This window comes from Novosphingobium sp. HR1a, from assembly GCF_015594425.1.
Lineage (GTDB): Bacteria > Pseudomonadota > Alphaproteobacteria > Sphingomonadales > Sphingomonadaceae > Novosphingobium > Novosphingobium resinovorum_A.
The window spans coordinates 1-55012 of sequence record NZ_JABXWS010000047.1 but is presented as its reverse complement, the minus strand read 5'-3'; the positions used below and the strand labels follow the sequence as shown (position 1 = coordinate 55012).

At 64.6% G+C, this 55012-nt stretch carries 61 protein-coding genes and 1 riboswitch (1 of these 62 cut by a window edge); of the genes, 43 read left to right on the top strand and 18 right to left on the bottom strand.

Going from position 1 to position 55012, the window contains the following annotated elements:
- Positions 1–1257: the 3' portion of an aromatic ring-hydroxylating dioxygenase subunit alpha gene (locus HWN72_RS12195; protein ID WP_248005979.1), read on the top strand. The gene continues 123 nt to the left of window position 1, outside the view; the window shows 1257 of its 1380 coding nt (coding positions 124–1380); the start codon falls outside the window, past its left edge; its stop codon occupies positions 1255–1257.
- Between the two features lie 77 nt (positions 1258–1334).
- Positions 1335–1739, top strand: coding sequence for a hypothetical protein (locus tag HWN72_RS12190; RefSeq protein WP_211150382.1), 405 nt, complete (start codon positions 1335–1337; stop codon positions 1737–1739).
- Between the two features lie 6 nt (positions 1740–1745).
- On the opposite strand, the gene HWN72_RS12185 is transcribed toward HWN72_RS12190, so the two are convergent.
- The 3 genes from HWN72_RS12185 to HWN72_RS12175 all read right to left on the bottom strand — a co-directional run bounded on the left by HWN72_RS12185 (position 1746) and on the right by HWN72_RS12175 (position 4520).
- A complete protein-coding gene (locus HWN72_RS12185; RefSeq protein ID WP_248005970.1) occupies positions 1746–2324 on the bottom strand; it encodes a hypothetical protein in 579 nt (192 codons plus the stop codon).
- A gap of 344 nt (positions 2325–2668) precedes the next feature.
- Positions 2669–3190: a hypothetical protein gene (locus HWN72_RS12180; RefSeq protein WP_211150380.1), complete on the bottom strand. Its 522-nt coding sequence runs from the start codon at positions 3188–3190 to the stop codon at positions 2669–2671.
- A gap of 85 nt (positions 3191–3275) precedes the next feature.
- Entirely contained in the window at positions 3276–4520 is a 1245-nt protein-coding gene (locus tag HWN72_RS12175) for an AAA family ATPase (RefSeq protein ID WP_211150379.1), read from the bottom strand.
- Positions 4521–5094: 574 nt separating this feature from the next.
- Here HWN72_RS12175 and rpsL point away from each other — a divergent pair.
- The 4 genes from rpsL to tuf all read left to right on the top strand — a co-directional run bounded on the left by rpsL (position 5095) and on the right by tuf (position 9637).
- Positions 5095–5466 (top strand): 30S ribosomal protein S12, encoded by a 372-nt coding sequence (rpsL, locus tag HWN72_RS12170; RefSeq protein WP_007011879.1) that lies wholly within the window; start codon positions 5095–5097, stop codon positions 5464–5466.
- Positions 5467–5648: 182 nt separating this feature from the next.
- Entirely contained in the window at positions 5649–6119 is a 471-nt protein-coding gene (gene rpsG / locus HWN72_RS12165) for a 30S ribosomal protein S7 (RefSeq protein ID WP_008828242.1), read from the top strand.
- A gap of 117 nt (positions 6120–6236) precedes the next feature.
- Positions 6237–8321, top strand: coding sequence for an elongation factor G (gene fusA / locus HWN72_RS12160; protein WP_008828241.1), 2085 nt, complete (start codon positions 6237–6239; stop codon positions 8319–8321).
- A gap of 125 nt (positions 8322–8446) precedes the next feature.
- A complete protein-coding gene (tuf, locus tag HWN72_RS12155) occupies positions 8447–9637 on the top strand; it encodes an elongation factor Tu (protein WP_008828240.1) in 1191 nt (396 codons plus the stop codon).
- Between the two features lie 194 nt (positions 9638–9831).
- Here tuf and HWN72_RS12150 read toward each other — a convergent pair whose 3' ends face one another.
- On the bottom strand, positions 9832–10332 hold the full coding sequence (locus HWN72_RS12150; protein WP_008828239.1) for a hypothetical protein: 501 nt from the start codon (positions 10330–10332) through the stop codon (positions 9832–9834).
- A 209-nt stretch (positions 10333–10541) separates the two neighbouring features.
- Here HWN72_RS12150 and rpsJ point away from each other — a divergent pair, with 209 nt between their 5' ends.
- The 24 genes from rpsJ to HWN72_RS12030 all read left to right on the top strand — a co-directional run bounded on the left by rpsJ (position 10542) and on the right by HWN72_RS12030 (position 24667).
- Positions 10542–10853: a 30S ribosomal protein S10 gene (gene rpsJ, locus HWN72_RS12145; RefSeq protein ID WP_007011873.1), complete on the top strand. Its 312-nt coding sequence runs from the start codon at positions 10542–10544 to the stop codon at positions 10851–10853.
- Positions 10854–11187: 334 nt separating this feature from the next.
- Complete coding sequence (gene rplC, locus HWN72_RS12140; RefSeq protein WP_008828238.1) at positions 11188–11943, top strand: 50S ribosomal protein L3; 756 nt, start codon at positions 11188–11190, stop codon at positions 11941–11943.
- Between the two features lie 2 nt (positions 11944–11945).
- The gene (rplD, locus tag HWN72_RS12135) at positions 11946–12572 is read left to right on the top strand and encodes a 50S ribosomal protein L4 (RefSeq protein ID WP_008828237.1); all 627 of its coding nucleotides are present in this window, start codon (positions 11946–11948) and stop codon (positions 12570–12572) included.
- Positions 12565–12873: a 50S ribosomal protein L23 gene (locus HWN72_RS12130; protein ID WP_008828236.1), complete on the top strand. Its 309-nt coding sequence runs from the start codon at positions 12565–12567 to the stop codon at positions 12871–12873. Before rplD ends, HWN72_RS12130 begins: the two co-directional genes overlap by 8 nt.
- A gap of 6 nt (positions 12874–12879) precedes the next feature.
- On the top strand, positions 12880–13716 hold the full coding sequence (gene rplB / locus HWN72_RS12125) for a 50S ribosomal protein L2 (protein ID WP_211150378.1): 837 nt from the start codon (positions 12880–12882) through the stop codon (positions 13714–13716).
- A gap of 6 nt (positions 13717–13722) precedes the next feature.
- Positions 13723–14004 carry a 30S ribosomal protein S19 gene (gene rpsS / locus HWN72_RS12120; RefSeq protein WP_008828234.1) on the top strand — a complete coding sequence of 94 codons (282 nt, stop codon included), beginning with the start codon at positions 13723–13725 and terminating at the stop codon, positions 14002–14004.
- On the top strand, positions 14001–14378 hold the full coding sequence (gene rplV, locus HWN72_RS12115; RefSeq protein ID WP_008828233.1) for a 50S ribosomal protein L22: 378 nt from the start codon (positions 14001–14003) through the stop codon (positions 14376–14378). The genes rpsS and rplV overlap by 4 nt, the downstream gene beginning before the upstream one ends.
- Positions 14379–14381: 3 nt before the next feature.
- Complete coding sequence (rpsC, locus tag HWN72_RS12110) at positions 14382–15077, top strand: 30S ribosomal protein S3 (RefSeq protein WP_008828232.1); 696 nt, start codon at positions 14382–14384, stop codon at positions 15075–15077.
- 21 nt (positions 15078–15098) lie between these two features.
- On the top strand, positions 15099–15533 hold the full coding sequence (gene rplP / locus HWN72_RS12105) for a 50S ribosomal protein L16 (protein ID WP_008828231.1): 435 nt from the start codon (positions 15099–15101) through the stop codon (positions 15531–15533).
- A complete protein-coding gene (gene rpmC, locus HWN72_RS12100; RefSeq protein ID WP_008828230.1) occupies positions 15533–15736 on the top strand; it encodes a 50S ribosomal protein L29 in 204 nt (67 codons plus the stop codon). The genes rplP and rpmC overlap by 1 nt, the downstream gene beginning before the upstream one ends.
- Positions 15737–15747: 11 nt before the next feature.
- Positions 15748–16017 (top strand): 30S ribosomal protein S17, encoded by a 270-nt coding sequence (rpsQ, locus tag HWN72_RS12095; RefSeq protein WP_008828229.1) that lies wholly within the window; start codon positions 15748–15750, stop codon positions 16015–16017.
- Between the two features lie 195 nt (positions 16018–16212).
- Positions 16213–16581 carry a 50S ribosomal protein L14 gene (gene rplN, locus HWN72_RS12090; RefSeq protein WP_008828228.1) on the top strand — a complete coding sequence of 123 codons (369 nt, stop codon included), beginning with the start codon at positions 16213–16215 and terminating at the stop codon, positions 16579–16581.
- On the top strand, positions 16581–16898 hold the full coding sequence (gene rplX / locus HWN72_RS12085; protein WP_008828227.1) for a 50S ribosomal protein L24: 318 nt from the start codon (positions 16581–16583) through the stop codon (positions 16896–16898). The genes rplN and rplX overlap by 1 nt, the downstream gene beginning before the upstream one ends.
- On the top strand, positions 16891–17472 hold the full coding sequence (rplE, locus tag HWN72_RS12080) for a 50S ribosomal protein L5 (protein ID WP_008828226.1): 582 nt from the start codon (positions 16891–16893) through the stop codon (positions 17470–17472). Before rplX ends, rplE begins: the two co-directional genes overlap by 8 nt.
- A gap of 26 nt (positions 17473–17498) precedes the next feature.
- Positions 17499–17804: a 30S ribosomal protein S14 gene (gene rpsN / locus HWN72_RS12075; RefSeq protein WP_008828225.1), complete on the top strand. Its 306-nt coding sequence runs from the start codon at positions 17499–17501 to the stop codon at positions 17802–17804.
- A 12-nt stretch (positions 17805–17816) separates the two neighbouring features.
- Positions 17817–18212 carry a 30S ribosomal protein S8 gene (gene rpsH / locus HWN72_RS12070; RefSeq protein WP_008828224.1) on the top strand — a complete coding sequence of 132 codons (396 nt, stop codon included), beginning with the start codon at positions 17817–17819 and terminating at the stop codon, positions 18210–18212.
- Complete coding sequence (gene rplF / locus HWN72_RS12065; RefSeq protein ID WP_008828223.1) at positions 18212–18745, top strand: 50S ribosomal protein L6; 534 nt, start codon at positions 18212–18214, stop codon at positions 18743–18745. Before rpsH ends, rplF begins: the two co-directional genes overlap by 1 nt.
- The gene (gene rplR, locus HWN72_RS12060; RefSeq protein WP_008828222.1) at positions 18745–19083 is read left to right on the top strand and encodes a 50S ribosomal protein L18; all 339 of its coding nucleotides are present in this window, start codon (positions 18745–18747) and stop codon (positions 19081–19083) included. Before rplF ends, rplR begins: the two co-directional genes overlap by 1 nt.
- Positions 19084–19085: 2 nt before the next feature.
- The gene (gene rpsE, locus HWN72_RS12055; RefSeq protein ID WP_008828221.1) at positions 19086–19820 is read left to right on the top strand and encodes a 30S ribosomal protein S5; all 735 of its coding nucleotides are present in this window, start codon (positions 19086–19088) and stop codon (positions 19818–19820) included.
- 5 nt (positions 19821–19825) lie between these two features.
- Complete coding sequence (gene rpmD / locus HWN72_RS12050; RefSeq protein WP_008828220.1) at positions 19826–20002, top strand: 50S ribosomal protein L30; 177 nt, start codon at positions 19826–19828, stop codon at positions 20000–20002.
- Positions 20003–20292: 290 nt separating this feature from the next.
- The gene (locus HWN72_RS12045) at positions 20293–21492 is read left to right on the top strand and encodes an ankyrin repeat domain-containing protein (protein ID WP_211150377.1); all 1200 of its coding nucleotides are present in this window, start codon (positions 20293–20295) and stop codon (positions 21490–21492) included.
- 397 nt (positions 21493–21889) lie between these two features.
- Positions 21890–22369 (top strand): 50S ribosomal protein L15, encoded by a 480-nt coding sequence (gene rplO, locus HWN72_RS12040; RefSeq protein WP_008831158.1) that lies wholly within the window; start codon positions 21890–21892, stop codon positions 22367–22369.
- A 242-nt stretch (positions 22370–22611) separates the two neighbouring features.
- Positions 22612–23979 carry a preprotein translocase subunit SecY gene (gene secY / locus HWN72_RS12035; protein WP_008831159.1) on the top strand — a complete coding sequence of 456 codons (1368 nt, stop codon included), beginning with the start codon at positions 22612–22614 and terminating at the stop codon, positions 23977–23979.
- Between the two features lie 40 nt (positions 23980–24019).
- Positions 24020–24667 (top strand): adenylate kinase, encoded by a 648-nt coding sequence (locus HWN72_RS12030; protein ID WP_008831160.1) that lies wholly within the window; start codon positions 24020–24022, stop codon positions 24665–24667.
- A gap of 42 nt (positions 24668–24709) precedes the next feature.
- On the opposite strand, the gene HWN72_RS12025 is transcribed toward HWN72_RS12030, so the two are convergent.
- Positions 24710–24874, bottom strand: coding sequence for a hypothetical protein (locus HWN72_RS12025; RefSeq protein WP_172705106.1), 165 nt, complete (start codon positions 24872–24874; stop codon positions 24710–24712).
- Here HWN72_RS12025 and HWN72_RS12020 point away from each other — a divergent pair.
- The 11 genes from HWN72_RS12020 to HWN72_RS11970 all read left to right on the top strand — a co-directional run bounded on the left by HWN72_RS12020 (position 24873) and on the right by HWN72_RS11970 (position 36020).
- Positions 24873–25535, top strand: a complete 663-nt coding sequence (locus HWN72_RS12020) for an SRPBCC family protein (RefSeq protein ID WP_008831161.1) — start codon at positions 24873–24875, stop codon at positions 25533–25535. The two genes, HWN72_RS12025 and HWN72_RS12020, sit on opposite strands and share 2 nt — an antisense overlap.
- A 351-nt stretch (positions 25536–25886) precedes the next feature.
- Positions 25887–26255 (top strand): 30S ribosomal protein S13, encoded by a 369-nt coding sequence (gene rpsM / locus HWN72_RS12015; protein WP_008831162.1) that lies wholly within the window; start codon positions 25887–25889, stop codon positions 26253–26255.
- Positions 26256–26315: 60 nt separating this feature from the next.
- Positions 26316–26705 (top strand): 30S ribosomal protein S11, encoded by a 390-nt coding sequence (gene rpsK / locus HWN72_RS12010; protein WP_008831163.1) that lies wholly within the window; start codon positions 26316–26318, stop codon positions 26703–26705.
- A 105-nt stretch (positions 26706–26810) separates the two neighbouring features.
- Positions 26811–27878, top strand: a complete 1068-nt coding sequence (locus tag HWN72_RS12005) for a DNA-directed RNA polymerase subunit alpha (protein ID WP_036527247.1) — start codon at positions 26811–26813, stop codon at positions 27876–27878.
- Positions 27879–27974: 96 nt separating this feature from the next.
- Complete coding sequence (locus HWN72_RS12000) at positions 27975–28523, top strand: hypothetical protein (protein ID WP_211150376.1); 549 nt, start codon at positions 27975–27977, stop codon at positions 28521–28523.
- Positions 28524–28649: 126 nt separating this feature from the next.
- The gene (rplQ, locus tag HWN72_RS11995) at positions 28650–29072 is read left to right on the top strand and encodes a 50S ribosomal protein L17 (RefSeq protein WP_036527248.1); all 423 of its coding nucleotides are present in this window, start codon (positions 28650–28652) and stop codon (positions 29070–29072) included.
- Positions 29073–29277: 205 nt separating this feature from the next.
- Entirely contained in the window at positions 29278–31398 is a 2121-nt protein-coding gene (locus tag HWN72_RS11990; RefSeq protein WP_248005976.1) for a prolyl oligopeptidase family protein, read from the top strand.
- 87 nt (positions 31399–31485) lie between these two features.
- On the top strand, positions 31486–32064 hold the full coding sequence (locus HWN72_RS11985) for a hypothetical protein (RefSeq protein WP_211150374.1): 579 nt from the start codon (positions 31486–31488) through the stop codon (positions 32062–32064).
- Positions 32065–32224: 160 nt separating this feature from the next.
- Positions 32225–33787 carry a class I adenylate-forming enzyme family protein gene (locus HWN72_RS11980; RefSeq protein WP_211150373.1) on the top strand — a complete coding sequence of 521 codons (1563 nt, stop codon included), beginning with the start codon at positions 32225–32227 and terminating at the stop codon, positions 33785–33787.
- A gap of 86 nt (positions 33788–33873) precedes the next feature.
- Positions 33874–34707, top strand: coding sequence for an IclR family transcriptional regulator (locus tag HWN72_RS11975; protein ID WP_008832939.1), 834 nt, complete (start codon positions 33874–33876; stop codon positions 34705–34707).
- Between the two features lie 263 nt (positions 34708–34970).
- The gene (locus HWN72_RS11970; RefSeq protein WP_289357398.1) at positions 34971–36020 is read left to right on the top strand and encodes a phosphotransferase family protein; all 1050 of its coding nucleotides are present in this window, start codon (positions 34971–34973) and stop codon (positions 36018–36020) included.
- Here the strand turns inward: HWN72_RS11970 and HWN72_RS11965 are convergent.
- Positions 36017–36640 carry a trimeric intracellular cation channel family protein gene (locus HWN72_RS11965; RefSeq protein ID WP_008833602.1) on the bottom strand — a complete coding sequence of 208 codons (624 nt, stop codon included), beginning with the start codon at positions 36638–36640 and terminating at the stop codon, positions 36017–36019. The genes HWN72_RS11970 and HWN72_RS11965 overlap by 4 nt on opposite strands.
- A gap of 87 nt (positions 36641–36727) precedes the next feature.
- Here HWN72_RS11965 and HWN72_RS11960 point away from each other — a divergent pair, with 87 nt between their 5' ends.
- On the top strand, positions 36728–38029 hold the full coding sequence (locus HWN72_RS11960; protein WP_211150372.1) for a cytochrome P450: 1302 nt from the start codon (positions 36728–36730) through the stop codon (positions 38027–38029).
- A 35-nt stretch (positions 38030–38064) separates the two neighbouring features.
- On the opposite strand, the gene HWN72_RS11955 is transcribed toward HWN72_RS11960, so the two are convergent.
- The 12 genes from HWN72_RS11955 to HWN72_RS11900 all read right to left on the bottom strand — a co-directional run bounded on the left by HWN72_RS11955 (position 38065) and on the right by HWN72_RS11900 (position 52457).
- On the bottom strand, positions 38065–39027 hold the full coding sequence (locus tag HWN72_RS11955) for a zinc-binding alcohol dehydrogenase family protein (protein ID WP_036527255.1): 963 nt from the start codon (positions 39025–39027) through the stop codon (positions 38065–38067).
- A gap of 84 nt (positions 39028–39111) precedes the next feature.
- Positions 39112–39837, bottom strand: a complete 726-nt coding sequence (locus HWN72_RS11950; protein WP_069708160.1) for a TorF family putative porin — start codon at positions 39835–39837, stop codon at positions 39112–39114.
- A 53-nt stretch (positions 39838–39890) separates the two neighbouring features.
- Entirely contained in the window at positions 39891–40322 is a 432-nt protein-coding gene (locus tag HWN72_RS11945; protein WP_008833598.1) for a hypothetical protein, read from the bottom strand.
- A gap of 110 nt (positions 40323–40432) precedes the next feature.
- On the bottom strand, positions 40433–41899 hold the full coding sequence (locus HWN72_RS11940) for a DUF4403 family protein (RefSeq protein WP_211150371.1): 1467 nt from the start codon (positions 41897–41899) through the stop codon (positions 40433–40435).
- A gap of 68 nt (positions 41900–41967) precedes the next feature.
- Positions 41968–42312, bottom strand: coding sequence for an endonuclease domain-containing protein (locus HWN72_RS11935; protein ID WP_008833596.1), 345 nt, complete (start codon positions 42310–42312; stop codon positions 41968–41970).
- A 211-nt stretch (positions 42313–42523) separates the two neighbouring features.
- Positions 42524–43933 carry a dihydrolipoyl dehydrogenase gene (lpdA, locus tag HWN72_RS11930; RefSeq protein WP_036527261.1) on the bottom strand — a complete coding sequence of 470 codons (1410 nt, stop codon included), beginning with the start codon at positions 43931–43933 and terminating at the stop codon, positions 42524–42526.
- Positions 43934–44048: 115 nt separating this feature from the next.
- Entirely contained in the window at positions 44049–45281 is a 1233-nt protein-coding gene (odhB, locus tag HWN72_RS11925; RefSeq protein WP_008832366.1) for a 2-oxoglutarate dehydrogenase complex dihydrolipoyllysine-residue succinyltransferase, read from the bottom strand.
- A gap of 8 nt (positions 45282–45289) precedes the next feature.
- On the bottom strand, positions 45290–48139 hold the full coding sequence (locus HWN72_RS11920; protein ID WP_008832365.1) for a 2-oxoglutarate dehydrogenase E1 component: 2850 nt from the start codon (positions 48137–48139) through the stop codon (positions 45290–45292).
- A gap of 197 nt (positions 48140–48336) precedes the next feature.
- On the bottom strand, positions 48337–49227 hold the full coding sequence (gene sucD, locus HWN72_RS11915; protein ID WP_008832364.1) for a succinate--CoA ligase subunit alpha: 891 nt from the start codon (positions 49225–49227) through the stop codon (positions 48337–48339).
- Positions 49228–49363: 136 nt separating this feature from the next.
- Positions 49364–50326 (bottom strand): malate dehydrogenase, encoded by a 963-nt coding sequence (mdh, locus tag HWN72_RS11910; protein ID WP_008832363.1) that lies wholly within the window; start codon positions 50324–50326, stop codon positions 49364–49366.
- A gap of 457 nt (positions 50327–50783) precedes the next feature.
- Complete coding sequence (locus tag HWN72_RS11905; protein WP_008832361.1) at positions 50784–51128, bottom strand: hypothetical protein; 345 nt, start codon at positions 51126–51128, stop codon at positions 50784–50786.
- Between the two features lie 150 nt (positions 51129–51278).
- A complete protein-coding gene (locus tag HWN72_RS11900; protein ID WP_309141569.1) occupies positions 51279–52457 on the bottom strand; it encodes a cell wall hydrolase in 1179 nt (392 codons plus the stop codon).
- A gap of 287 nt (positions 52458–52744) precedes the next feature.
- Positions 52745–52937, top strand: a riboswitch (cobalamin riboswitch).
- Between the two features lie 105 nt (positions 52938–53042).
- On the opposite strand from HWN72_RS11900, the gene HWN72_RS11895 reads away from it, so the two are divergent.
- Positions 53043–54905, top strand: coding sequence for a TonB-dependent siderophore receptor (locus HWN72_RS11895; RefSeq protein WP_008833415.1), 1863 nt, complete (start codon positions 53043–53045; stop codon positions 54903–54905).
- Positions 54906–55012: the final 107 nt, after the last annotated feature.

Below are 55012 nucleotides of genomic sequence, written 5' to 3'. Positions count from 1 at the left end.
CCGAACCCCGGCGACTGGCTGACTTACGACGTCGCCGACGAATCCGTGATCGTGCTGCGCAAGGACGACGGTTCGCTCAAAGCGTTCCACAACGTCTGCCCGCACCGGGGACGCCAGCTCGTCTCGGTGCCGGACATGCTGCCGGGGAAGGTGCATGATGTCCGGGGCTCGAACCGGCGCAACTTCATCTGCGGCTTCCACGGCTGGACCTTCGATCTGGAGGGCCAGAACACCTACATCCTCGACCCGCAGGACTGGCAGAACAAGCTGACGGCAGAGATGATCTGCCTGTCCGAAGTCCAGGTCGATACCTGGGGCGGCTACATCTACATCACGATGGACCCCGACGCCGTGCCGCTGGCCGAGTGGATGGGCCGTGCGGGGGAAATCCTCTCGCACTTCCAGCTGGAGAAGATGCACTACAAGTGGCGCCAGTGGGCGATCTACGACTGCAACTGGAAGACCGCGATCGAGGCGTTCCTCGAACCCTACCACGTCGCGGGCACGCATACGCAGCTGCTGGCCTATGGCGATTACTACGCGCTCAGCCGCCAGTACGGGCTGCACTCGGTCTCCAGCTACGACACGCGCGATGCCAAGTTCGAGATGAGCGAGAGCGCCGGCACCACCCGCGCCGGCAAGGGCGACGATCCGCGCGTTTCCACCTACGAGCTGATCCGCGAGAACTACGAGACGGTGAACTATTCCGCCTCCACCGAGACGCTGGTGAACGCCGCCGCTCGCCTCCAGATCGAGCTTCCGGAGGACGCCACCCCGCAGGAATGCATCGCCCACTGGCTGAAATCCGCCAAGGCCGACGACGCCGCGCGCGGGGTGATCTGGCCCGAGGTTCCGCCCGAGATCAAGAAGGAAGGCGGCCTCGCCTGGGGCCTGTTCCCCAACCAGAACATCCTCCACGGCGAGACCTTCGCGCTGTGCTACCGCGTGCGCCCCTACAAGGACGATCCGGACAAGTGCGTGTTCGAAAGCTACGCCCTCGAACGCTTCCCGGAAGGGGAGGCGCCGCAGACCGAGTGGACCTATGCCGACCCCATCGGCGAGAACTGGGGATCGGTGCTGGCGCAGGACTTCTCCAACATGCAGTTCGTGCAGAAGGGCATGAAGTCCAGCGGCTTTCGCGGACCCTTGCCCAACCCGCACCAGGAGCAGAAGGTCATCAACCTCCACCGCAACCTGGCGAACTTCATGGGCGGGCGAGGGGCGCCGACCAAGCTGGACGTCTGGCCCCGGAACTGAGCTGCATACTCGGGAGTTTTACGAGGGTTAACGGGCGCGCCGTCCATTTTTGACGCGCCTCCTCGAAAGGCTCGTCCATGAACACGAAGATCCTCGCCCTGGCCCTTGCCGGTTCCACCGTGGCGCTCAGCGCCTGCGCCACGGACGGCTATGGCGGCGGCTATGGCTACAGCTCGGTCGGCTGGGGCACGCCTTACGCCTATGACGGCTATTACGACGGGTACTACGGCCCGATCCACGACGGCTACTGGGGCAGCGACGACTACTTCTACTACCGCAACAACGACCGCGACCACCGCTACCGCCGGGGCGACCGCAACCACATCATGCGCGCGCCCCCGCAGGGCCAGCACAACTACCAGCCGTTCCGGGGCGAGATGCGCCCGCAGCAGGGCATGAAGATGCCGATGTGGCGCGGCGGCGGCGATCATGATGGCGGCGGGCGCGGCGACGGCCGCCGACCGGGCCGCGGCCGCCGCTGAGGCGGCTCAGCCGTCCTCTTCCCGCGTGCGCCGTGCCTCGATGGTACGGCGCAGCTGCTCCAGCTTGGCGTCGATCACCGCGCGCGTCTCTTCCACGGTGGGCATCTGCGCCTCGATATCGCGCCGCACCCGCTCGTAGAGCGGCGAGCCCGGCCGCGCGTCCTGCGTAGGCGGCGCGGCGTAGCGCTCCGGCATGCGCTGGCGCAGCAGGAACAGCATGAGCGCGGTGTCGTGGCGGGTATAAGTGGCGACCACCTTGCCCTGGCTCGCCACCGGGCGTTCCTCGCCCAGGATCGCGCGTTCGAGCGCGCAGTCCTGCAGCCGCAGCATGCCCCGGTCAACCGCCTTGTCCCAAGCGGCCGAGAACCCTTCGGCGCCCTTCATCAGCCGCAGCTTGTAGAGCGCCTCGAGGCTCGCCCCGATCGCGCGGGCCGCCTGCGTGACGATCCCGCTGGCGGCGAGCGCGGCGATGAACATGCGCTGCCGGTCGGGCGTGATCGAGTTGCGGCGCGGACGGCTGTGCAGATAGGGCGCGAAGCCGAGCAGCGGATCGTCCGCCTCGGGCAAGTCCTCGAAGAAGGCCATGGCCGAAGTGCGCCGCGAAGGCCGCACCGACCGGCACCCCACCCGTTCCTCCCCGAGCTTGCTTCGGGGAGGGGGACCGCCGACGCAGTCGGTGGTGGAGGGGGAAGACCGCGCGCGAGATCGCCCGGCCTCACCGCCGGGCGCGCTATCGTCAGAAGATTTCACGCTGCTGCGCGTAGAAGCGGAGGATGTGCCGCCGCGCCGGCGTTCGGGATGTGCCGGGGGCGTGGAGGATCGGTCCGTCATAAGGCGTGGAACTCCATGGGGTGTTGGAGTGGATGCCCCTCATGGCGGACCTATGTATCGCGGGCCGGGGTATGTAGGAAAATGGTTTGTGAAGAGAATTAACCTGCAGATCTTCTAGTCAGCGATTTGGCTCTAGCTTTCCTAGCTTTGAGCAAACGCCGCCTGCGTCGTGAAGTTTTTATTTTGTAATAAATTGAAAGAAATGGTCCGAATTTCGTTCTGTCCCATTCCTGTTTTAAAACTTTTCTTGACAATATAAGGCATTTTGTCATTTTGCGATCGTCGATAGTGCTTTGAATTAATAAAACGTCCTTTAGCGCTTTATCCAGCCTTCGGTGATCGATTTCTTTAAAATTAAGCCTTAAAACTATTTGTCTGTACACGGCCATCGCGCTGTCTCGGCGTTCTCTAAGTTTATTCTTAGTTTCCGTGTCTTTTGCTGAGGCAGAAGCGCCAAATTTCTCAACGCAATGGAAAAACTCTGCGATATCTTTTCTGAGGGCATCTACCCAAGCCTGCCGAAGTTGAGAAATTGAATTCCAACGAGATATAGCGGCCGCAACGATGCTGCCGATTCCTAGTGCGGCGAAAAAAGCTATTGCTAGGCTTAAGCTACCCACAGGCTGTGGTTGATGGCCTGTGTTAGTATGAGGCGTTTGGCAATTTTGGATTATGCTTTCGTTGTGCAGATATTTTTGAGTTGTATCACGTGAAGCGTTCGGGGACCGGGTGATCGAGTCCGATTTTGATTCCAGCCCTCTCTGCGCGGAGGCGAACGTATCCTCGGACGACGTTTTCGTTGAAGCTGTACCAGCCTTGTTTGCTGCCATTGAGGACATTTCCGTGACTATCCTGCTTGAGCTTGTTCATTCTTTGATAGAATTGCTCTTTGCTTAGCCGTTTACGTTCGGACCGTTGTTCCATAATTGGAACGTAAGACTGGTCGTAAATGTCGCTAACTTGCCTTACTAACAACTTTCCATCTGCAACTGCCCACAATACCTCTTCATAATCTTCTGAATTGCCGTGCTTCTGCGTTGCCATGTCGTAGGCTTGCTTCAGAGATGTTTGGGATTCTTCAATTGCGGCTTTAATGCCGCGGTCGTAGTGGTCAGAAGATATTTTCGTCACTAATCTATCATCGTCGAATATTTCCCAGAATATTTTTTCACCGATAAGGTGAATGTAATATGGGTATCCGTCGCTAATCTGCCCGATGCGAACGATGCTATTCCGATCGAATTCGATGCCAAAGTGGCTCAATGCGGACTGAAGTATCTTCCAGCGCGCATCGTGAGGAATTTTTTCTAACTCTATAGTCGAAAGATATCGGTCCGTAGAAAGATGAACGCCGATCAATTCTTCAAGTGATTTTCCGATTCCACAAATGAATAGTCTTAGTTTTATCTCTTGATCGGAAAGCTGCTTTATCAAATCTGCTACAAATTTTTTGACTTTATCGTCAGAAATTTGATCGAATTCATCAATTATAACAACTGTCGGTTTGCTTAATTCAGACGTTTCCGACTTTATGGTAAGTATCGCATCATTTATGTTGCGAATTGCAGGGGGTGCTATCAGTGGTGGTGTTTCGATTGACTTTGTAAGGTCAATTTGGCCTTCTGTTTGGAGGCGCTTAGTTTTGTGAATCTCTCGGCAAATTGCCTCAACCAGTTCTTCTGACTGGGTTTCTGCTTGGCAGGCGACGATTGGAAGTTCGGACATGAGGTCCAAATGAATCTGTGCCGCTGTCTTCGCTAGCGACGTTTTTCCAACGCCCCTATCACCAAAAATGAATACGTGCTTTCCGGGCGAATCTATTGCGCGCTTTATGAGCCGTAGTTTTGTGTCTCGGCCAAAAAGATGGTCGGCTTTTGAAACCGGTTGGGCTGGTGTGAAGTACCTGCTCAACGCCTCCGCGAACCCTGAATCGTCATATCCATTAAGCATGTAGGCGATTTACCCTAGCCATTAGGTGTTCCGCCAGTGCTGTGAAAAAATTCTTGTCGCGTTATGGCGTGTGTCATTCCTTGACCCCATCCCCCCAATCCCCTAAAGGCGCGCATCCCTCGCGGGCTTGCTCGCGGTGGATATACAGAGCTGAACATTGCCGTTCCGGCGCGTTTCTCGCAGCTTTTCCGTGGCTTTCGGGCCTCGGCAGGGCAGGGAAGCACGGACCGCTCCCTTCATCCGAATCGGGTGAGGGTGCGTCCCTCGGGCGGGCGGCAAAGTAATCCGGCAGCGCTCATCGGCGGCCGGGTGGAGTGTTTTTCGGCTCACGGGTGCGGCCTTCCTCGTTTGCAACGAGGGGGCGGAGCAAACCGATGGCGGTCCCAGTCCCCCAAGTTTTCTTGGCGCTGGGATGACGGCCTCGCGGTTTCCTTCCTGCATCGCGTGATCGTCTACTCTTCTCCCGTCATCGCTGCAGCAGCCCTCCCGGCCCGGTGACCACCGGGGTGCGACGGGTCGATACCGATGGTTTCGGTGTCGATCCATCGCACTCCCATTTGAAAGAAGAGTATAGATGCCCACTATCAACCAGCTGGTCCGCAAGGGCCGCGAACCGCAGAAGGCCAAGTCCAAGGTTCCTGCGATGGAGCAGAACCCGCAGAAGCGCGGCGTCTGCACCCGCGTCTACACGACCACCCCGAAGAAGCCGAACTCGGCACTTCGCAAGGTCGCCAAGGTGCGTCTGACCAACAGCCGCGAAGTCATTTCGTACATCCCGGGTGAAGGCCACAACCTGCAGGAGCACTCGGTCGTGCTCATCCGCGGCGGCCGCGTCCGCGATCTTCCCGGCGTTCGCTACCACATCCTGCGCGGCGTGCTCGACACCCAGGGCGTCAAGGATCGCAAGCAGAGCCGCTCGAAGTACGGCGCCAAGCGTCCGAAGTAAGTCACTCGCAAGGTACGCGGCGGGGCACCCGTCATCCCAGCGAAAGCTGGGACCGCCGGCAGCCTGAAGCGACCTAGCAGTACAAACCTACCGAGCGCCCAGTGAGGCCAGCGGTCCCGGATCAAGTCCGGGATGACGGCTGAAGACCTCCGCTACGCTCCGGACCATTTGGAGTTTAAAAAATGTCACGTCGTCGTCGTCCCGAGAAGCGGGAAATCCTGCCTGATCCCAAGTTCGGGGATCTCATCCTGTCCAAGTTCATGAACAACCTCATGTACGACGGCAAGAAGTCGGTCGCCGAAGCGATCGTCTACGGTGCCATGGAAACCATGGAAACCCGCGCCAAGTCGGACCCGATCCAGCTGTTCCACGACGCCCTCAACAACGTCGCGCCGCAGATCGAAGTGCGTTCGCGCCGCGTCGGCGGTGCGACCTACCAGGTCCCCGTCGAGGTTCGTCCCGAGCGTGCGCAGGCTCTCGCCATCCGCTGGCTGATCACCGCCGCGCGCAACCGTCCCGAGACCACCATGTCGGCACGCCTCTCGGGCGAGCTGCTGGACGCCTCGAACAACCGCGGCAACGCGGTCAAGAAGCGCGAAGACACGCACCGCATGGCGGACGCGAACCGCGCCTTCTCGCACTACCGCTGGTAATGTGCTGAGTGTGCGCCCGGATGAGTTGGTCATTCGGGCGTCACACTTTTATTTCAGGGGGCGAGGGTCTATCTGAAGGCCGCTCTCGCTCCCGAAACCCTCGCTAAGGATTCTCCCATGGCACGCAGCCATCCGCTGAATATGTACCGTAACATCGGTATCATGGCGCACATCGACGCTGGCAAGACCACGACGACCGAGCGCATCCTCTACTACACCGGCAAGTCCTACAAGATCGGCGAAGTCCACGACGGCGCTGCGACCATGGACTGGATGGAGCAGGAGCAGGAACGCGGCATCACGATCACCTCGGCTGCCACCACCTGCTTCTGGACCGCAGAGGGCCAGGAATACCGCATCAACATCATCGACACCCCGGGCCACGTCGACTTCACCATCGAAGTCGAACGCTCGCTGCGCGTGCTCGACGGTGCGGTGGCATGCTTCGACGGCGTTGCCGGCGTGGAGCCGCAGTCGGAAACCGTATGGCGCCAGGCCGACAAGTACGGCGTACCGCGTATGTGCTTCATCAATAAGCTGGACCGTACCGGCGCGAACTTCAAGTATTGCGTCCAGTCGATCATCGATCGTCTTGGTGCTACTCCGGCCGTGCTTTACATTCCTATTGGTCTGGAAGCCGACCTCAAGGGTCTCGTTGACTTGGTGCACAACCGCGCGATCGTCTGGAAGGACGAGTCGCTTGGTGCCGAATTCTTCTACGAAGAGATTCCGGCCGAGCTGGCTGACGAAGCCGCCGAGTACCGCATGAAGCTCATCGAACTCGCCGTCGAGCAGGACGACGAGGCGATGGAAGCGTATCTCGAAGGCAACGAGCCCGACGTCGCGACGCTCAAGAAGCTGATCCGCAAGGGTACGCTGGGCCATGCGTTCGTGCCGGTCGTCTGCGGTTCGGCGTTCAAGAACAAGGGCGTTCAGCCCCTGCTCGACGCCGTCGTCGACTACCTGCCTTCGCCGCTCGACATTGAAGACGTCCAGGGCGTCAAGGTCGACAGCGACGAGCCTGACAGCCGCCCGCCGGCCGACGACGCGCCGTTCTCGGCTCTCGCGTTCAAGGTCATGAACGACCCGTTCGTGGGCTCGCTCACCTTCGCTCGCATCTATTCGGGTACGCTCTCGAAGGGCACGTACCTGAACTCGGTGAAGCAGAAGAAGGAAAAGGTCGGCCGCATCCTCGAGATGCACGCCAACGAGCGTAAGGACATCGACGAGGCCTTCGCAGGCGACATCGTTGCTCTTGCCGGCATGAAGGAAACCACCACGGGCGACACGCTCTGCGCCGAACGCGCGCCGATCGTTCTCGAACGCATGGAATTCCCCGAGCCGGTCATCGAACTGTCGGTGGAACCCAAGACCAAGGCCGACCAGGAGAAGATGGGCATCGCGCTCAACCGTCTCTCGGCCGAGGATCCCTCGTTCCGCGTCTCGACCGACCACGAGTCGGGCCAGACCATCATCAAGGGCATGGGTGAACTTCACCTCGACATCATTGTCGACCGCATGCGCCGCGAGTTCAAGGTTGAAGCCAACGTCGGTGCGCCGCAGGTGGCTTACCGCGAATACCTCGGCAAGGCTGTGGACGTGGACTACACCCACAAGAAGCAGTCGGGCGGTACGGGTCAGTTCGGCCGCGTGAAGGTCAAGGTCACGCCGGGCGAGCGCGGTGCGGGCATCACCTTCAAGGACGAGATCAAGGGCGGTAACATTCCGAAGGAATATATCCCCGCGATCGAAAAGGGCATGCGCGAAACCGCTGCCTCGGGCTCGCTGGTCGGCTTCCCGATCATCGACTTCGAAATCGTCCTCTACGACGGTTCGTACCACGACGTCGACTCGAGCGCCCTGGCGTTCGAAATCGCCGGTCGCGGTGCCATGCGTGAAGTCGCCCAGAAGGCCGGCATCAAGCTGCTTGAGCCGATCATGAAGGTCGAGGTCGTGACCCCGGAAGAGTTCATGGGCGACGTCATCGGCGACCTCAACTCGCGTCGTGGCCAGATCCAGGGCACCGACAGCCGTGGTAACGCACAGGTCGTGGAGGCGAACACGCCGCTCGCGAACATGTTCGGCTACGTGAACTCGCTGCGCTCCTTCACCCAGGGCCGCGCGAACTACTCGATGATCTTCTCCCACTATGACGAAGTCCCGGCGAACGTCGCGGCCGAAGTCAAGGAGAAGCTCGCCTAAGGGCGGGCGGGATCAAGCATACTCTTGCCTGACGGCAGGATTGGTTATAGGGGCGGCGCCTGCATCCGCGGGCTCCGCTCCGATACCCCGCAGATTCGAAATCAAGACGAAAGAAGGTTTGAAAGATGGCCAAGGCTAAATTTGAGCGGAACAAGCCGCACTGCAACATCGGCACCATCGGTCACGTCGACCACGGCAAGACCACGCTGACCGCCGCGATCACCAAGGTGATGGCTGAAGCGTTCGGCGGCACCGCCGTTGACTTCGCGAACATCGACAAGGCTCCCGAAGAGCGCGAGCGCGGCATCACCATCTCGACCGCACACGTCGAGTACGAGACCGACGCCCGCCACTACGCGCACGTCGACTGCCCGGGTCACGCTGACTACGTCAAGAACATGATCACCGGTGCCGCCCAGATGGACGGCGCGATCCTCGTCGTGAACGCTGCTGACGGCCCGATGCCGCAGACCCGCGAGCACATCCTGCTCGCCCGCCAGGTCGGCGTGCCGCAGCTGGTCGTGTACATGAACAAGGTCGACCAGGTCGACGACGAAGAACTGCTTGAGCTGGTCGAACTCGAAGTTCGCGAACTGCTCTCGTCGTACGACTTCGACGGCGACAACATCCCCGTCGTCAAGGGTTCGGCTCTGGCCGCTCTCGAAGGCCGCGACGACAACATCGGCAAGGAATCGATCCTTGAGCTGATGAAGGCCGTCGACGACTTCATCCCGCAGCCGCCCCGCCCGACCGACAAGCCCTTCCTGATGCCCGTCGAAGACGTGTTCTCTATCTCGGGCCGTGGTACGGTTGTGACCGGCCGCGTCGAGACCGGCATCGTCAAGGTTGGTGAGGAAGTCGAAGTCGTCGGCATCCGCAACACCCAGAAGACCACCGTTACCGGCGTCGAAATGTTCCGCAAGCTGCTCGACCAGGGTGAAGCCGGCGACAACATCGGCGCGCTGGTTCGCGGTCTGAAGCGTGAAGACGTCGAGCGCGGCCAGGTTCTGGCCAAGCCGGGCACCGTGACCCCGCACACCGAGTTCTCGGCAGAAGTCTACGTTCTGTCGAAGGACGAAGGCGGCCGTCACACCCCGTTCTTCGCGAACTACCGTCCGCAGTTCTACTTCCGCACCACCGACGTGACCGGCGAAGTGATCCTCCCCGAGGGCACCGAGATGGTCATGCCGGGCGACAACGTCTCGCTGTCGGTCAAGCTGATCGCTCCGATCGCCATGGACGAAGGTCTGCGCTTCGCAATCCGCGAAGGCGGCCGCACCGTCGGCTCGGGCGTCGTTGCCTCGATCACGAAGTAATTCGTCGATCGGCCAACAACGGCTGAAGTGATTGGCCCGGCGTCTCGAAAGAGACGCCGGGCTTTTCGCGTTTATGGGATGCTTCGTCTCGTCATTGCGAGCGTAGCGAAGCATTCCAGGGCGGTGCAGCACTGCCCTGGAATGCTTCGCTACGCTCGCAATGACGAAAGGGGAGGGCGCTCCGACGGTGCGGCTCAGGGCTGCCGCAGTTCGCCCTGTGCGATCTTCCACGCATCCGAACCCTTGGGCGCTTCGGGAATGGACTTGAGGTCGATGTAATAGACGGGCTCCGGCACTTTGCCGAACGGTATGGTGATGCACGGGCCAAGGCAGCCCGGGATGTTCCACAGGTCCGGCGGATGCAGCGCCCCTGTGCGCGTGCTCTCGTCGACGGATTTCGATGCGGGAACCCGCTCGCTGGAGCCGTCGCCGCCGTGGGAGCAGACGACGATCGTGCCGTCGTTGCCGCCATTGCTGGCGCGGGCTGCGTCGCGGCAGGCATCGTCTATCGGGCCGCCCCTTGGATCGGGTATGCCGACGTGGGCCGTGAGAACGTCGGTGTCGTCGAGATCGATGGGAATTTCGCTTCCGGTGGGGCCGTAGGCAGAGCCTGCGGCGGCAGCGGGCGCGGAAGCAAGGCAAGCGAGGGTCAGCGCGGCAAGCACGCTGGAAATTGTCGTGGTAGTGGAGGGCATTGGCAGCGGCTTCTGTTAGGCGTCGCGATGCCAACCTAGGGAGTGGATCGGGCGCAGGGAAGGGGCGATGCGACGAACTGCGCCGCGTACCGCCGAAAACCTGCCGATCCGCGTAAAATCAGGGCTTGCCCGACTCGCACTTGGCGTGTAGGGGCGCGGTTCGAATTTGACGGGACTTCGGTCCTATGGCTCTTTCTCATCGGTAGGTTATGGAAGCTCAGAACATCCGCATTCGCCTGAAGGCGTTTGACCATCGCGTTCTCGACCAGGCAACTGGCGAAATCGCTGACACGGCACGTCGTACCGGCGCGCTGATTCGTGGGCCCATTCCCCTGCCGACCAAGATCGAGAAGTTCACGGTCAACCGTGGTCCGCACATCGACAAGAAGTCGCGTGAGCAGTTCGAAGTCCGCACCTACAAGCGTCTGCTTGATATCGTGCAGCCGAACGCCGCTACCGTCGACGCTCTGATGAAGCTGGACCTCGCGGCCGGCGTGAACGTCGAGATCAAGCTGGCCTGAAGCCGGTTTAACGGGGTGATCTGAAAAGGTCGCCCCGATGGTCCTTTCCGATCGGACCCTAACTAGATCGAGGACTATCTTGTCGGCTTCGCTAGCCGGCTTTGCGGGGAGAAACCCGCAGAGACAGCGCCCTGAGGGAAAAGCCCGAAGGGACACAAGGGATACCTCCGGCGGCGCCTTCGGGTTTCGTTCGGGAATGCGTCCCCCGTCTCGCTTCCGTCAGTCCTTCGGGGCTTGCAGGGAGCACCTGACCCGGACGGGGTTCGTATCACACACAGGGTTGGACATGCGTGCGGGGGATGGTCCTGCGTACGCCTCTGTAAGGAGTAAGGTCATGCGTACCGGCGTGATCGCAAAGAAAGTCGGGATGACCCGCCTGTTCCAGGAGGACGGTCGCCACGTGCCCGTCACCGTCCTGGCGCTGGAGGATTGCCAGGTCGTCTCAGTCCGTACCGAAGAACGTGACGGCTACGTCGCCGTTCAGCTCGGTGCCGGCGAAGCGAAGCAGAAGAACGTTGCCAAGCCGCAGCGCGAACACTTCGCCAAGGCTCAGGTTCCCCTCAAGATGCGCGTCGCGGAATTCCGCGTCGCCGACGACGCCCTCCTCGAGGTTGGCGCGACGATTGCGGCTTCGCACTTCGTCCCGGGCCAGCTCGTCGACGTGGGCGGCCACACCCAGGGTAAGGGCTTCCAGGGCGCTATGAAGCGCTGGGGCTTCGGCGGTATGCGCGCCACCCACGGTGTGTCGATCTCGCACCGTGCGCACGGTTCGACGGGTAACCGTCAGGATCCGGGCAAGGTGTTCAAGAACAAGAAGATGGCCGGCCACATGGGCGACCGTCAGCGCACCCAGCAGAACCTCGAAGTCGTCCGCGTGGACGATGAGCGCGGCCTGATCTTCGTCAAGGGCTCGGTCCCGGGCGCGAAGAACTCGTGGCTGACCGTTGCGGACGCCGTCAAGGTCGACCGTCACGGCGAGGCTCCGTACCCCGCCGGCATCAAGTCGGTTGGCAACACCAACGACACGGCCGCTGCCGACACGCCTGCTGAAACCGCGGCGCCCGAAGCGACCGAAGGCCAGGAGGGCTAATCATGAAGGTTCAGGTCCTCAACATCGACGGTTCGACCGCCAACGGCGACATCGAGCTTTCGGACGACGTGTTCGGCCTCGAGCCGCGCGCGGACATCCTGCACCGCGTCGTCACCTGGCAGCTCGAGAACCGTCGCGGCATCGCCCGCGCGACCCGCGAGCGTTCGGAAGTCGCGCGCACCGGCAAGAAGTTCGGCAACCAGAAGGGTGGTGGTACCGCTCGTCACGGCGACCGCGCTGCTCCGGTGTTCATCGGCGGTGGTAAGGCTCACGGTGCCCGTCGCCGCGAGTTCAACATCTCGCTCAACAAGAAGATCCGTGCGCTCGGTCTGAAGATGGCCCTCTCGGCCAAGGCTCAGAACGGCCTCGTGATCGTCGACTCGCTCGACGTCGCCGACGCCAAGACCAAGGCTCTGGCCGGTCAGCTCGCCAAGGCGAACTTCGGCAAGAAGGTTCTCGTCATGGACGGCGATCAGGTCAACGAGGGCTTCGCCCTGGCGGCCCGCAACATCGTCGGCGTGAACGTTCTCCCGGCTGTCGGCGCGAACGTCTACGACATCCTGAAGCATGATACGCTGGTGCTGACGCGCGCCGCTGTCGAGAAGCTGGAGGCGCGTTTCAATGGCTAAGTCCGTCGACATTCGTCACTATGACGTGATCGTCGCCCCGCACATCACCGAGAAGTCGACCCTGCTTTCCGAGCAGAACGCAGTCGTCTTCAAGGTGGCCGACAAGGCGACCAAGCCCGAGATCAAGGCTGCCGTCGAGGCAATCTTCGATGTCAAGGTGACCGGCGTGAACACGCTCGTCGTCAAGGGCAAGACCAAGCGCTGGCGCGGTAAGGCTTACCGTCGCAGCGACGTGAAGAAGGCGATCGTCACGCTGGCCGAAGGCCAGTCGATTGACATCACCGAAGGCGCGCGGGGTTAATTTCCGATGGCACTCAAGCATTACAACCCGACCAGCCCCGCACGCCGCGGCCTGGTCCTCGTCGACAAGTCGTCGCTCTGGAAGGGCAAGCCCCTCAAGGCGCTGACCGAAGGCAAGTGCAAGACCGGCGGCCGCAACAACAAGGGTCACGTGACCTCGCGCGGCATCGCTGGCGGCCACAAGCAGAAGTACCGCTTCATCGACTTCAAGCGTCGCAAGTGGGACATGGAAGCCACCGTGGAGCGGATCGAGTACGATCCCAACCGCACCGCGTTCATCGCGCTGGTGAAGTACACGGACGGCGAACTGACCTACATCATCGCGCCGCAGCGTCTGGCAGTCGGTGACGTCATCGTCGCCGGCGAGAAGACCGACGTGAAGCCGGGCAACGCCATGCTTCTGTCGCAGATGCCGGTCGGCACGATCTGCCACAACGTCGAGATGAAGCCCGAAAAGGGCGGCCAGATCGCACGTTCGGCAGGGACCTATGTCCAGGTCGTCGGTCGTGACCGCGGCATGGTCATCGTCCGCCTGAACTCGGGCGAGCAGCGCTACCTGCGCGGCGATTGCATGGGCACGGTTGGCGCGGTCTCGAACCCCGACAACTCGAACCAGACCCTCGCCAAGGCCGGTCGCGGTCGCTGGCTGGGCCGTCGTCCGCTTACCCGCGGCGTCGCCAAGAACCCGGTCGACCACCCGCACGGTGGTGGTGAAGGCCGTACCTCGGGTGGTCGTCACCCGGTTACGCCCTGGGGCAAGCCGACCAAGGGTGCCCGCACCCGCAACAACAAGCAGACGGACAAGCTCATCATCCGTTCGCGTCACGCCAAGAAGAAGAGGTAAGTCACGATGGCACGTTCCGTCTGGAAAGGCCCCTTCGTCGACCTCTACCTTCTCAAGAAGGCCGAAGTCGCGCAGGATGCCGGCAGCCGCGCTGGTCCGATCAAGACCTGGTCGCGTCGCTCCACCATTCTCCCGCAGTTCGTTGGTCTCACCTTCCAGGTGTACAACGGGCACAAGTTCATTCCCGTTGCGGTCAACGAGGACATGGTCGGTCACAAGCTGGGTGAGTTCGCTCCCACCCGCTCGTTCCCCGGCCACGCCGCCGACAAGAAGGGCAAGCGCAAGTGAGCAAGCAAGCAGCACCCCGCCGCGTAGGTGACAAGGAAGCTCTTGCGGTCAACACGAACATTCGTGGTTCGGCCCAGAAGCTCAACCTTGTCGCTGCCCTGATCCGCGGCATGCGCGCGGAAGACGCGATGAACGTCCTGGCCTTCTCCAAGAAGGCCATGGCGGTCGACGCCCGCAAGGTTCTCGCCTCGGCGATCGCCAACGCGGAAAACAACCACAACCTCGACGTCGACGCTCTCGTCGTCGCCGAGGCGTCGGTCGGCAAGTCGGTGACCATGAAGCGTTTCCACGCTCGTGGTCGCGGCAAGTCCACGCGCATCCTGAAGCCGTTTTCGCGCCTGCGGATCGTCGTTCGCGAAGTCGAGGAGGCCTGATCCATGGGTCATAAGAGCAATCCGATCGGTCTGCGCCTGCAGATCAACCGTACCTGGGACAGCCGTTGGTTCGCCGAAGGCCGGGACTATGGCAAGCTGCTTGAGGAAGACCTCAAGATTCGCAAGTTCATCATCGAGACCCTGCCGCAGGCTGCGATCTCGAAGGTGGTGATCGAGCGTCCGGCCAAGCTGTGCCGCATCTCGATCTTCGCTGCCCGTCCCGGTGTCATCATCGGCAAGAAGGGCGCGGACATCGAGAAGCTGCGCAAGCAGCTGGCCGCGATGACCTCGAGCGAAGTGAAGCTGAACATCGTCGAAATCCGCAAGCCGGAAGTCGACGCCAAGCTGATCGCCCAGGGTATCGCCGACCAGCTGATCCGCCGCGTGGCGTTCCGCCGTGCGATGAAGCGCGCGATGCAGTCCGCCATGCGTCTGGGTGCCGAAGGCATCAAGATCATGTGCGGTGGCCGTCTCGGCGGCGCTGAAATCGCCCGTCTGGAGCAGTACCGCGAAGGTCGCGTTCCGCTTCACACGCTGCGTGCGAACATCGACTATGCCGCTGCCGAGGCGCTGACCGCCTACGGTATCATCGGCATCAAGGTGTGGGTCTTCAAGGGCGAGATCCTTGGTCACGACCCGATGGCGCAGGATCGACTGATGATGGAGGCTCAGACCTCCGGCGTCCGTCCGGCCCGCTGAGTCTAGGATAGAGTTAGCACCATGCTGCAACCGAAAAAGACCAAGTTCCGCAAGGCCTTCAAGGGCCGGATCAAGGGCGACGCCAAGGGTGGCACCGACCTGAACTTCGGTTCCTACGGCCTCAAGGCCATGGAGCCCGAGCGGATCACCGCCCGCCAGATCGAAGCGGCCCGCCGCGCGATCACGCGTCACCTCAAGCGCCAGGGTCGTCTCTGGATCCGCGTTTTCCCGGACGTGCCGGTTTCGAAGAAGCCTGCCGAAGTCCGTCAGGGTAAGGGCAAGGGTTCGGTCGAATACTGGGCGGCCCGCGTCAAGCCCGGCCGTATCCTGTTCGAAGTGGACGGTGTTGCCGGCCAGCTCGCCGCCGAGGCTTTCAGCCGCGCCGCGATGAAGCTGCCGATCAAGACCAAGGTCGTCGCCCGCCTCGGTGACACCTCGCACCTGGGAGGCGAATAATGGCCAAGACCGAAGATCTTCGCGCCAAGACCGACGACCAGCTCACCGCTGACCTCGTCGATCTCAAGCGCGAGCAGTTCAACCTGCGTTTCCAGGCTGCTACGAGCCAGCTCGAAGCCCCGGCACGCATCAAGGAAGTCCGTCGCGACATCGCCCGCATCAAGACGCTCCAGGCTGAGCGTTCCGCCGCGGCGAAGGCGTAAGGAGAAACACGATGCCCAAGCGTATTCTTAGCGGGACTATCGTCTCCGACAAGACGGACAAGACCGTGACCGTGCTCGTCGAGCGCAAGGTGAAGCACCCCCTCTACGGGAAGATCATCCGCCGCTCGAAGAAGTACCACGCCCACGACGAGGACAACGCCTTCAAGACCGGCGAGAAAGTCCGGATCGAGGAGACGGCGCCTTACTCGAAGACCAAGACCTGGAAGGTTCTTGACCGTCTTCAGGCGAGCAAGGGTACGGCACTCGAAGCCGAGGTTTGATCCTCCGCTGAGATCGAAGCCGGGGCTGCAAGGTCCCGGCTTTGGCCTTACCTGACACAAGTGTTGACCTTCGCGGGTGAATGCGGCAAAGGGCCGCCTTCGCCCGCGCAGGGCGACTCGGGCCTCTTCGGGGGCCTGTCTTTTTAGGAACTGCCGGACTGGTTCCGGCAAGCCAGATGAGAAGGACTCGGATCGATGATCCAGATGCAATCCAATCTCGACGTGGCGGACAACAGCGGCGCGAAGCGCGTCCAGTGCATCAAGGTACTGGGTGGCTCCAAGCGTCGTTTCGCCGGCGTCGGCGACATCATCGTGGTGTCGATCAAGGAGGCGCAGCCCCGCGCTCGCGTCAAGAAGGGCGACGTTCACCGTGCTGTGATCGTGCGCACCCGCAAGGACGTGCGCCGCACGGACGGCAGCGTGATCCGCTTCGACAGCAATGCTGCCGTGCTGATCAACAAGAACGAGGAGCCGATCGGCACCCGTATCTTCGGCCCCGTGGTGCGCGAACTGCGCGGCCGTGGCTTCATGAAGATCATCTCGCTCGCGCCGGAGGTGCTGTAATGGCCGCCGCTAAGATCAAGAAGGGTGACTCCGTCGTCGTCCTGTCCGGCAAGGACAAGGGCCGCACCGGCACCGTGCTGCAGGTTCAGCCCAAGGACGGCAAGGTTGTCGTCGAAGGCGTGAACGTTGCCACCAAGCACCGCAAGCCCACCCAGCAGAACCCGCAGGGCGGCATCGACCGCGTTCCCGCGCCGATGCACATCAGCAAGGTCGCTGTTGCGGACAAGGACGGCAAGCCGACCCGCGTTCGCTTCGAAATCAAGGACGGCGTCAAGGTCCGCGTGGCCGTGAAGTCCGGGGAGACGATCGATGGCTGAGCAGTACACTCCGCGTCTGCGCACTAAGTTCGACGCTGAAATCGCGAAGGCGATGACCGAGAAGTTCGGTTACAAGAACGTGATGGAAATCCCGAAGATCGAGAAGATCACGCTCAACATGGGCGTCGGTGAAGCCAGCCAGGACAAGAAGAAGGTCCAGACTGCCGCTGCCGAGATGGAACTCATCGCCGGTCAGAAGCCCGTCATCACCAAGGCCCGCAAGTCGATCGCCCAGTTCAAGCTGCGCGAAGGCATGCCGATCGGCTGCAAGGTGACGCTCCGCCGCGAGCGCATGTACGAGTTCCTGGATCGTCTCGTCACGATCGCGATGCCCCGCATCCGCGACTTCCGTGGCCTGAACCCCAAGTCGTTCGACGGCCGTGGCAACTACGCCATGGGCCTGAAGGAGCAGATCATCTTCCCGGAGATCAGCTACGACAAGATCGACAAGGTTCGTGGCATGGACATCATCGTGACCACCACCGCGAAGACCGACGACGAAGCGCGCGAGCTGCTGCGTCTGTTCGGTTTCCCGTTCCCGGCTGAAGAGTCGGAACAGCAGGAGGCGGCGTGAGCCGCTGAGGAAGAGAGCTTAAGTCCATGGCGAAACTGAGTTCCGTGAACAAGAATGAGCGTCGCAAGAAGCTCGTCAAGAAGTATGCAGGCAAGTACGAGCGCCTCAAGGCGGTCGCTGACGATCAGTCGCTCGATGAAACCGAGCGTCTCATTGCTCGCCTGAAGCTGGCCGAGATCCCGCGCAACGCAAACCCCACCCGGGTTCGCAACCGTTGCGCCACGACCGGCCGTCCGCGCGGTTATTACCGCAAGTTCGGCCTGTGCCGCGTCGAGCTGCGTGATCTTGCCAACAAGGGCATGATCCCCGGCGTGACCAAGTCGAGCTGGTAAGGGTTAGAAGCAATGGCATTGACCGATCCCCTGGGTGATATGCTCACCCGCATCCGCAACGGCCAGCAGGCGAAGAAGGACTCCGTCCTCTCGCCGGCCTCGAAGCTGCGTGCGCGCGTCCTGGAAGTTCTCCAGCGTGAAGGCTACATCCGTGGCTTCTCCGACGACGCCACCGGCGCCCACCCGCAGCTGCGCATCGAGCTGAAGTACTTCGAAGGCGAAGCCGCCATCAAGCACATCGCTCGTGTCTCCAAGCCCGGCCGCCGCGTCTACTCGGGTTCCAAGGAACTCCCGGTCGTTCGCAACGGTCTCGGCATCACCATCGTCTCGACGCCTCGCGGCGTGCTCTCGGATGCCGAAGCACGTGCACAGAACGTCGGCGGCGAAGTGCTGGCGGAGGTGTTCTAATGAGCCGCATCGGTAAGAAGCCGGTGGCCGTTCCCAACGGCGTCACCGCCAACATCGACAACGGTGTTCTCTCGGTAAAGGGCCCCAAGGGCACCCTGACCCTGGGTCTGTCGGACCTCGTCACCTACTCGGTGGACGACGGTGCGATCGCCGTGCAGCCCATCGGCCAGTCGAAGCAGTCGCGCAGCCACTGGGGCCTTCAGCGCACCCTCGTGTCGAACCTGATCGAAGGCGTCACCAACGGCTTCACCAAGATCCTCGACATCAAGGGCGTCGGCTACCGTGCCGCTTCGCAGGGCAAGACCCTGAAGCTGCAGCTCGGCTACTCGCACGACGTCGACATCGCCGTGCCGGAAGGCATTGAGGTCAAGACCCCGGATAACACCACGGTCGAAATCTCGGGCATCGACAAGCAGAAGGTCGGCCAGCTTGCGGCCGAAATTCGCCGCTGGCGCAAGCCTGAGCCCTACAAGGGCAAGGGTATCGCCTACCGCGGTGAGTACATCTTCCGCAAGGAAGGGAAGAAGAAGTAATGGCAAAGCTGTCTCTCTTCGATCGCCGCGCGCGCCGCGTTCGCACCGCGCTCAAGGCCCGTTCGGGTGGTCGTCCCCGTCTGTCGGTGCACCGCACCGGCCGTCACATCTATGCGCAGATCATCGACGATGCGCAGGGCCACACCGTCGCTGCAGCCAACACGCTGGGCGCCAAGGGCACCGACCTCGACGCCGCGACCCGCGTTGGCAAGGAACTCGCCGAGGCCGCCAAGAAGGCGGGTGTTACCTCGGTCGTGTTCGACCGCGGTGGCTTCCTGTATCACGGCCGCGTCAAGGCGCTTGCCGAAGCCGCCCGTGAAGGCGGGCTGGAGTTCTGATCATGGCTGACGAAAACAACAACACGCAGCCGGTTTCGGCTGAAGCACCCCAGGGCGGCGCGCCGTTCGAGGGTAACCGCGAAGGCGGCCGTGGTCGTGGCGGCCGTGGCCGTGGCGGCAACGATCGCGGTGGTGAGCGCGGTGGCCGTGGCGGCCGTCGTGACGACCGTCGCGGCAACCGCAACGCCGACGAGGAGCAGGGTGAAGAGCTGATCGAAAAGCTCGTTCACATCAACCGCGTCTCCAAGACCGTCAAGGGCGGTAAGCGCTTCGGCTTCGCCGCGCTCGTCGTCGTCGGTGACGGCAAGGGCCGCGTGGGCTTCGGTCACTCGAAGGCCCGCGAAGTTCCCGAGGCGATCACCAAGGCGACTGCCTCGGCCAAGAAGAAGATGATCCGCGTCGCGCTGAAGGAGGGTCGTACCCTCCATCACGACGGCAAGGGCCACTTCGGCGCCGGCAAGGTGAACGTGCGTACGGCTCCGGCCGGTACGGGCATCATCGCCGGTGGTCCGATGCGCGCCGTGTTCGAGAGCCTGGGCGTCGCTGACGTCGTCACCAAGTCGGTGGGCACCTCGAACCCGTACAACATGATCCGCGCCACCTTCGACGCGCTGACCACGCAGACTTCGCCGAAGTCGGTGGCCCAGCGTCGTGGCAAGAAGATCGCCGACCTGCTTGGTCGCGGTGGTGCTACCGAGGTAGAGGCCGAGGCCGCTGCCGAAGCCATCGTGGAGTAAGCATCATGGCGAAGATCAAGATCCAGCAGATCGGTTCGCCGATCCGTCGCCCCGAGAGCCAGAAGAAGATCCTCATCGGTCTCGGCCTCGGCAAGATGCACCGTATCGTGGAGCGCGAAGACACCGCCGAAGTGCGCGGTGCCATCGCCAAGCTGCCGCACATGGTGAAGATCGTCGACTGAACCTTCACAGGTTCACGTTGAACGAGACAGAAGGGCCTCGGTGGAAACACCGGGGCCTTTTTGCGTGGGTGGCCGGCCCTTCGACAAGCTCAGGGTGACCCTTCGACAGGCTCAGGGAGAGCGGGGCTAAGTGCAAACCTCCCAATTCCGCTCAGGCTGAGCTTGTCGAAGCCCCAGGGGCATGGTGGGCCTTCCCGCAAGTAATGCTCTTCCAACAGCGCGCGGCTATGCTATTCGCGCCAGCTTCATCGGCGCCGTGAGGCGCCACGGATTCCAATCGGGGACAGGTCTTGATCGGCAAGCGGCTTCTGAGGGCCACCATCCTGTGCATGGGCGCGCTGACGACGGCCGCGTGCTCGGACGACGCGCCCAAGGGCAATCTCGGTGTCGAGGGCGCCTCGGTAACCCAATGCGGCGACCTGCGTGCGGATACCGCGTTCCTGGACAAGCTGCGCAAGGGTGACCGCTCGCTGCGCCGCAGGCTGAAGGACGGTAGCGCCAACGCCGTGGCGGAGGCACACAAGGCGCTCGACATGGGCGACTTTCGCCTGATTGCCGCGACCACGCCGACCGGCATCTCCACCGAGGCTTACGGCGTACAGTGCCGCATGCTTGGCGGCCTTTCGCCATGGACCGTGCGCGCGGTGGCCTTCGTGCCGGAGGGCAAGGTCGAGGGCGGGCAGCAGAAGCCCGACGATACCGTCACCGGCTTTGGTCGCCGCTACAACGCCGCGATGCTGGCCGATCCGCGCTATCCTTATGCCGACGTCTGCCGTGCGGTCGACAAGGCCGGGCCGGCGCCGACGATGCCGGACAATCCCGATGCCGGGATCGAACAGCCCTACGGTTTCGCCGAACTGGGCGTCGCGCGCATGGAGCACGGGCTCGGCGCGGCGGCGCGGCGCGGCTCGATCCGGGATATCGGCATCCTGCTGGAGCGCGATCCCAAGGGCATCGACAAGCCCGATCTGTTCGGCCTCACCCCGCTCGCCTGGGCGGTCGCCTACCATCGCTGGCCTGCGGCGCAGGCGCTGCTGCGGGCCAAGGCCGACCCGATCGGCGGGACGTGCCAGACCACCATCGACCGCCAGTCGCCGTTGCAGATCGCGCGCGTGATGCGCTGGTACGGTGTCATCCGCGCGATGCGGCCGCTGGTGACCGAAGAGCAGTTCGCCAGCCTGCGCCAGAAGCCGCGCTGGGATGACGCCAGCCTCGTCGAGTTCAACCATGCGCTCACCGAACTCAAGGAGCGTTACGATACGCAGCTGAAAGCCAAGCCGTTCGGCCGCTACGACCTGAACTTCCAGGTGGACGAGCAGGGCAACACGACAGAGTGCAAGATGGATCCGGCATCCGTCTCGCCCGCGTTCGACAAGGAACTGTGCGGGCTGGCGGTGGAGATCGTGCGCTGGGCGCCTGCGCGCGACGCCTTCGGTACACGGGTGCCGGAGAGGGCGAAGTTGCTGGTGGGCTTCGGCGGCGGCAGCTGAGGCATGTCCTACATGCCGTGATTCATGCGATAGAGGATCGGTGAGGGCGCGCGCTGTCGCCTTCCCCCCTTTTTCCGTCATCCCCGTGAAGGCGGGGACCCATCTGATGTCTTCGCAACAGGCAATGTCAGGAGATGGGTTCCCGCCTGCACGGGAAAGACAGTTATGATGATGAAGATAGCTTCTGAAGCGGAGAAGGGCGTACGCGAAAGGTCACAGGGAATGGGCGCAAGTCATTCACTGTAAAGGAACAATCTCGGGGTTTCACAGGCTCTTCTGTGTAAACCGGGATGTGGGATGACCCGCTCTTCCCGAATCCGGGGTGACAAGCGCGCCCTCATCCGCTAGGGGCGCCGCTTCCTATCAGCGCGACTCAAAGCGAAAGCGAGTGCAGAACATGAAACTGAATGACATCCGTGACAACGCCGGCGCCCGTCACCGCCGCATGCGCGTCGGCCGTGGTATCGGCTCGGGCAAGGGCAAGACCTCGGGACGCGGCCAGAAGGGTGCCAAGGCGCGCTCGGGCGTTTCGATCAACGGCTTCGAGGGTGGGCAGATGCCGCTCCACATGCGCCTGCCGAAGCGCGGCTTCTCGAACAAGAAGTTCGCCAAGGACTTCGCGGAAGTGAACCTGGGCCTGGTCCAGAAGTTCATCGACGCCGGCAAGCTGGACGTCACCGGCGTGGTCGATCACGCGGCGCTCAAGGCCGTCGGCCTGGCCCGTGGCGGCAAGGACGGCGTGCGCCTCCTCGCCAAGGGTGAACTGACCGCCAAGGTCACCTTCAACGTTGCCGGCGCTTCGGCCGGTGCCGTTGCCGCGGTCGAAAAGGCCGGCGGTTCGGTGATCGTTCCCGCCAAGGAAGAGGCTGCGGCCTGATTTCCGGCGCGACACGCTAAGGCATAAGGAGAGGGCGGGCGCCGGGCGCTTCGCCCTCTCTTCCTGTAAGGTGTCGACAAATGTGATGCGCGGGCGGCACACTGGAGCCGATTCGTGCGGGACGGGTCTTCCCGACATCGTTCCAATGTCTATATGGCCAGTTTCCTTCCCGGGTTCGACAAGGCAGGCATGAGCCGCTAAGGGCGAGTCCGATCAGATTCTTCGAGGCTTTTTAGAACGTCATGGCTTCACGCGCCGACAACATCGCCAGCACGCTCAGCCTGGCCAATTTCTCCAAGGCCACCGAGCTGAAGAACCGCATCTGGTTCACCATCGGCGCGCTCATCGTGTTCCGCTTTTTGAGCTTCGTGCCGCTGCCGGGTGTGAACCCGGTCGCGCTGCGCGATCTCTATCTGCAGACGCAGGGCGGCATCCTTGACCTGTTCAACACGTTCTCGGGCGGTTCGCTTTCGCGCATGAGCCTGATCGCGCTCGGCGTGATGCCGTACATCACCGCCTCGATCGTGGTGCAGCTGGCCGCCTCTCTCCACCCGGCGCTCGTCGCGCTGAAGAAGGAAGGCGAAGCCGGACGCAAGAAGCTCAACCAGTACACGCGCTACGGCACCGTGCTGCTGTGCATCGTGCAGGGCTACGCGATCGCCACCGGTCTCGAGGCGCTTTCGACCTCGCGCGGTCTTGGCGCCGTGGTCGATCCCGGCATCCCGTTCCGCGTCGGCGCGGTGATCTCGCTGATCGGCGGCACCATGTTCCTGCTGTGGCTGGGTGAGCAGATCACCTCGCGCGGGATCGGCAACGGCGTCTCGCTCATCATCATGGCGGGTATCGTCGCGCAGATGCCGACGTTCGCCAGCAACCTGGGCTCGGCCTACTCGGCGGGCGACACCGGTTCGATCCTCATCATCGCGCTGATCGCGCTGGTGGTGGCGATGATCCTGATGATCTGCTTCATGGAACGCGCCACGCGCCGCCTGCTGATCCAGTATCCCAAGCGCGCCACCCAGCGCGGCATGATGCAGGCCGACCGCAGCCACCTGCCGCTCAAGCTCAACACCGCCGGCGTGATCCCGCCGATCTTCGCCAGTTCGCTGCTGCTGCTGCCGCTGACGATCAGCCAGTTCGCCGGCAAGTCGCTGACGCCGGATTCGACGATGGGCAAGATCGTGGTCTCGCTCAACCAGTACTTGGGCCACGGCAAGCCGCTCTACATGCTGCTCTACGCGGCGGGCATCATTTTCTTCTGCTTCTTCTACACCGCAGTCGTCTTCAATCCGGAAGAGACCTCGGACAACCTGAAGAAGAACGGCGGCTTCATTCCGGGTATCCGTCCCGGCAAGAACACTGCGGTCTATCTCGACTACGTCCTGACGCGCATCACCGTGATCGGTGCGGCCTACCTGGTCATCGTCTGCACGGTGCCTGAGTACTTCCTGTCGATGACGGGCTTGCCGCTGCTGTTCATGGGTGGCACGAGTCTGCTGATCGTCGTCAACGTGACCGTGGATACGATCACGCAGATTCAGTCGCACCTGCTGGCGCACCAGTACGGCGACCTCATCAAGAAGGCCAAGCTGAAGGGCCGCATGCGCTGAGGCGCGTGCCGATAACGTAAAACCGAGGGGGATTCAGGGCGTGAACATTATCCTGCTGGGACCGCCGGGGGCGGGCAAGGGAACCCAGGCGCAGCGTCTCGTCGACAAGCATGGCATGCGCCAGTTGTCGACCGGCGACATGCTGCGCGCCGCAGTCAAGGCGGGGACGCCGACCGGGCTCGAAGCCAAGGCGGTCATGGAGCGTGGCGAGCTGGTGTCGGACGCGATCGTCTCGGCGCTGATCGGGGACGAACTCGACGCGATGGGCGTGGATACCGGCGCCATCTTCGACGGCTATCCGCGCACCGAAGCGCAGGCGGAATCGCTTGACGGCATTCTGGAAGCGCGCGGTCGCAAGCTCGATCACGTGATCGAACTGGAAGTGAACGAGGATGCTCTGGTCGAGCGCATCACCGGCCGCTTCACCTGCGCCACTTGCGGCAAGGGCTACCACGACACCTTCGAGAAGCCTAAGGTCGAAGGCACTTGCGACAAGTGCGGCGGGCACGAGTTCAAGCGCCGCCCGGATGACAACGCCGAGACCGTGCGCACCCGCATGGCCGAATACCGCGCCAAGACCGCGCCGATCCTGCCCGTCTACGAAGCGCGCGGTATCGTCGCCAAAGTCGACGGCATGGCTGACATGGACGAGGTGACGGCGGCGATCGAGGCAATCCTCGCGGGCTGATCCTGTTCCAGAGTGAACCGAACAATGAAACCCGGAAGTGCCTCAGGTCGCTTCCGGGTTTTTCATTTTGTCGTCGAAGTGCGCGACAGGGATGACGGGCTTCATGCGATCTGGCATGGACGGTTTCGCGACATTGACGGGGCCTTCACGGCCGGGCAGGGGCAGCTTTATGAAGTCTTTCGCATTTGCGCTGGCGGCGGCCGGCATGGCGCTCGTTCCTTCGGCGGCAAGCGCGAGCGTCGCGCAAGTCGAGGCCAACGGCTTCGTCGTGCGCCATGTCGCGCAAGTCCCGGCGACGCCCGAGGAAACCTGGGCAGTGCTGGTGAAGCCTTCGGTCTGGTGGGACTCCGATCACACCTGGTCCGGCGATGCCGCGAACCTCACGCTCGATGCGCGGGCGGGCGGCTGCTTCTGCGAAGTGCTGCCCAACGAAAGCTCGCCCAAGGCAACGCCGCGCGGCAGCGTCGAGCACATGCGGGTGATCTACGTGGAGCGCGGCCGCGCCCTGCGTATGAGCGGGGCGCTCGGCCCGCTGCAGTCGGACGCGGCGATCGGCACGCTTACCGTGCAGCTCAAGCCGGACGGGAAGGGCGGTACGCAGGTCCTGCTCGAATACGTCGTGGGCGGTTTCACCCGCACCCCGTTCGAGAAACTGGCGCCTGCGGTGGATGGCATGCTCGGCGGACAGCTCCAGCGCCTGACGGAGAAGCTGGGCGGCGCCTTCGCGGCGGCCTTCCCGAAGATCGAGACGGACGTTGCCGACCCGCCTGTCGAGGCGCCTGCAGCGGCGGATCCTGCGGTCGGGCTCGACATCGTGCCGCTTTCGAGCAAGCCGATGACCAGTGACGGGCCGCTCGTCGGACGCTAGGTCCGATGCGTGCGGTGCCGCCATGGGACAGGGCCGGGTGCTACGCACTTTGACTGGCCTCGCGATTTGCGTTAAACAGTCCTCACAGGCGCGACATCCGCCCCGTCGATCAGGCGGAGGGCGGCGCCCGGTCGATGCCGCAGGCGTTGACGCGGAACGTTGACTCTGCGCGCGAATCGTTTTAAGCGCCCCCTTCACTCGTCAGTAAACGGCAGTCCGGAAGGCCCATACCGCGTGTCCAAAGCACCCGCGTGTAACCGCCAACCGGGCCTTTTGCCATTTCACTTCCCCGAGTGTTTTCGCGATGAGATGGAGGTGCGCGCTCGCACCTCTGTGGAGCAGGAGAATTAAGTGGCTCGTATTGCAGGGGTAAATCTCCCCACCAACAAGCGCGTTATCATCGCGCTGACGTATATCCACGGCATCGGCCGTACCAAGGCGCTCGAGATCGCCGACAAGCTCGGTATCGATCACACCCGCCGTATCCAGGATCTCTCGGACGCCGAAGTGCTCCAGATCCGTGAGACCATCGACGCCGACCACACGGTCGAGGGTGACCTTCGTCGCGAGACCGCGATGAACATCAAGCGCCTGATGGACCTCGCCTGCTACCGCGGCCTGCGTCACCGCAAGGGTCTGCCGGTTCGTGGCCAGCGCACGCACACCAATGCGCGCACCCGCAAGGGCAAGGCCAAGCCGATCGCCGGCAAGAAGAAGTAAGCCGAGGGAGCCGTTAAGGCTTTCGGTTTCCCGCAGCGATAATTCGACAGGATATACGATATGGCACGCGAACCTCAGCGCATTAAGCGCCGCGAGCGCAAGAACATCACGAGCGGCATCGCCCACGTGAATGCTAGCTTCAACAACACCATGGTGACCATCACCGACGCCCAGGGCAACGCGATTTCGTGGTCCTCCGCCGGCATGATGGGCTTCAAGGGCAGCCGCAAGTCGACCCCGTACGCCGCTCAGGTGGCCGCGGACGACGCCGGCAAGAAGGCCGCCGAGCACGGCGTCCGCACCCTCGAAGTCGAAGTCAAGGGCCCGGGTTCGGGCCGCGAGAGCGCCCTGCGCGCCCTGGCTGCCGTGGGCTTCACGATTACCTCGATCCGCGACGTCACGCCGATTCCGCATAACGGCGTGCGTCCCTCGAAGCGCCGCCGCGTCTGATCGAGCTAATGCGGGCGGTGACCGGTCACCGCCCGTCTTCGGAACGTCCCGGGCCTCTCCACCAGGCCTTCGGGACGCAACCGCCATCACTCCCAGGGGAAGTCCATGACTGTCAACATCAAGAACTGGCAGGAACTCAAGAAGCCGAACAGCCTTGAGATCAAGCCGGGACCAGACCCCAAGCTGAAGGCGACCTTCGTCGCCGAACCTCTCGAGCGCGGCTTCGGCCTGACGCTCGGCAACGCGCTGCGTCGCGTGCTGCTCTCTTCCCTCCAGGGCGCGGCGATCACCTCGATCAAGATCGAGAACGTGCTCCACGAATTCTCGTCGCTCGCAGGCGTGCGTGAAGACGTCACGGACATCGTCCTGAACGTCAAGCAGATCGCGCTCAAGATGCAGGGCGATGGTCCGAAGCGCCTCCAGCTTTCGGCAACCGGTCCGGCCGCCGTCACCGCCGGCGACATCGCCGTCACCGGTGACATCGAGGTCATGAACAAGGACCTCGTGATCTGCCACCTCGACGATGGTGCGACGCTCAACATGGAGCTGACCGCCGACTCGGGCAAGGGTTACGTCCCCGCCGTGTCGAACCGTCCGGTCGACGCGCCGATTGGTCTGATCCCGGTCGACTCGCTCTACTCGCCGGTTCGCCAGGTGAGCTACAAGGTCGAGAACGCCCGCATCGGCCAGGAGCTGGACTTCGACAAGCTCAACCTGACGGTCGAGACCGACGGCACCGTGACCCCGGAAGATGCCGTGGCTTATGCCGCGCGCATCCTGCAGGACCAGCTGGCGCTGTTCGTCCACTTCGAAGACATCGCCCCGGTTGGCGCCTCGCCGATGATCGGCGTGGCTGTCGGCGGCGCGGCGGCTTCGGAAGAGAGCGACACCAACCAGCTCAACCGTTACCTTCTCAAGAAGGTGGACGAGCTGGAACTGTCGGTCCGTTCGGCCAACTGCCTCAAGAACGACAACATCATCTACATCGGCGATCTGGTCCAGAAGACCGAAGCCGAGATGCTGCGCACGCCGAACTTCGGCCGCAAGTCGCTCAACGAGATCAAGGAAGTGCTTTCCTCGATGGGTCTGCGCCTCGGCATGGACATCCCGGGCTGGCCGCCCGAGAACATCGAAGAGATGGCCAAGAAGCTCGAGCAGGAACTGCTCGGCTGATTGGACCTTCGGGTTTCGAAATGAAGAGGGCCTCGCGGGTGACTGCGGGGCCTTTTTCTTTGCTTGTAAGGGCGATCGCGGCATAGACTTCAAACCATGCCAGACATTGATATGATCGTTAGGCGGCTTCAAAGGCGGTCCCTTGTCGTCAGCGCCTGCATTCTGGGGCTGGTCCTAACCGCATGTGCGGTGACGGGCGCGTCGCTGTTACAGCCCATGCTATTGGTGGCGCTGGGACTTCCGATTTGGGACAGGATTTGGTGGCATCGCAAGCGGGATCTCGCGATGCTGGTATCAGTCGAGGAATGTCTTGTTTGGGAGGCTGAGGAGGAAGCCCGTTCGATCTTCACAAACAAATATGTCGCGATGATCGCGAACTTGTTTCTTGTCGCAATGGCCGTTGATTACATCGTCGGTGGGTGGCGCGAAGGACAGGTGAATTCAATAGGGCTGCTTGTCGGCAATGATACGTTTCGGATGGCGGATAGCCCGGTAAGCTATTGGTTCTGGATGGGGGCGGCTTTGCTGTTCGCCGTCAATCTCATCCGAATGGCAGCATTGGAATTGAGGGCGAGAACCGGTGATGTCAGGCCGAGTTTCGATGGCTATTGGCTTCAATGTGATGGAATGACCTTCAAGCCTTGACTCCCGCCCCGTTTTCGTATTGAGGGCGCGCTTCACAAATACGTGAACAGGCTTTGGGCGATGGTCTAACCGCATCGCCCGGCAGGCAGTACCTTGAACGGCTGCCTGACGAACGGAGTAAAGAATATGCGTCACAAGATGGGCGGCCGCAAGCTGCAGCGCAAGTCCGGCCACCGCGCGGCCCTGCTGCGCAACCTGGCCGCAGCGCTGATCAAGCACGAGCAGATCCAGACCACCACGCCGAAGGCGAAGGAACTGCGTCCCTACATCGAGAAGCTGATCACGCTCGCGAAGAAGGGCGGCCTTTCGAACCGTCGTCTCGCGCACGCGCGCATTCTCGACGAAGCGCAGGAAAAGAAGCTGTTCGAAGTCCTCGCCGAGCGTTTTGCCGGTCGCGAGGGTGGCTACACCCGCATCATCAAGGCCGGTTACCGCGCTTCGGACGCCGCTCCGATCGCGATTATCGAACTGGTCGACCGCGACGTCGATGCCAAGGGCCAGGACTCCGGCCCGGTGCACACCGACGCCGAGGAATTCGCCGAGGCGTAAGCCACTCGGCGTCCCTGACGGGATAGAGAAGCGGTCGCGGACTTCGGTTCGCGGCCGCTTTTTCATGCGTGCTTTCCCCGGCGCGGCGATGTGCTAGAAAACAGGCTCAAAAACAGGGTCGGGAGGATGTGTGAAGATTAGCGGGCTGCAGGTGTTGGCGGCGCTCTTGCTGTCGGGGGCGGCGACGCCCATCTGGGCAGGGCCTATGTCCGACATCAGCTATCCACAGACCCGCCGCGACACTGTCGTAGAGACCCAGTTCGGCGAGGCCATCGCCGATCCCTATCGCTGGCTCGAGGATGACGTAAGACATTCCTCCGAGGTCGCCGACTGGGTGAGCCGTGAGAACGCCGTCACCGAAGACTATCTGACCGCACTCCCCCAGCGCGCGCAGTTCCAGCGCCGCATCCGCGCCTTCATGGACTACGAGCGCTTCGGTATCCCGGTGAAGGCGGGCGGCAGCTACTTCTACACCCGTAACACCGGCCTGCAGAACCAGGCGCAGTTGTTCGTACGCAAGGGGCTGGACGGCAAGCCGCGCCTGCTGCTCGATCCCAACGCCTGGGCGAAGGACGGGGCGACGGCACTCGATTCCTGGGAGCCCTCGCAGAAGGGGCGCTACCTGCTGTATAGCGTTCAGGACGGCGGCAGCGACTGGCGCATCCTGCGCGTGATCGACGTCAAGACCGGCGAGCCGCTGCAGGACGAGGTGCGCTGGGCCAAGTTCACGGGCCTCTCATGGGTGGGCGAGGAAGGCTTCCTCTATTCGCGCTTCCCGGAGCCGAAGGAAGGCGCGGCGTTCCAGTCGCTGAACTACAACCAGGCCGTGTATTTCCACCGCATCGGCACGGCTCAGGACGCGGACGAACTGGTCTATGCGACGCCCGACGCGCCCGATCTGGGGCATGTGGCGGACGTGACGCAGGACGGGCGCCTGGCGCTCATCACCAGTCATGTCGGCACCGATGCGCGCTACGAAGTGCGGGTGATCGATCTCGACAAGCGCAAGCGCGACGGATGGAAGGCAGTGCCGCTCGTCTCCGGTTTCACCGATGACTGGAAGCTGGTCGAAGGTGCCGGGCGCAAGTTGTGGTACGTGACCAACCGGGACGCGCCGCGCTATCGGCTCGTCGGCATCGATCTCGATGCACCCAAGGCCGAGTGGACCGAGATCGTCGCCGAGCGCGAGGATATTCTGGAGCGCGCGGGGATCGTCGGGGACCGGCTCGTCCTCAACTACATGCGCGATGCGGCGAGCCATGCGGAAATCCTGGCGCTCGACGGCAGTGTCGGCAAGACGCTGTCGCTGAACGGCATCGGCACCGCTTCGGGCTTTCGCGGGAAGCCGGGCGACCCGGAGACGTTCTACGCCTTCACCAGCTTCAACTGTCCGGCCTCTATCTACCGGATGGACCTGGCGACCGGGGTGACGACGCCCTTCGCGACGCCGAAGATGTGCTACGATCCGGGTGCCTACGTGGTCGAGCAGCGCTTCTTCCCGTCGAAGGACGGCACCCGCGTGCCGATGTTCATCGTGCGCAGTCGTGCGGTGGCCAAAACGAAGCAGCCGGTGCCGACGCTGCTCTATGGATATGGCGGCTTCGACGTTTCGCTGACCCCCGGCTTCTCGGCGACGCGCATGGCGTGGCTGGAGGCGGGCGGGGCCTTCGCGCTGGCGAACTTGCGCGGCGGCGGCGAGTACGGGCGCGAGTGGCACGATGCGGGGCGGCGGCAGAACAAGCAGAACGTCTTCGACGACTTCATCGCGGCGGGCGAGTTCCTCGTAAACGAGGGCATCGCGAAGAAGGACGGCCTTGCCATTCAGGGCGGCTCCAACGGCGGGTTGCTGGTGGGTGCGGTGGTCAACCAGCGGCCGGACCTGTTCGCGGCGGCGGTCGCGCAAGTGGGCGTCATGGACATGCTGCGCTTCGACCGCTTCACGGCCGGGCGTTACTGGACCGACGACTATGGGAGGCCGGACCGGGAAGACGACTTCAAGGTCCTGCGCGCCTATTCGCCCTACCACAACATTCGCGAGGGTGCGCAGTATCCGGCGATCCTGGTTACTACGGCAGACACCGACGACCGCGTGGTGCCCGGGCACTCGTTCAAGTACACGGCGGCGCTGCAGCACGCGAACCTCGGGGCCAGGCCGCGTCTCATCCGCATCGAGACCCGCGCCGGACACGGCTCGGGAAAGCCCACGGACAAGGCGATCGAGGAGGGTGCGGACATCCTCGCCTTCGTCGCGCAGTGGACGGGGCTGCGCCTTCCGGCCGAAGCCAGTGTCGCTCAGGCCGGAGAGCCGACCGCCGCGACGCCGTGAAGCGGTTCATGCATAGGACAGCATGAGCGGCGTACGTTCCGTGACTTGGGCGGCGCGGACCGTGCGCGCCGGATAGGGTTTCTCCCGATGAAGATGTTGCGTTCGCGTGCCGCCGTATCCCTTGCCGCGCTCGCGGTGCTTTGCGTTACCGCCACGCCGGTTCTGGCACACGGCCGGGACGAGTGGAGGGGCCATCGCCATTATCGCGGCGGCGGCATCGATGGCGGGGACCTTCTGGCCGGGCTGCTGGTCGTCGGCGGGGTTGCCGCGATCGCTTCTGCCGTCAGCAAGAACAGCGCCGACAAGCGTGGCGGCGAGCCCGCGCCCTATCGCTATCCGGGCGGCCCGGAAGCGGGGGACGATGCGGACTATGGCGCGCCGCCGGCCGACAATGGCGATACCGCGCCATATCCGGGCGGCCCGGTGAGCGGCCGCGACTATTCGAACGAGCCTGCCGGGGCCGGATCGCTGGGCGGCGCGGTCGACGCCTGTTCTGCGGAACTCGAGCGCGGTGACAAGCGCGTCGAATCGGTGGACTCGGTGCGGCGCATGGGCGAGCGCTACAGCGTCGAGGGGCGCCTGCAGGACGGCCGCCCGTTTGCCTGCAGCGTCGATGGCTCGGGGCACATTCGCTCGGTGGCTGTCGATGGGCATGGCATGATCTGAGCCGAAACGCCCGCGCGGTATCGACGCGCGCGGGCGTTGCGCTTCAGACAGTTTTCCGGAATATCGACTCCTGATTTGAAATGGCGAACTGCTTGAGCGGTTGCCAGTGGTCGTGCCCGGCGCCTTTCGTGTCGGCACGGCCGAGAGGAGAGCCGGGAACGTGAACACCGAGGCCGCCGCCGACACCGTTGCAGACCTTCCGGGGGATGCACAGACGTTCCCCAGCCTCATTCGGGCTGTCGCTGCCGCCTATGGCGATGCCGTCGCGGTGACGCTGGAGGAAGGCGAGGAGACGGTGGCCTGCGCCACTTATCGCGAGCTTGAGGCGCGTTCGGCCATGCTGGCGCGCGGGTTGCTGGCGCGCGGGATCGGCAAGGGGGCGCGGGTCGGCTTCATTCACGGCAACGGACCGGAATTCGCGGTGATGCTGGCGGCGGTGAGCAGGATCGGCGCCGTCGCAGTGCCGATCAGCACGATGATCCGCGCCAACGAACTGGTCCGCGTGCTGCGCCAGTCGGATGTGCAGGGGCTCATCCTCCAGCGCACCATGCTGGGCAAGGACTATGCCGAGCGCGTGCTGGAGGCGCTCCCCGAACTGGACGGGCAGGAGAGCGGCGCGCTGCGGCTTGGCAGGGCGCCGTACTTGCGCTGGATCGCCTCGGACGGAGAGGGATTGCCTCCCAGCATCACACCGCTCGACTGGCTGGCCGGGGCCGCCGCGACGGTAGGCGAAGACCTGCTGCGCGAGGTCGAATCCGAAGTCCATCCGACCGACCAGATGGTCGAGATCTACACCTCCGGCTCGATGGCGCTGCCCAAGGGCGTGCGCCATGCCCATGGCCCCGTCTGCTTCCGCAGCCATACGATGCGCGAGATGATGGGGCATGTGCCCGGGAAGCGCGTGGCCTGCATCCTGCCGATGTTCTGGGTCGGCGGCATGATGATGTACCTCGTGCCGGGGCTGGAAGCGGGGGCGACCGTCGTGTGCACCGAGCGCACGCTTTCCAACAGCCGCTTCGCGATGGGCTCGGTGCTGGCGGAGGAAGATCTTGCGGCCATGCGCGGACCGAAGCCGTGGTGGGGCCTCGGCATGAGCGAGACGCTGGGGCCTTACTCGTGGGGCGATGACTTCCGCGCGCCGGGACGGCCGGTCTGTGCGCCGATGGACCATTTCGGGCCGGGCTACGAAATCCGTATCGCAGATGCCGAAAACCGCCCGGTCGCGGCGGGCGAGGCGGGGGAGATGCAGGTGCGCGGCTATCCCGTCGCCAGCGGCCTCCACAAGATCGAGCGGGCGGAGCACTACACACCCGACGGTTACTATCGCACCGGCGACATGTGCGTGATGGAGGACCGCCCGGAAGGACGGCGCATTCATTTTGTCGGGCGCGGGGGGGACATGATCAAGGTGTCTGGTTCCAACGTCTCCCCGGCCGAAGTGGAGATGGAACTGCAGTCGCTGGACGGAGTGCACACCGCTTACGTGGTCGGCCTGCCGGACCGCGAGCGCGGCGCGCTGCTGGTCGCGGCGGTGATTGCGCGCGACGGGCTGGAACTCGATTTCGCCGTGATCGAGGCGGAATTGCGTCGGCGTCTCTCCAGCTACAAGGTGCCGCGTGCCTATGTTCCGCTGGAACGCGAGGAGATACCGCTCCTCCATTCCAACAAGGTGGCCCGGCGCGCGTTGGCGCGGATGATGGAGGACCGGCTCGGGCGCGGCTGAAGTTCGCTTTAATGAACAGGCGTGCCTATTGACGAACCGTGCCGATTGCCAATAGGCCCGAACGGTTCGAAATATCGAAAGCAGCCATGTCGCGTTCCTCTCCCGGTGTCGCCCGCGTCGCGGCCATCCTCAACTTCATCGCCGACCATCCCGGGCAGGCGTTCGCTCTGACCGATCTGGTGCGGGCATTGAAGTTGAGCCGCGCGACCTGCCATGCGCTGCTGACCGGCCTCGTCGATGTCGGCTACCTCTATCGCACGACCGACAAGACTTACGTGCTCGGCCCCGCGCTGGCGGCGATCGGGCGCACGGCGGCGGCGCATTTTTCGCCGCTGCAGGTCGCGCAGCCCGAGATGCGCAGCCTGGCCGACGAATTCGACGTGGTCTGCGGGGCCTACTTCCTCGAAGGCGACGTGATCCATCTGCGGGAACGCGCGGCCTCACTCAGCCATATCGGCTATCCGGTGCCGCTGGGCACGCGCATGCCGCTGCGCTGGATTCAGGCGATGACCTTCTTCGCCCGTTCCGCGCGGGACGCCGATGCATGGGTATCTCGGGCCGATCCGCCGCTCGGTGAGGAGAATCTCGGCCAGTTCCGCGCAGGGCTCGAGTTCGTGCGCGCGCACGGCTACCTCGCGCTATTGCGCCGTCCAGGCAGCGAAGAGGAACTCGGCGTGCGCTCGGGCACCGAGGACCCGCCGGTGGTGCCGCTCGTCGAGGTCGACGGGCAGCGGGTCTATCCGCTCGTGGCGCTGATGGCGCCGATCTACGACAGCCGCAACCGGGTGGTGATGGCGCTGGTCATGGCCGGCTTCCACGGCGCCATGAACGGCACGGCGCTGTCCGAGGCCGGTGCCCGCCTGGCCCATGCTTGCGAGCGCATCTCCGGCTTCCTGGCCGGCGGCGGCGAGAGCGACTGACTTCGCGGTAACGGGCTTGCCCCGGGACCGCTGGCCGTGAACGGCCCGCCTGTCGCTTCGATGCCTTCCGCATGAACTGCAGCTAAAGACCGCCACCGGTCCCGGATCGAATCCGGGGCGACGGCAATCCCGCCCGGGCGAGGCGCGCCTTGCTTGACCGCGCGCGCTTGCCAGCATATCAATTATCGCGAAAATAAATTCGCGATACCGAACTATCGATATGCGCTATCGAAATTCAGGCATCGCCGGGTGGGAGAGAGCCTGTGTCTGACGTGATCGTTGCCCCCGAAACGCGGGATCTTGCCGAACTGGCCGGACGCCTCGAACATTGGCTCGGCGGTTGCTTGCCGCGCGCCACCGGCATCGCCGTCACCGATCTCGCCTATCCGCGCGGTGCCGGGCAGAGCCATGAGACGGTGCTGTTCGATGCACACTGGACCGAGGGTGGGCAGCCGCGCACGCAAGGCTGCGTGGTCCGGATCAAGCCGCGCACCTTTACCGTCTTCCCGGACAACCTGTTCGACGAGCAGCACGCGATCATGAAGCTGCTGTCGGACGAAGGACTTGTCCGCGTCGCCAGGCCGCTGTGGTTCGAGGAGGACCCGTCGATCCTCGGCAATCCGTTCTTCGTGATGGAGAAGAAGCAGGGCCGCGTGCCCGTGTCGATCCCGCCTTATGGGCGCGAGGGCTGGCTGCACGACGCTGCGCCACAGCAGCGGCGCAGCGTGTGGCGCAGCGCGGTCGAGCAACTCGCGGCGATCCAGCGCGTGCCGGTGGCGAGCGCGGGGTTCCTCGGCGGCAAAGGCGCGGCGGCGCGGGGGTTGGCGCAGGAGTGGGACAAGTACCAGCGCTTCACCGCCTGGCTTGAGGAGACCGCGCCGCAGCCGGTGCTGCGCGATGCGCTGGCAAGGCTGGAGAGCGCATGGCCTGCCCACGATCCCGAGGGGATCGTCTGGGGCGACGCGCGCATCGGCAACATGATGTTCGACGACGACTTCCACGTCGTCGCGGTGATGGACTGGGAACAGCCCTCGCTCGGCGGCGCTCTGCACGATCTCGCCTGGTTCTGCACGTTGTCCGAGACGATGCACGGCCGCAATTCGACGTACGGTGCGTATCTCGAAGGCATGGGCACGCGGGAGGAGACGATCGCGCTGTGGGAAGAGATCAGCGGCAAGTCTGCGGCGGGCCTCGAATGGTACGAGGATTTCACCCAGTTCAAGATGACCTGCACCGGCGTGCGCCTCAGCCAGCTGCGCGGCACTGCAGGAATGGATGAAGCGGCGATGCGGCGGCGGTTGAAGGTGGCCTAATCATCCTCGCCCGGATGGAGCGGCAGGCCCAGCGACCAATGGATCGCCGCGCCGCGTAGCCCGAAGCCGGCGATCACGGCGATCGCCCAGGTCATCGCCGGGGACAGGCCCGCGGCGATGCCTGCTGCAGCGACCCCGGAGGCGAGCGCGGCTGCCGTCACGTAAAGTTCGGGCCGCATCAGGATCGAGGGCTGGCCCGCCAGCACGTCGCGCACGATGCCGCCAATGCAGCCGGTGATCACCCCCATCAGCATCGCGGGGACCGGCGGGACGCCCCAATGCAGCGCCTTGATCGTGCCGAACACGGCATAGACCGCTAGGCCCAGCGCGTCTGCCCACTCCAGAATATGCCCGCGCCACCAGCGGACCGGCGTGAACCACGCGAGCAGCGCTACGGCGAGACACACCGGCGCCACCAGCGGGTCGTGGACCCAGAACACCGGCGCTCCGATGAGCAGGTCGCGCAGGGAACCGCCGCCGACCCCGGTGATCAGCGCGAAGAAGGCCACGGTCACGAAAGTCTGGCGCAGCTGCGCGGCGGCGAGGGCACCCGTCAGCGCGAAGACCGCGATGCCGACAAGGTCGAGCGCAGGGGGCAGGGCGGGGGAAGGCGGGATCATGCCCCGGCTCCTAGCACGCAGTGCGCCGCTTGACCCAATCGGATTTTACGATACACAAAGGATCATAAAAGCACGGGAGCGAGATGCGTGTCCTACGAGAAGGCCGACTGGTACACCGACATTGCGCTGGTGGACGATCCGCATGCCTACTTCGACTATCTGCGTGCGCAGGGGCCTGTCGTGCGGCTCCCGCATCGCGGCGCGGTGGCCGTCGTGGGTTATGAGGAGGTCGTCCAGGTGTCGCTCGACACCGAACATTTCTCGGAGATCAACGGCGTCACCGGCGGCATGGTCGACCTGCCGTTCGTGCCGGAGGGCGACGATATCGGCGACGAGCTGGAGGCCCATCGCAGCAAGATCGCCTTCGCCGACCAGATAGTCTGCGAACAGGGCACGCGCCACGCGAACTTGCGCTCGATTCTCTCGCGCCTGTTCACGCCCAGCCGGCTGAAGCAGTTGCAGCCCCGGCTTGCGGCCACGGCGGAGGGGCTGATCGACGAGTTCCACGGCGACGGGCAGGTCGATATCGTGCGCCAGTACGGCGGGCCTTACGGCGCGCTGGTGATCTCCGACCTGCTGGGCTTGTCCGAGGCCACGCGCGCTCGTTTTCGCAAGTTGCTGGAAGGGGCGATCCCCGTGCCGATGGATGCCACGCACGAGGAGATGATGAAGAACCCGCTGGTCCCGGTGGGCAAGGAACTGTTTGGCCTCATCGCGCGGCGACGGATTGCCGGTCATCCGCTGATGCGGCCTTTTCGCACCTTGCTGGCGCGGGAGGACATTCTGGGGGAACTGGCGAAGGCCACGTATCCGGATGGCTCGAAGCCTTCGCTCGTCGACGTGACGGGGCTGGCGGCGTTCCTGTTCGGCGCGGGGCAGGACACCACCAACCGCCTTCTGGCGAACGGTTTCAAGGTGATCGCCACACGCCCCGACATCCAGACCGAACTGCGCCGCGATCCCGCGCGCATTCCCGACTTCGTCGAGGAACTGCTGCGCTACGACGGCTCGGTCAAGAGCGCGGGGCGGCTCTGCCGCAAGACCACGACGCTGGGCGGGGTCGAGATCAAGGCGGGCACGCCCATCCTTATGAGCCACATGGCCGCCAACCGCGATCCGGCGCGCTTTCCCGATCCTTCACGGTTCGATATGGACCGGCCCCGGATCAAGGAGCACCTTGCCTTCGGACGCGGCGCGCATACCTGCATCGGCGCGCCGCTGGCCCGGCGCGAGGTGGCGGTCAGCATAGAGCGGCTGCTCGCGCGCATGGGCGAGATCCGACTGTCGGAGGAACACCACGGCCCCGAGAGCGCGCGCCGGTTCGAATACGAGCCGACGTATGTGCTGCGCGCTCTGAAGTCGCTGTACCTCGAATTCGATCCGCTGTGACCATTCCTCCCCGAGCTTGTCTCGGGGAGGATAGGCTAAATCCGCATCACCACACGGCCGAACGGATGCCCCTCGGCAACGAAGCGGTGCGCCGCCACGGCTTCGGCGAGGCCGAATTCCCGCTCGATCGGCATCGCCAGTTCGCCTGCATGGACTTTCGCCAACAGGTCCGCCAGCAGGGCGTGGACGCGCGGGGTGTGCATGTCGCGGCCGAAGGAGATGCCGGTGACCTGCATCGCCTTGCGGATCAGTTCGAAGAACCCGAAGCTGGGCAACGTCCCTTCCGCCGCGCCGACCACGGCATAGCGGCCGTGCCCGCGCAGCGCCTCTACCAGAGCATCCTTGCCCGCCCCGCCGGCAAGATCCAGCGCAAGGTCGATGCCCTTGCGCGCGGTGATCTCCTTGCACCGCGCGGCGATGTCCTCGCGCCGATAGTCGATGCCGTGCGTCAGGCCGAAAGGTTCCACCCGGGCAAGGCGTTCAGGGCTGGAGGCCGTGCCGATCACCGTAGCGCCCGCCTGCGAGGCGAGTTGCACGGCGGCGAGGCCCACTCCGCCCGCCGCGCCCTGGACCAGCACCGTCTCGCCTGCGACCAGTCCGCCGTAGGTGAACAGCGCATCGTAGGCTGTCCCGAAGGCGATCGGCACCACCGCCGCGAGGGCAAGGTCCATCCCCTCGGGCACCGGATAGGCGTAAGTTTCGGGCACCGCGAAGAGTTCGGCATGGCTGCCGCTCCAGTTGAAGCCGACCACCCGGTCTCCGACGGCGAAGCGCGTCACTTCCGCGCCCACCGCCGCCACCGTTCCCGCCGCCTGGTAACCGGGGACGAAAGGCGTGTGCGCAGGCGGCGTGTGGATTCGGTTGAGCAGGTCGCCGCCCTCGATCGAGATGACGTTGACCCGGATGAGGACGGTTCGCGGGCCGACTTCCGGATCCGGCTGCTCCCCGAAGTGCATGACCTCGGGGCCGCCGTTCTCGTTGTACCAGACTGCCTTCATCGCGCTCTCCCGTGCGTTTGTCGTCGCCTAGTGCCAGCCCGGCGCCCTGCCGCGCATCTGGTCAATCGGAGAGGGCGTGCAGGTTCATGGCGTGAAGCGCAAGTAAGCCATCACGCGCGAACCGTAATGCCGATCGGTCCAGCGCGAGAGCGGATCGACCTCGTCCTTCCCGATCGAAGTGCCGGAATAGCGCAGCCCCGCAGCGAAGTTGGCGTCCGTGTACTCGGCGCCGACATGGTGGTCGAGGTAGTCGCCGCCCGGTCGCAGGCGGGCCGCGCGCGGATCGCCGTTGGAGGAACCGCTGGTGTGGCCGACACCGCCGTAGAGCGTCACCGGCGTGCCCGGTATGCTGGCCGAAAGCTGCGCGTCGAGGGTGAGGTTGCTGCCGCCGATGGCATCCTGCGAGGGCGCGAACGCGGCGCTCAGAACCAGCTGCGCCGGGCCGAGCGTGCGCGCGATCTCGCCGGTCAGCTCGGCATAGCTGGTGCCCGCGCGGCCGACGAAGACATTGCCACGCACCCCGGCGGACAGGTCCCACCCCCCGCTGCGCAAAGCGTAGCGCGGCGCCAGGGTCAGACCGATATCCGCGCCGCCGTGCCGTGCGCTGCCGCGCAAGGTCACGGCATCGAGGTCTATTCCGAGATCGTAGGTGACCGGCACCGAGGCAGAGACGCCGAGCGCGGCCTTGCCGTCGCTTCCGCTCAGGCCCCGTTCGCGGTGATCGGTTTCGGCCTCGAAGGATACGGTGGAACCTGCCGATTGCGCGTTGGCATCAGCAAAGACGAGGCCGCCGCATACCGCGACGGCCATACCGAGAAAATATCGCATCCGATTGATCTAGCAATCTTTCCTGGCAGTGTCCGTCAGTTCGCGGCGAAGTGATGCGCGGCGTCGATAGCAGCGAGGGCGTGCTCGCGGTCGGCGCTCGCCGCTTCGGCTAGGTGTGCGGTGATGGCGGGGGTCTTGTCATCCACGAGCCGGGCCAGTTGGGCGTCGCGGCTACGGCAGTCGCCGGGCAACTGGCGGGTGAAGGTCTCCTTGCCGGGCAGCGCTGCGGTCAGGGCGTGTCCGCCGTCGGCGATGACACGCTCGACCGAGACGGTCGCGGTCATGACGCAGCGCTGGGTGCTCTGGCGGGCGGGCGGAGCGATACCGATCGTGCGCATGCTGGTTTCGACACGGGCGCGGTAGTCCACGCTGTAAGTGCTCCCACGGTGATCGACGGAGACGCTGTGTACGGGCGCGGCGGTGGCGGCGAGAGCGCCAATGAAACCGAAAGCGGCGAGCAGGCTCATGTTTCCTCCCAAGACGTGCCTAAATATTAGGCAATAATGCACAATCCTTGTGCAAATGGAGGTAGGTGGCAAATGCTGCCGGCTTGTTGCCGAACCGTGATGATGTCTGTTCAGCGTGTCACGGTGATCGACGCCGTGCCGTCCGCCCAGACCGGCAGGTAGAGCCCCCGCCCCGCCGCCTGGATGCGGCCGGTGCGGGTGCGGGTTACCTCGGCGCGGATGACGAGGTCGCCTTCGCGCTTGTCCTCGATGGCGCGGCCGATCTTGCCCAGGAGTTTGCCGTAATCCTTCTCGAAATTCTGCGCCAGCGCGCCCGCGATCGTCGCGCTCATGCCCGGCGTGTTGGCGAGGCGCAGGATCAGGTCGCCGCCGCGCATGTCGGTGGTGCCGCTGACCTCGAAATCCTCGAAGCCGATCCGGCGCGAATCCTCGGCATTGACGGGCACGCCGGTCATCCAGACGGTGCCTTTGGTTGCACCGAGCTTGCCCGCCTCGTCACGCGCGGTGAAATCGAGGCCGACGGCGATGCGTCCGCCGGTGATGCCGTAGATCGTGGCCTTGTGGAAATCGGTACGCACCGGGCCGACGCCGGGCACGGTGAAGGGGCGTGTGGAGCGCTTGCGCAGCGCCTTCATCAGCACCGGTTCGAGTTCATGGTAATCGGCGACGACCGGGATGAAGAAGGCGAGGCGACCGGCCTGTGCTTGCAACGGCTTGACCGGCGGCAGCGGGGTCGGCGCGGGATCTTCGGGACGCCGACCGACGAAGGTTTCGGTCACCGCCTTCACGCCGAGGCGCAGCAGCATACGTTTGCCGTCGAGTTCGTAGCCGCCGTACTGCAGTTCGGTGGGTTTCACGCGCATCCACACCGGCGGGTTCTCGCGGTTGAGCGACAGGGTGGTGAAGGCCGAGTTCCATGCCTGCTCGACCTGGCGGCGCAGTTGCAGGCGGCCGAGCTGGCCGGGCAATTCGCGCTCCAGCTTGGCGATCACCGGCGCCAGCTTGCGGTCGGCCTTTTCGGTGAAGTCGATGCGCTGGCCGAGGAACTCCGCATGCGGCGAGTTGGTCCAGTCGTAGCGGATGTCCACGGTGCCGCGCGGCGTCCAGTCGTCGGCGAGGGTGATGCGCACGGTGGCTTCCGCCACGGCGTCGGCGGTTGCGGTCTCGCGCTTGAGCATGCCGCCGATGTCCTCGGCGCGCAGGACGGCGTGGAGCGGCATCGTCAGGCGGATTTCCTTGCCGCGCCCGGCGAAAGTCATCGGGCCGCGGGTCACCTCCCCGACGATCCGGCACTTGAGCGCCGGGGTCTTGAGGGTGGTGATGCCGAGATCGACTTGCTTCGACTTCACGCAAGTCTGGCCGGGCTTGTCGATGGTCCAGAGGGTGCGGGGTATCTCCCGGTCGAGCGCGGCGGCGAGTTCGGTGAGGTCCGCCGTGACCGGGACGGTGATCAGCGAGGCCTGCGGTTCGATCCGGATTTCGTCGTGGGCGCGGGGCGGAGGCTGGAAGCGTTCGCGCTTGCAGGCGGTGAGTGCGAGGGTGCCCGCCAGAACCGGCAGGATAATGCGCAAGGTCATGCGTGGAACGCCCCGTGGAACCATAGTCGCGGTGAAATTCGCGAGCGGCTGGCGGGTTCCAATTCAGGTTATCGTTGGCAGGTGCTTACGATTGCGGCGACGGCGGTTTCAGGTGTGCGCAGTACCTCGCGGGCGGGGATGCGGATGATGGCGATGCCGTGTTCGCACAGCCAGGCGTCGCGATGGAGGTCATGCTCGGGGTTCTCGCCCATGTCGTGGATCATGCCGTCGATTTCGATGCCGGTCTTTGCGGAGGGGCAGTAGAAATCGAGCACGTAAGGGCCGATTGGATGCTGGCGGCGGAACTTCAGACCCATTGGGGAGCGGCGCAAGTGTTGCCAGAGGATTACCTCGGGCGGGGTCATGGTGCGGCGGAGTTTGCGCGCGCGACGGATCGTCTGGATTGGCGGCATGCTGTCCCCCTCCACCACCGACTGCGTCGGCGGTCCCCCTCCCCATTGCTTCGCAACAGGGAGGATAGGAAGTTAGAATGCCTTAATCCTCCCTGTCCCGCAGGGATGGGGAGGGGGACCGCCCGCACAGCGGGTGGTGGAGGGGGCCCAAGCGCAAACGAAAAAGGCCGATGCTTTCGCACCGGCCCCTTCGCTCAGCCTGACGGCGCGATCACATGTGGATCGGCTTGCCCGTCACCGCCATCGCGGCTTCCTTGATCGCTTCCGAGTGCGTCGGGTGCGCGTGGCAGGTGTAGGCGATGTCTTCCGAGGTCGCGCCGAATTCCATGGCCTGCGCGGCCTGTGCGATCATCGTGCCCGCCACCGAGGCGATGCACCACACGCCGAGCACGCGGTCGGTCTCGGCATCGGCGATGACCTTCACGAAGCCGTCGGGCTCGTGGTTGGTCTTGGCGCGCGAGTTCGCCAGCATCGGGAACTTGCCGACCTTGATCGCACCGCGCTCCTTGGCGGCTTCCTCGGTCAGGCCCACGCCCGCGATCTCGGGCTGGGTGTAGACCACGCCGGGGATGACGTCGTGGTTCACGATGCCGGTCAGGCCCGCGATGTTCTCGGCGACGGCGATGCCTTCGTCCTCGGCCTTGTGCGCGAGCATCGGTCCGGGGATCACGTCGCCGATCGCCCACACGCCGTCCACCTTGGTGGCGAAGTCGTGGTCGGTCTCGATCTGCGCGCGGGCGTTCAGCTCAAGGCCGATGTTGCCGAGGCCCAGGCCCTCGGTGTTCGGGCGACGGCCGATCGAGACGAGGACGACGTCGGCCTCGATCACTTCGGCGTCACCGCCCTTGGCGGGCTCGACGGTGACCTTGGCGCTCTTGCCCCCATTCACTTCGGCCACGGTCACGCCGGTGACCTTGGTGCCGAGCTTGAGGGCCATGCCCTGCTTCTTGAAGATCTTGGCGGCTTCCTTGCGGACGTCGCCATCCATGCCGGGGAGCAGCTGGTCGAGGAATTCGACCACGGTGACTTCCGCGCCGAGACGACGCCAAACCGAACCCAGTTCCAGACCGATCACGCCGCCGCCGATGACGACCATCTTCTTCGGCACCGAAGCCAGTTCCAGCGCGCCGGTGGAGTCAACCACCACGCCGCCTTCGTTGTCGATCTCGACGCCCGGGAGCGGGGTGACCGACGAGCCGGTGGCGATGACGATGTTCTTGGCGGTCACGGTCTTGCCCGCGACCTCGACGCTGTGCGCGTCCTTGAACTGGGCGTAGCCCTTCAGCCAGTCGACCTTGTTCTTCTTGAAGAGGAACTCGATGCCGCCGGTCAGGCCCTTGATCGCGTCGAGGCGCTGGCCCTGCATGGTGGGCAGGTCGAGCTCGGGGGTGACCTTGATGCCCATCGCGGCCATCGCGCCGCCCTTGGCCGCTTCGAAGTATTCCGACGCGTGGAGCAGGGCCTTCGAGGGGATGCAGCCGACGTTGAGGCAGGTGCCGCCCAGCGTCTCGCGCCCTTCGGCGCAGGCGGTCTTCAGGCCCAGTTGCGCCGCGCGGATCGCCGCGACATAACCGCCGGGGCCGGCACCGATGACAAGGACGTCGTAGTCGTAATCAGCCATTGTAGGCCTCCTCACGCTCGTGCTTCGCACAATCAGTCACGAGCGGTAATAATCGTTTCAGCGCAAGTGAAAACCCCGCCCGACCAGAGTTCGGGGCGGGCGGGGCTTGTCAGTCTCAGAGGTCGATCAGCAGACGGGTGGGGTCTTCGATCGCTTCCTTGATGGTCTTGAGCGCGGTGACCGCCTCGCGGCCGTCGATCAGGCGGTGGTCGTAGGACAGCGCGATGTACATCATCGGGCGGATCACGATCTCGCCGTTGCGGACAACAGCGCGGTCCTCGATGCGGTGGAGGCCCAGCACCGCCGACTGCGGCGGGTTGATGATCGGGGTGGACATGAGGCCACCGAACACGCCGCCGTTCGAGATGGTGAAGGTGCCGCCGGCCATGTCGGCCATGGTCAGCGTGCCTTCCTTGGCCTTCTTGCCGAAGTTCGCGATGGCCTTCTCGATGCCGGCGAAGCCCAGCTTGTCGCAGTCCTTGACGACCGGGACGACGAGGCCGTTCGGGGCCGAGACCGCGATCGAGATGTCGACGTAGTCGTGGTAGACGATCTGGTCGCCGTCGATCTGCGCGTTGACGGCCGGAATGTCCTTCAGCGCCAGGACCGAAGCCTTGGCGAAGAACGACATGAAGCCCAGCTTGATGCCGTGCTTCTTCTGGAACACGTCCTTGTACTTTTCACGCGCCTCGATGACGGCCGACATGTCGACGTCGTTGAAGGTGGTGAGGAGGGCGGCGTTGTCCTGCGCGGACTTGAGGCGCTTGGCGATCGTCTGGCGCAGGCGCGTCATCTTCACGCGCTCTTCGCCGCGCGCGGCGGGAGCAGCGGCAGCAGCCGGGACCGATGCGGCCGGCGCCGAGGCTGCGGGCTTGTTCTTGGCGGCTTCGAGGACGTCGTCCTTGGTGATGCGGCCGTCCTTGCCGGTGCCCTTGATCGACGCGGGGTCGATGCCGTGCTCCAGGATCGCACGGCGTACCGCCGGCGAGAGGACCGATGCACCGGCCGAGGCTTCGTCAGCCGCCGGAGCCGGGGAAGCAGCCGGGGTCGGGGCAGGTGCCGAGGCGGCGGGAGCCGCAGCGGCGGGCTTGGCGGCTGCCGGAGCGCCTGCGCCCTCTTCGATCGTGGCGATCAGCGCGCCGACGACGACGGTGTCGCCTTCGGCCACGAGCTGCTGGCCCATGGTGCCCGCGTGGGGCGCCATGACGTCGATCGCGACCTTGTCGGTCTCGAGGCTGGCGATGGGCTCGTCAGCGGCAACGGTTTCGCCGGGCTGCTTCAGCCACTGGCCGATGGTGGCTTCGGCGACGGATTCCCCAAGGACGGGGACCTTGACTTCGGTGGTCATGATTTATCTCAAGCCTTCTGCTTGCGACGGAGTTCGGAACGGACGGAAAGATGCAGCGCGTCGGCGACCAGCGCCGCCTGTTCGGCGGTGTGGCGCTTGGCGAGGCCGGTGGCCGGGGAGGCCGAGGCCGAGCGACCCGCATAGCGCGGACGCGGAGCCTTGACGCCCGCCTCGACGGCGGCGGCTTCGACCAGCGGCTCGACGAAGAACCAGGAGCCGTTGTTCTTCGGCTCTTCCTGGCACCAGACGATCTCTTCGAGGTTCGGCATCTTCGACAGACGCTTGGCCAGCGGTTCGCCCGGGAAGGGGTAGAGCTGCTCGATGCGGATGATCTGGGTGTCGTCGATCTCGGCGGCATCGCGCGCTTCGAGCAGGTCGTAGAAGACCTTGCCCGAACACAGCACGACCTTCTTGGTCGCCTCGTCAGCCGAACCCTTGGGGTCGGAGAGGATGCGTTTGAAGTCGCCTTCGAGGAACTCCTTCGCCGAGGACTTCGCCAGCGGATGGCGGAGCAGCGACTTGGGGGTCATGATGACGAGCGGCTTGCGGAACGGACGGCGCATCTGGCGGCGAAGAACGTGGAAGTAGTTCGCCGGGCTGGTGATGTTGCAGACCTGGATGTTGTCCTGCGCGCAGAGCTGCAGGTAACGCTCCAGACGGGCCGAGGAGTGCTCGGGTCCCTGGCCTTCGTAACCGTGCGGCAGCAGCATCACCAGGCCGTTCGCGCGCAGCCACTTGGACTCCGCAGATGCGACGTACTGGTCGATGATGATCTGCGCGCCGTTGGCGAAGTCACCGAACTGGGCTTCCCACAGCACCAGCGTCTTCGGATCGGCGCTGGCGAAGCCGTACTCGAAGCCGAGCACGCCGTATTCCGACAGCGTCGAATCCAGCACCTCGAAGCGGCCGTGCGGCAGCGTGGTGAGGGGCACGTACTTGCGCTCGTCGGTCTGGTCGGTCCACACCGCGTGGCGCTGCGAGAACGTACCGCGGCCGCAGTCCTGGCCCGACAGGCGAACGCCGTAGCCTTCCGAGACGAGGCTGCCGAAGGCGAGTGCCTCCGCCGTCGCCCAGTCGAAGCCTTCGCCCGACTTGAACATTTCTTCCTTGGCGGCGAGCACGCGGGCGAGCGTCTTGTGGACGGTGAGGTCCGCAGGAACGGTCGTCAGGGTACGGCCCAGGCTTTCGAACAGCTTGGGCTCGACCTTGGTGTCGACGTTGCGGCGCGCGGTCTCGGGGTCGGCGGGCTTGTGGAAGCCGCTCCACTGACCGGAGAACCAGTCGGCCTGGTTCGCCTTGTAGGTCTTGGCCGCCTCGAACTGCTCTTCGAGATGCTCGGTGAACGCGGCCTCGGTCTGCGTCAGGAACGCATCGTCGATGACGCCTTCCGACTTCAGCTTGTCGGAATAGATCTTCGACACCGGCGGGTGCTGGCGGATCTTCTGATACATCAGCGGCTGGGTGAAGCCCGGCTCGTCGCCCTCGTTGTGGCCGAAGCGGCGGTAGCACCACATGTCGATCACGATGTCGCGGCCGAAGGTCTGGCGGTAGTCGATCGCCAGCTTGCAGGCGAACGTTACGGCCGCCGGATCGTCGCCGTTGACGTGCAGGATCGGCGCCTGGACGCCCTTGGCGACGTCCGAGGGATACGGCGAGTTGCGCGCGAACTGCGGGCTCGTCGTGAAGCCGATCTGGTTGTTGATGATGAAGTGGACGCAGCCGCCGGTGTTGTAGCCCTTCACGCCCGAGAGGCCGAAGCACTCCCAGATGATGCCCTGGCCCGCGAAGGCCGCGTCACCGTGGATGAGGACCGGCAGCACCTGCTTGTGCTTGGCGTTCGGGCCGACGTCGTCGCCGATGTCGTCCGCGATCTGCTGGTAGGCGCGGACCTTGCCGAGCACGACCGGATCGACGGTTTCGAGGTGCGAGGGGTTCGGCATCAGGCTCATGTGAACCTTGGTGCCGTCGAACTCGCGGTCCGTCGAAGTGCCGAGGTGGTACTTCACGTCGCCCGAGCCGCCCACGTCCTCGGGGTTCGCGGTCCCCCCTGAGAATTCGTGGAAGATCACCTTGTAGGGCTTGGCCATCACGTTCGCGAGAACGTTCAGGCGGCCGCGGTGGGCCATGCCGTAGACGATTTCCTTCACGCCGAGCTGGCCGCCGTACTTGATCACCGCCTCGAGGGCAGGGATCATCGACTCGCCGCCATCCAGGCCGAAGCGCTTGGTGCCGACGTACTTCTTGCCGAGGAACTTCTCGTACTGCTCGCCGCGCACGACGGCCGCGAGGATCGCCTTCTTGCCTTCCGGCGTGAACTCGATTTCCTTGTTCGCGCCTTCCATCCGGTCCTGGAGGAAGCGGCGCTCCTCCGTGTCCGAGATGTGCATGTATTCGAGGCCGACCTTGCCGCAGTAGTTGGCACGCAGGATCTGCACGATCTCGCGCACGGTCGTCCATTCAAGGCCGAGCGCGCCGCCGACGTAGACCTTGCGGTCCTGCGCGGCACCGGCGAAGCCGTGGTATTCCGGCGTCAGGTCGGCAGGCAGCTTGCGCTGGTTGAGGCCGAGCGGGTCGAGGTCCGCCGCGAGGTGACCGCGCACGCGATAGGTGCGGATCAGCATCATCGCTCGGATTGCGTCGGCCGCCGCTTCGTCTATGCGGGACTGGTCGATCGGGGCGCCGCCTTTCGCGGCCGCCTTCTTGATCTCGGCCTTCAGGACGGTGGGATCAAGTCCCTGCGTCCAGTCGTCCTCGGCATCGCCGCCGACGAGGGGCCAGTTGCCGCGCTGCCAGCTGGGACCGGCCTGAACTTCGTCCAGTGCCGCGTCCGGGGTGAAATCGAAACTCTCGTCGCCCATAGGAATCACCTATCGCCACGCCCGGACAGGGTTGTCCGACGTTTTCAGTTTGGCGGGCTGACGGATTTTTCCGGGGAGGGAGGGCCGCTAGTCCGCTAGGTACTCACGCCGGGACCGGATGCCCCTTGCGCGTCATGGTAAGCGCTCCGGGGCGGCGCGGTTTCCGAAGAAAACGCCGCCCCGTTGCACCTATAGTGTCAGGCGAAAGCCTTGATGGCTTCCACCAGCGTCTCGCCGAGCAGCGAGGGGCTGGCCGAAACCTTGATGCCGGCTTCTTCCATCGCCGCGATCTTTTCCTCGGCGCCGCCCTGGCCGCCCGAGACGATCGCGCCGGCGTGGCCCATGCGGCGGCCCGGAGGAGCCGTACGACCGGCGATGAAGCCCGCCATCGGCTTGCGGCGCCCGCGCTTGGCTTCGTCCTTGAGGAACTGCGCGGCTTCTTCTTCGGCCGAGCCGCCGATTTCGCCGATCATGATGATCGACTTGGTGGCTTCGTCAGCGAGGAACAGCTCGAGCATGTCGATGAAGTTGGTGCCGTTGACCGGGTCGCCGCCAATGCCGACAGCCGTGGTCTGGCCGAGGCCCGCCGCAGTGGTCTGGAACACGGCTTCATAAGTCAGCGTACCCGAGCGCGAGACGACGCCGACCGAACCCTGCGAGAAGATGCTGCCGGGCATGATGCCGATCTTGCACTCGTTGGGGGTCAGGACGCCGGGGCAGTTCGGGCCGATCAGGCGCGACTTCGAGCCGGTGAGGGCGCGCTTCACGGGCACCATGTCGAGAACGGGGATGCCCTCGGTGATGCAGATGATCAGTTCGATCTCGGCGTCGATCGCCTCGAGGATCGCGTCGGCGGCGCCGAACGGCGGCACGTAGACGCACGAGGCGTTGGCGCCGGTGGCAGCCTTGGCTTCGTGGACCGAGTTGTACTGGGGCAGACCGATGTGGGTCTGGCCGCCCTTGCCGGGGGTCACGCCCGCGACCATCTGCGTGCCGTAGTCGAGCGCAGCCTGGGTGTGGAAGCTGCCGGTCGCGCCGGTCATGCCCTGGGTGATGACCTTGGTGTTCTTGTTAACGAGGATCGACATCGGTTTTCCTGTTCCTGATCGTGGAAGCAGCCGGATTGGGCCGGGGAGGTTCCAAGAAACTATTTTGCCCCCGCGCTACCCATCATTGTGAGAGTATCAACAATGAGGGGCAGTCGCGGGGGCGGTATTCAAAAACTCAGGCGAGGGTGCCGTCGATGCCCTTGCAGGCGACCAGCAGTTCCTTGACCGCGTCGACCGAGACCTGGAGGTTGCCCTTGGCTTCCTCGTCCAGTTCGATCTCGACGACTTCCTCGACGCCGTTCGCGCCGATGACTGCGGGCACGCCGACGTAGAGGCCGTCAACGCCGTACTGGCCATCGACATAGGCCGCGACGGGCAGGATGCGCTTCTGGTCGCCCAGGTAGGCTTCGGCCATGGCGATGCCCGAGGCGGCCGGTGCGTAGAACGCCGAGCCGGTCTTCAGCAGGCCGACGATCTCGCCGCCGCCCGAACGGGTGCGCTGCACGATCGCGTCGATCTTTTCCTGCGTGGTGCGGCCCATCTTGATGAGGTCCGGAACCGGGATGCCGTTGACGGTCGAGTACTGCACGACCGGGACCATGGTGTCGCCGTGGCCACCGAGCACGAAGGTGTTCACGTCGCGGATCGAGACGCCGAATTCCCAGGCCAGGAAGGTCGAGAAGCGGGCCGAGTCCAGAACGCCGGCCATGCCGACGACCTTGTTGTGCGGCAAGCCCGAGAATTCGCGCAGCGCCCAGACCATCGCGTCGAGCGGGTTGGTGATGCAGATCACGAAAGCGTCGGGTGCGTTGGCGGCGATGCCTTCGCCGACCGACTTCATCACTTTGAGGTTGATGCCGAGCAGGTCGTCGCGGCTCATGCCGGGCTTGCGGGCGACACCGGCGGTGACGATGATGACGTCGGCGCCGGCAATGTCGGCATAGTCGTTGGTGCCGGTGATCTTGGCGTCGAAGCCTTCGACCGGACCACACTGCGAGAGATCGAGAGCCTTGCCCTGCGGGAGACCTTCAGCGACGTCGAACAGGACGATGTCGCCCAGTTCCTTCTGCGCCGCGAGGTGCGCCAGCGTACCGCCGATGTTGCCGGCGCCGATAAGGGCAATCTTCTTACGAGCCATGATCCGTTCGTGTCCTTCCCGAGGGCGGGATTTCTCGGACTTCAAGGCGGCCTGCGCTAATCCCGCAAATGGCAGGTGCCGGTGTTTGCGAGGGCGGCCCTACGCCCCTTGGAAGACCATTGCAACCGGCAAAGGGGTCTTTGCATCAGCTTTTATCTGATAATAGTTCGCAATTGCAATAAAGGGGGTGAAATGGCGGAAAATCGCCTGTTTGTTCACCTGTCGGCAATGTTGCGAAAGGGTTTAGCGGCGCTGGGGATGGTATCGAACGGGGATATGGCGAGCGCAAGTCGCTTTGGGTGCGACTCGTCGAAACTCTCATCCTCCCTGTCGCGAAGCGATGGGGAGGGGGACCGGCGACGTAGTCGGTGGTGGAGGGGGATTGCAACCCACCCCTCCGTCAGTCGCTTCGCGACTGCCACCTCCCCATCGTTTCGCGACAGGGAGGATTAAGCGTTCAACTCGCGAGGCGCTTTGCCAGCGCGGCGGCCATGCGGCGGTCGAGGTGGCGGCATATGCTCAGCCAGCGGGCACGTGCGGCGGTGTCGCCGCGTTCATGGGCGGCCTCGGCCTCGACGCGGGCCTGTTCGGCGGCGGAGAGGCCGTGGCGTGCGAAATGCATGAGGGCTTCGGCAATGCCGGCGTCGATCTCGGCGGCAGGCTTGCTCTCGATGGAGCGCAGGCTAGGGCGCGGGAGAAGGGGGCCGTTGTCGTTGACCGCGCCCAGCGGCGCGCCGGTGCAGAGCACTCCGGCAATGGCCGGCATCGTCCCGTTCATGGCGGCGGCGAAGCGGATGGTCATGGGCGGATAGTCTCTCTTCTTGGTGGGTGTCGACGGATCAACCCTCTACCCCGGCAGCGATGAACCCATCATGCAGGGACGTGGTTTCTCAAGTCTTGACGATACCACCTAGGGACATTCCCCGGGTGCCTCCGTTGCAATCGATTATCTTCAATTTGCGGGCTGGGTGATCCAGCGGCCGGAGTTTGCGTACTCGGCCTTGATGCCCTGCGAACCCGGCAGATTCCGGGCGGTATAGAGCGAATCCCCGCCGCGCTGCTGCACTTCGCTGGAATAGGCGGGGCTGGGCTGGATGGGCATGGTCGGGCTGGTTGCCTGCGCGACCGGCTCTGCCTTCACGGGCTGGGCCGTGCCGAATGCGCGCTGGACGGCGAGCGGGTCGAGCGCCGCTGCTGCAGCGGCGGCATCGGCGCTGTCGTCATGGCGATGCGGAGCGGCCATCGGCTCGCCGCCGAGGTAGGCGAAGCGGAACGTCGCCGCGCTGCCCGCCGCGCCGCGCAGCGCGTAGAAGCGGTGCGCGCCGATGGTGGAAAGGTACTGCAGGCTCGGCGCCCAGTAGGGGTGCACCTGGACAGTATGATAATGCGTGGCGAGGCCGATCGGCGTGTAGACGTAGCCTGCCAGCGCCTGGCGCGCGACGTTTTCGGCGCGGTCCCAGAACATGCGCTGCGGGCGACGGGCGAGCGAGCCGTCGCAGGTGAACGAGAACTGGCAGCCTGTCGAACGTTCCGACCCCTCGTAGACGACGCCGCAGACGGTCTTGGGATAAGCCGGGTGGGCCATGCGGTTGAGCACGACCTGCGCCACCGCGCGCTGGCCCGCATCGGGCTCGCTCGCGGCTTCGTAGTAGATCGCGGCAGTCATGCACTGCAGCGCGCGGGTGCGGTCGACGCCGGAGTTGTCGATGTAGATCGGCCGCGCGGTAGCCAGCGGGCCGGAGACGCTGTCGTCGGCGTCGGAGCGGATGCCTTCGCCGACCTGAAGCGGGGCCTTCTCGGCTTCGAGGTAATAGAAGGCCGAACCGGGGAAGCTGGCGCCTGCCTGCTCGAACGGCATGGGCAGTGCTTCGGCGCCTTGCGAGGCGGCGTCGGCGATGGCGAAGCTGTCCCAGCCTTCCGGCGCGGCGAAGGCGGGAAGGGCGACGGCGGCGAGCGCGGTCACGGCGAAAGTCCAGCGGCGGCGCAGGACGACCGGGCGGTGGCCGACACCGCGGGCGCGGCGCGGATAGCGGCCGACGAAATCGCGCGGGCGTTCGAACGGAGCGCCTTGCGAATCCATCACCGGCGCCGGGGCGGCGTCTGGTCCGGGAATGGAAGGGGCAGGGCTCACTCGGTTCCTTTCGGCCGCAATTCGGCAGCACCGGCCTAGCCTGTGCCCGGTGCGCGCGCATCCGGGCATTCCGGGCCGTCCCGTTGCGGTACAGCCACGCTCTGTACGCTTAAGGGCTTAAGATTTGGCTGCGCCTCGTCGTCCCGGACTTGATCCGGGACCGCTGGCCGTGAACGGCCGCCCTTGCGGCGTGGCGCCTTGCCCATGGCTCGCGCCTAAAGACCGCCACCGGCCCCGGATCGAGTCCGGGACGACGAATGCTTGCCAACCCCTGTATGCCGCACTATCCGCGCGGTTACGTCATGGGTTGCCCGCAAGGGCCTAAGAGGGAAGCCGGGTGCGAATACCGGCGCTGCCCCCGCAACTGTGACCGGGGAGGCCGCCTCCACCATGCCACTGGCCCGTATGAGGGCCGGGAAGGCGGATGGCGCGACTGACGATCCGGGAGCCAGGAGACCTGCCCGAGACGGTCGTTCCGCAGCCGGACGGGGTTCTTCCGGGTGCAGCGAGTGTGACGCGCCATGAGGAAGGCGCGCATGCCTCCGCCGTGAACGGCACAAGCACGTTCAAAGGTTCGGAGGACATATGAAGTATCTGTTTCTGCTCGGCACCGCGCTTGCCGTGAGCACCCCCGCGATGGCGCAGGACGCGGTTGCGATCGGCGAGCAAATGGCGGCGGGCGACCGTGCGATGGCGCGCACCGACATCACCGTCACCGCGACCCGTGAGCCGACGCCGATCACCCAGGTCGGCCAGTCCGTCAGCGTCGTCACCCGCGACCAGATCGAGCGCACGCAAGCGACCACCGCCACTGACGTGCTTGCCCGCATCCCCGGCATCTCGACCGTGCAGTCGGGCGGTTTCGGCCAGCCCGCGAGCGTCTTCGTGCGCGGCGCCGAGAACGCGCAGTCGCTGGTGCTGATCGACGGTGTGCGCATCAACGATCCCGGCGACGTCGGCGGCGGCTTCGACTTCGGCGCGCTGCCGATCGGCCAGTTCGACCGTGTCGAGGTCGTGCGCGGTTCCTCGGGCGTGCTGTGGGGCAGCCGCGCGGTGGGCGGCGTCATCAACTTCATCACCGCCCGCCCGACCGAGCAGTGGACCGCGCGCGGCCAAGCCGAGTATGGCTGGCGCGACCGCAAGCAGGCGAGTGTCTCGGCGGCGGGTCTCGTCGGCCCGGTCGGGCTGACGCTGGGCGGCAACTGGCTCAAGGGCGACGGCTTCTCGGCCTTCAACGAGCGCCGCGGCGCCACCGAGAAGGACGGCTTCGAGAGCAAGAGCGCCAATGCCCGCGCCTCGATCGAGTTCGCGCCGGGCCTCTCGGCCGATGCGGGCGGGTTCTACACCAAGGCGAACTACGACTACGACAACACCGGTGCCGATGCCCTCAACGTCGGGATGAAGCGCGATACGCTGGGCTATGCGAACCTGCGCTATGCGGGCCTCGACGGAAGGCTGAACGCGCGCGTCGGCTATGGCATCAACGACACGCGCCGCATCTCCGATGACGCGGTGTTCGGCCCCTACACCACCAACGGCCGCACCGAGCGCTTCGAGGGCCAGGTCAGCTTCGCACCCATAGAGGAGGCCAGCGTGCTGGTCGGCGGCGAGACCGAGAAGCAGAAGTTCGACGACAATTACGGCTCGAAGGATTCGACCACCATCGACAGCCTGTTCGGCAACCTGACGCTGCGTCCGTTCACCGGCCTGACGCTGAACGGCGGCCTGCGCTACGACGACAACTCGGACTTCGGCGACCGCACGACCTTCGCCGCCAACGGCGCCTGGGTGATCGGCGGCGGCGACAGCGCCCCGGTCCTGCGGGCCAGCTACGGCGAGGGTTTCAAGGCGCCCTCGCTCTACCAGCTCTACACCAACGCGGGCTTCCGCGCGCTCGATCCCGAGACGTCGAAAAGCTGGGATGTGGGCCTGGAGCAGCCCTTCGCGGAAGGGACCGGCCGCTTCACGGTGACCTACTTCGATCGCAAGACGAAGAACCTGATCGACTACGACCTTGCGAACTTCAATTACTACAATGTCGGCCGGTCGCGGGCGCAGGGTGTGGAACTGGGGATGCAGGTGACCGACTGGCAGGGCTTCGACGTGAACCTCGCCTATACCTACCTCGACGCCGTCAACGAGGACACCGGCGCGCAGCTGGCGCGTCGTCCGAAGAGCAATCTCTACGCCAGCATCGACAAGGCGTGGGCGGTCGGTCTGAAGCTGGGCGCGGACCTGCGCGTCGGCGGCGGGCGCTACGACGATACCGCGAACACACAGTACGTTGGCGGCAACGTAGTCGTGGGCCTGCGCGGCGCCTTCGCGGTGACGCACAACGTCGAGGTCTATGGCCGCGTCGAGAACCTGTTCGACGAGCATTACGAAGTGGTGCGCACGTACGGCACGCCCGGCCGCTCGGCCTATGCCGGCATCCGCGTGAAGATGTGAGCCAAGGGGCGGTCCATGGCAGGCGTCGTCCCGGACGTGTTCCGGGACCGCTGGCCGTGGACCGCCCTCCTCGCGATATTTCCCTGACCCCTCGTCATTGCGAGCGC

Excerpts from the sequence above, each read along its gene's own strand:
- HWN72_RS11990 (WP_248005976.1), top strand. The coding sequence starts at position 29,278 with ATGTCCGACATCAGCTATCCACAGACCCGCCGCGACACTGTCGTAGAG.
- HWN72_RS11940 (WP_211150371.1), bottom strand. The coding sequence starts at position 41,899 with ATGACCTTGCGCATTATCCTGCCGGTTCTGGCGGGCACCCTCGCACTC.
- HWN72_RS12150 (WP_008828239.1), bottom strand. The coding sequence starts at position 10,332 with ATGCCCTCCACTACCACGACAATTTCCAGCGTGCTTGCCGCGCTGACC.
- rplF (WP_008828223.1), top strand. The coding sequence starts at position 18,212 with ATGAGCCGCATCGGTAAGAAGCCGGTGGCCGTTCCCAACGGCGTCACC.
- rplE (WP_008828226.1), top strand. The coding sequence starts at position 16,891 with ATGGCTGAGCAGTACACTCCGCGTCTGCGCACTAAGTTCGACGCTGAA.
- HWN72_RS12020 (WP_008831161.1), top strand. The coding sequence starts at position 24,873 with ATGGCGCTCGTTCCTTCGGCGGCAAGCGCGAGCGTCGCGCAAGTCGAG.
- rpsH (WP_008828224.1), top strand. The coding sequence starts at position 17,817 with ATGGCATTGACCGATCCCCTGGGTGATATGCTCACCCGCATCCGCAAC.
- mdh (WP_008832363.1), bottom strand. The coding sequence starts at position 50,326 with ATGGCTCGTAAGAAGATTGCCCTTATCGGCGCCGGCAACATCGGCGGT.
- HWN72_RS11905 (WP_008832361.1), bottom strand. The coding sequence starts at position 51,128 with ATGACCATCCGCTTCGCCGCCGCCATGAACGGGACGATGCCGGCCATT.
- rplO (WP_008831158.1), top strand. The coding sequence starts at position 21,890 with ATGAAACTGAATGACATCCGTGACAACGCCGGCGCCCGTCACCGCCGC.
- rpmC (WP_008828230.1), top strand. The coding sequence starts at position 15,533 with ATGGCCAAGACCGAAGATCTTCGCGCCAAGACCGACGACCAGCTCACC.
- HWN72_RS11975 (WP_008832939.1), top strand. The coding sequence starts at position 33,874 with ATGTCGCGTTCCTCTCCCGGTGTCGCCCGCGTCGCGGCCATCCTCAAC.
- HWN72_RS11950 (WP_069708160.1), bottom strand. The coding sequence starts at position 39,837 with ATGGCCGTCGCGGTATGCGGCGGCCTCGTCTTTGCTGATGCCAACGCG.
- rpmD (WP_008828220.1), top strand. The coding sequence starts at position 19,826 with ATGGCGAAGATCAAGATCCAGCAGATCGGTTCGCCGATCCGTCGCCCC.
- rplR (WP_008828222.1), top strand. The coding sequence starts at position 18,745 with ATGGCAAAGCTGTCTCTCTTCGATCGCCGCGCGCGCCGCGTTCGCACC.
- odhB (WP_008832366.1), bottom strand. The coding sequence starts at position 45,281 with ATGACCACCGAAGTCAAGGTCCCCGTCCTTGGGGAATCCGTCGCCGAA.
- HWN72_RS12130 (WP_008828236.1), top strand. The coding sequence starts at position 12,565 with ATGGCTAAGTCCGTCGACATTCGTCACTATGACGTGATCGTCGCCCCG.
- HWN72_RS11985 (WP_211150374.1), top strand. The coding sequence starts at position 31,486 with ATGAAGATGTTGCGTTCGCGTGCCGCCGTATCCCTTGCCGCGCTCGCG.
- HWN72_RS12190 (WP_211150382.1), top strand. The coding sequence starts at position 1,335 with ATGAACACGAAGATCCTCGCCCTGGCCCTTGCCGGTTCCACCGTGGCG.
- rplC (WP_008828238.1), top strand. The coding sequence starts at position 11,188 with ATGCGTACCGGCGTGATCGCAAAGAAAGTCGGGATGACCCGCCTGTTC.
- sucD (WP_008832364.1), bottom strand. The coding sequence starts at position 49,227 with ATGTCGATCCTCGTTAACAAGAACACCAAGGTCATCACCCAGGGCATG.
- rplP (WP_008828231.1), top strand. The coding sequence starts at position 15,099 with ATGCTGCAACCGAAAAAGACCAAGTTCCGCAAGGCCTTCAAGGGCCGG.
- HWN72_RS12185 (WP_248005970.1), bottom strand. The coding sequence starts at position 2,324 with ATGGCCTTCTTCGAGGACTTGCCCGAGGCGGACGATCCGCTGCTCGGC.
- secY (WP_008831159.1), top strand. The coding sequence starts at position 22,612 with ATGGCTTCACGCGCCGACAACATCGCCAGCACGCTCAGCCTGGCCAAT.
- rplQ (WP_036527248.1), top strand. The coding sequence starts at position 28,650 with ATGCGTCACAAGATGGGCGGCCGCAAGCTGCAGCGCAAGTCCGGCCAC.
- rpsJ (WP_007011873.1), top strand. The coding sequence starts at position 10,542 with ATGGAAGCTCAGAACATCCGCATTCGCCTGAAGGCGTTTGACCATCGC.
- fusA (WP_008828241.1), top strand. The coding sequence starts at position 6,237 with ATGGCACGCAGCCATCCGCTGAATATGTACCGTAACATCGGTATCATG.
- rpsG (WP_008828242.1), top strand. The coding sequence starts at position 5,649 with ATGTCACGTCGTCGTCGTCCCGAGAAGCGGGAAATCCTGCCTGATCCC.
- HWN72_RS11965 (WP_008833602.1), bottom strand. The coding sequence starts at position 36,640 with ATGATCCCGCCTTCCCCCGCCCTGCCCCCTGCGCTCGACCTTGTCGGC.
- HWN72_RS11955 (WP_036527255.1), bottom strand. The coding sequence starts at position 39,027 with ATGAAGGCAGTCTGGTACAACGAGAACGGCGGCCCCGAGGTCATGCAC.
- rpsK (WP_008831163.1), top strand. The coding sequence starts at position 26,316 with ATGGCACGCGAACCTCAGCGCATTAAGCGCCGCGAGCGCAAGAACATC.
- HWN72_RS11920 (WP_008832365.1), bottom strand. The coding sequence starts at position 48,139 with ATGGGCGACGAGAGTTTCGATTTCACCCCGGACGCGGCACTGGACGAA.
- rplN (WP_008828228.1), top strand. The coding sequence starts at position 16,213 with ATGATCCAGATGCAATCCAATCTCGACGTGGCGGACAACAGCGGCGCG.
- HWN72_RS12005 (WP_036527247.1), top strand. The coding sequence starts at position 26,811 with ATGACTGTCAACATCAAGAACTGGCAGGAACTCAAGAAGCCGAACAGC.
- rpsS (WP_008828234.1), top strand. The coding sequence starts at position 13,723 with ATGGCACGTTCCGTCTGGAAAGGCCCCTTCGTCGACCTCTACCTTCTC.
- HWN72_RS12025 (WP_172705106.1), bottom strand. The coding sequence starts at position 24,874 with ATGCCGGCCGCCGCCAGCGCAAATGCGAAAGACTTCATAAAGCTGCCC.
- HWN72_RS11945 (WP_008833598.1), bottom strand. The coding sequence starts at position 40,322 with ATGAGCCTGCTCGCCGCTTTCGGTTTCATTGGCGCTCTCGCCGCCACC.
- rpsC (WP_008828232.1), top strand. The coding sequence starts at position 14,382 with ATGGGTCATAAGAGCAATCCGATCGGTCTGCGCCTGCAGATCAACCGT.
- rpsN (WP_008828225.1), top strand. The coding sequence starts at position 17,499 with ATGGCGAAACTGAGTTCCGTGAACAAGAATGAGCGTCGCAAGAAGCTC.
- HWN72_RS12175 (WP_211150379.1), bottom strand. The coding sequence starts at position 4,520 with ATGCTTAATGGATATGACGATTCAGGGTTCGCGGAGGCGTTGAGCAGG.
- rplX (WP_008828227.1), top strand. The coding sequence starts at position 16,581 with ATGGCCGCCGCTAAGATCAAGAAGGGTGACTCCGTCGTCGTCCTGTCC.
- HWN72_RS12000 (WP_211150376.1), top strand. The coding sequence starts at position 27,975 with ATGCCAGACATTGATATGATCGTTAGGCGGCTTCAAAGGCGGTCCCTT.
- HWN72_RS11935 (WP_008833596.1), bottom strand. The coding sequence starts at position 42,312 with ATGCCGCCAATCCAGACGATCCGTCGCGCGCGCAAACTCCGCCGCACC.
- rplB (WP_211150378.1), top strand. The coding sequence starts at position 12,880 with ATGGCACTCAAGCATTACAACCCGACCAGCCCCGCACGCCGCGGCCTG.
- rpsL (WP_007011879.1), top strand. The coding sequence starts at position 5,095 with ATGCCCACTATCAACCAGCTGGTCCGCAAGGGCCGCGAACCGCAGAAG.
- rpsQ (WP_008828229.1), top strand. The coding sequence starts at position 15,748 with ATGCCCAAGCGTATTCTTAGCGGGACTATCGTCTCCGACAAGACGGAC.
- lpdA (WP_036527261.1), bottom strand. The coding sequence starts at position 43,933 with ATGGCTGATTACGACTACGACGTCCTTGTCATCGGTGCCGGCCCCGGC.
- rplD (WP_008828237.1), top strand. The coding sequence starts at position 11,946 with ATGAAGGTTCAGGTCCTCAACATCGACGGTTCGACCGCCAACGGCGAC.
- HWN72_RS11895 (WP_008833415.1), top strand. The coding sequence starts at position 53,043 with ATGAAGTATCTGTTTCTGCTCGGCACCGCGCTTGCCGTGAGCACCCCC.
- tuf (WP_008828240.1), top strand. The coding sequence starts at position 8,447 with ATGGCCAAGGCTAAATTTGAGCGGAACAAGCCGCACTGCAACATCGGC.
- rpsE (WP_008828221.1), top strand. The coding sequence starts at position 19,086 with ATGGCTGACGAAAACAACAACACGCAGCCGGTTTCGGCTGAAGCACCC.